A 55,227-nucleotide genomic window follows, 5' to 3' on the forward strand; every position below is an offset into this window, starting at 1 on the left:
TTGGTCGCGGCCTTCTTGGCCGGTGACTTCTTCGCGGCGGACTTCTTGGCCGGTGACTTCTTGGCGGCGGTCTTCTTGGCCGCCGTCCGCTTGGTCGCGGCCTTCTTGGCCGGTGACTTCTTGGCGGCGGTCTTCTTGGCCGCCGTCCGCTTGGTCGCGGCCTTCTTGGCAGGCGCCTTCTTCGCGGCCGACTTCTTGGCCGGCGCCTTCTTGGCAGCCTTGCGGGCACTTCCCGCGGTGACGCCTCTCTTCACTGCTGGTCCTTCCGCCGGGAGGCGCTGCGCCCCAGAGACAACGGCTTTGAACTGTGCGCCGGGTCGGAATGCCGGCACGGAGGTGGGCTTGACCCTTACGGTCTCGCCGGTGCGCGGGTTACGCGCGACGCGGGCTGCGCGGCGGCGCTGTTCGAAAACGCCGAAGCCGGTAATGGTGACGCTGTCACCCTTGTGAACCGCACGCACGATGGTGTCAACGACATTCTCCACCGCGGCGGTAGCCGACCGACGATCCGAGCCCATTTTCTCCGTGAGTACGTCGATGAGCTCTGCTTTGTTCATGCATAACCTCCGGAAACCAGTGGCCCTCTTTGGACCGACTAGAGGACACGGTAAACCCATTCCCTATTGATTTCCAAGAGCCACGCGCAGTTTCAGGCGAAGCCAGCGAACTTTCTTGCCCCCCTTGACCTCCAGAGGGGGCCCCCGAGAACCGGGGTCAGAGGCGGTGATTTCGGCTCACCGGCGGCCGTTATCCGGTCGGCAGAGTCCGGGGTTTCCAGTCCGGCCTACGTGCTTCATAAGCTTCGATCTCGTCGCGTTTGCGCAGCGTAAGGCCTATATCGTCGAGCCCCTCCAGCAATCTCCAAGCCGTATAGTCGTCAATTCTGAACGGCACCATGACCGTTCCGGCGACGATGGTCCGATCTTGAAGATTCACAGTGATTTCCAGGCCTGGTTGCTCCTCGATGAGCTTCCATAAAATTTCTACATCATCTTGCGGAATTTCGGCCGCCAGGAGCCCGGCCTTGCCCGCATTGCCCCGAAAGATGTCGGCGAAGCGGGACGAGATGACGACCCGGAAGCCGTAATCCATAAGTGCCCACACGGCATGTTCGCGTGAAGAACCGGTGCCGAAATCGGGCCCCGCGACCAATACCGAACCCTTGTCGAAGGGCGGCAGATTCAAAACGAACGACGGGTCGTTGCGCCAGGCGGCGAACAAACCGTCCTCGAAACCCGTTCGTGTAACTCGCTTCAGGTAGACGGCCGGGATGATTTGGTCGGTGTCGACATTGGACCGGCGCAAAGGAACGCCGATGCCGGTGTGGGTGCGGAAAGCCTGCATGGCTTCTTGCTCCTATCAGTCAGTCAGGTCGGCGGGTGAGGACAGCGTGCCGCGCACCGCGGTGGCTGCCGCGACGGCGGGCGACACCAGATGGGTACGGCCACCCTTTCCTTGCCTGCCCTCGAAATTCCGGTTCGAGGTCGACGCGCACCGTTGGCCCGGCGACAGCTGATCGGGGTTCATGCCGAGACACATCGAACAACCCGCCTGACGCCACTCCGCGCCGGCCGCGGTGAAGATCTCGCCGAGGCCTTCGGATTCGGCCTGCAGACGCACGCGCATGGACCCCGGCACCACCAGCATGCGCACCCCGTCGGCGACCCTGCGGCCGCGCAACACATCGGCGACCACCCGCAGATCCTCGATGCGGCCGTTGGTACACGAGCCGACGAAGACGGTGTCGACGGCGATGTCCCGCATGGCCGTACCGGGCCGAAGGTCCATGTAGGCCAATGCCTTTTCGGCCGCCTGGCGCTCACCCTCGTCGAACATCAGTTCCGGATCGGGAACCGAATCCGACAGCGGCACCCCCTGACCGGGGTTGGTCCCCCACGTGACGAAGGGGCTCAGCGTCGAGGCGTCGATGTAGACCTCGGTGTCGAACTCGGCGCCCTCATCGGTGCGAAGGCGGCGCCATGCGGCGACCGCCTCATCCCACTGCGCACCTTTCGGAGCGTGCGGACGCCCACGCAGGAACTCGAACGTGGTGTCGTCGGGGGCCACCATGCCGGCGCGCGCGCCGGCCTCAATGCTCATGTTGCAGATCGTCATCCGGCCCTCCATCGACAGCGATTCGATCGCGCTGCCGCGGTATTCGATGACGTGTCCCTGTCCGCCGCCGGTGCCGATCTTCGCGATCACCGCGAGGATGATGTCTTTCGCGCTGACCCCCTCGGGCAGTTCGCCGTCGACGTTGACCGCCATCGTCTTGAACGGTCGTAATGGAAGCGTCTGCGTGGCGAGGACGTGTTCGACCTCCGACGTCCCGATCCCCATCGCCAGCGCACCGAACGCACCATGCGTCGACGTATGGCTGTCGCCGCACACGACCGTCATACCGGGCTGGGTCAAACCGAGCTGCGGTCCGATGATGTGCACGATGCCCTGCTCGGCATCGCCCATCGGGTGTAGCCGGATACCGAACTCTTCGCAGTTGCGCCGAAGCGTCTCCACTTGTGTGCGCGACACGGGGTCCGCGATCGGCTTGTCGATGTCGATCGTCGGCACGTTGTGGTCCTCGGTGGCGATCGTCAGATCCGGCCGACGCACCGGACGCCCAGCCAACCGCAGACCGTCGAACGCCTGAGGACTGGTCACCTCATGAACGAGGTGCAGGTCGATGTAGATCAGATCGGGTTCACGCGCCGCGCCTTCGCCGCCGCCTTCGACGACGACGTGATCGGCCCACACCTTCTCGGCCATCGTGCGTGGCTTGTCGATGCGCTCGCGAGCTGCACCGGAAACATCGATCGACATCTTGACTATCTCACAATCTGGGACGCTAGTATCTCTCTATGAGACAGGATAGCGGCATCGGCGTATTGGACAAAGCCGTGGGCGTGCTGCACGCGGTCGCCGATTCGCCGTGCGGGCTGGCCGAGCTGTGCGAGCGCACGGGTCTACCGCGCGCCACGGCCCACCGCCTCGCCGCGGGCCTGGAAACCCACCGGCTGCTGGCGCGCAACGGCGACGGCCGCTGGCTTCTCGGACCCGGCCTGACCGAATTGGCCGGGCAGGTCAGCGATCCGCTCGTGGCCGCCGGGGCCGTGGTGCTGCCCCGATTGCGCGAGATCACCGGTGAGAGCGTGCAGCTCTACCGACGCGAGGGCACGTCCCGGGTCTGTGTGACGGCGCTGGAACCGCCTGCCGGGCTGCGCGATACGGTGCCGGTCGGCAGCAGGCTGCCGATGACCGCCGGGTCCGGCGCGAAGGTTCTGCTGGCTTACGCCGACGCGGCGACCCAACAGGCCGTGCTCCCCTCGGCGAAGTTCACCGAGCGCACGCTCGCCGAGGTCCGCAAGCGCGGTTGGGCGCAGAGTGCTGCCGAACGTGAGCCGGGTGTGGCGAGCGTCTCGGCGCCGGTGCGTGATGGGCGCGGCGATGTGATCGCGGCGATCTCGGTGTCCGGGCCGATCGACCGAATGGGCCGGCGGCCGGGCGCGCGGTGGGCCGCCGATCTGTTGGCCGCTGCCGAGGCGCTGACCCGCCGCCTCTGAAGGGGATGAGCGCATACCGCGCTCCGCGTAATTTGTACCCCCGATGGGATTCGAACCCACGCTACCGCCGTGAGAGGGCGGCGTCCTAGGCCGCTAGACGACGGGGGCTAGAACTGGTTTCCGGATCGCCAGCATATCTCAGCGAGATTTGTCGGCCTAATCACGGTCGTTGGCTGGGGTACCAGGACTCGAACCTAGAATGGCTGAACCAGAATCAGCTGTGTTGCCAATTACACCATACCCCAAAGGCTTCCCGTAACCGCTGGTCACGGACCCTTTCCGGTCCCCTCGCACGGCGGGCGGAACCCGTCGTGCGTAGTACCGGACCGACGTGCAGACTACCAAAGATTTTCGGCTGCTTTTTCACGCCTCGGCTTGCGCCGCCGCGTGCTCACGCCCGGCGCGCAGTCGGTCCAGGCTGCGTTCGCGGCCCAGCAGGTCAAGCGATTCGAAGAGTGGCGGGCTGACCGACGCGCCGGTGGCGGCGACCCGGATCGGGCCGAACGCCTTACGCGGCTTGAGCCCGATGCCGTCGAGCAGCGCCTCCTTCAGCGCCGCCTCGATCGCCTCTGTGGTCCAGTCACCACTGCCCTCGAGCGCGGCCAACGCGGCGTCGAGCACGGGCACGGCCTCCGCGCGCAGCTCCTTGGCTGCTGACTTCTCGTCGAGCGCGAAGTCCGCGTCGTTGAGGAACTTCAGCAGATCCCATGCGTCACCCAGCACCACGATGCGCGTTTGCACCAGCGCGGCGGCCTCGGCGAAGCGCTTGTCGTCGAGGCCCGTGTCGTGACCGTGTTCGGCGAAGTACGCGCGCAGCCGAGCGGTGAAATCCTCCTCGGTCAGCATCCGGATGTGTTCGGCGTTCAGCGCGTCGGCCTTCTTCTGGTCAAACCGGGCCGGATTCGAGTTGACGTCCGCGACGTCGAACGCCGCCACCATCTCGTCGAGGCTGAACACATCCCGATCTTCCGCAATTCCCCAGCCGAGCAGGGCCAGGTAGTTCAACAACCCCTCGGGGATGAAGCCCCGCTCACGGTGCAGGAACAGGTTCGACTGGGGATCGCGTTTGGACAGCTTCTTGTTTCCGTCGCCCAGAACGCTTGGCAGGTGGGCGAACTCGGGGATCCGCTCAGCCACGCCGATCCGCATCAGCGCTTGATACAACGCAATCTGGCGCGGCGTCGACGACAGCAGGTCCTCGCCGCGTAGCACGTGGGTGATCTTCATCAGCGCGTCGTCGACCGGATTCACCAAGGTGTACAACGGTTCCCCGTTACCGCGGGTGAGCGCGAAATCGGGTACCGACCCGGCGGGGAACGTCGTTTCCCCCCGGACGAGGTCGCGCCAGCCGATGTCGCCGTCCGGCATCTTCAGCCGCACCACCGCGCGCCTGCCTTCGGCTCGGAACGTCGCCCGCTGCTCCTCGGTCAGGTCGCGGTCGAAATTGTCGTAGCCGAGTTTGGGATTGCGCCCGGCGGCCAGGTGGCGCGCTTCGACTTCCTCTGGCGTGGAGAACGACTCGTACGCGTCACCGGACTCGACCAGCCGGGCGATCACGTCGCGGTACAGGTCGAGCCGCTGCGACTGGCGGTACGGCTCGAAAGGACCGCCGACTTCGGGACCCTCGTCCCAGTCCAGACCCAGCCACCGCAGCGCGTCGAGTATGGCGCGGTAGCTCTCCTCGGAATCGCGCGCCGAGTCGGTGTCTTCGATGCGGAACACGAAGGTGCCGCCGGTGTGGCGAGCGTAGGCCCAGTTGAACAATGCGGTGCGGATGAGGCCGACGTGCGGGGTGCCCGTGGGAGATGGGCAGAACCGCACCCGGACGGTGTTCTCACTGGTCATGACTTCCCCTTGCGCACAACAGGATTCGTCAACGTTCCGATGCCTTCGATGGTGATGCTTACGGTGTCGGAGTCCTCGATCGGTCCGACACCCTCCGGCGTTCCGGTGAGGATCAGGTCGCCGGGCAGCAGCGTCATCACCCGGGAGATCCACTCCACGATCGCACCGACGTCGTGAATCATCATCGACGTCCGGCTGTTCTGCTTGACCGCACCGTTGACCTCCGTACGGATCTCGAGGTCCGAGGGGTCGACGTCGGTGACGATCCACGGTCCGATCGGGCAGAACGTGTCATGTCCCTTCGCGCGGGTCCACTGGCCGTCCTTCTGCTGCTGATCGCGGGCCGAGACGTCGTTGGCGATCGTGTAGCCGAGGATGTTCTCCGCAGCGCGCGCGGCGGGCACGTCCTTGCACGGCCTGCCGATGACCGCGGCCAGCTCACCTTCGAAATGCACCGGGTTCGCATCGGCGGGCAGCTGGATCGGCACGTTCGGGCCGATGATCGCGGTATTCGGTTTCATGAAGATGATCGGTTCGTCGAACGTGCGGGGGTCGGGACTCGTGCCGCCATGGCTTTTCGCCGCCGCGGCCATCTCCTCGATGTGCGCGGCGTAGTTCTTGCCGACGCACACCACCTTGGTCGCCAGGATCGGGGCGAGGAGGCGGACGTCGGCCAGCGGCCACTGCCTGCCCGTGAACTGTGGATTGCCGAACGGGTGCTCGGCGATCTCCCTCGCGATCGCCTGCGCGGGGTCATCGGGGGGACCCTCGACGCTGACGAAGGCGACCCCGTCGGGACTGGCGATTCGGCCTAGACGCATGGCGTTCAGCCTAGTGTGCGTGGTCATCTGGGTCGCCGACCGCCTGTATCTCATATTATGAGATACAGATTCAGCATCGTGGGATCGTTGTGCCACCATGGACGGATGCCCGTCGAGTCGCTCACCACCGCCCGGCGGTGGTCGATGTTGGCCGTTGCGCTGGCGGCGACGACGAGCGCCAACGTCTTCATCAACGGTGCGGCGTTTCTCATTCCGACGCTGCACACCGAACGCGGGCTCGACCTCGCTGCGGCGGGCCTGCTTTCGGGCATGCCGAGCCTCGGGCTGGTCATCACGCTGATCGCGTGGGGCTATATCGTCGACCGCGTAGGCGAGCGCATCGTCTTGACGGTCGGTTCGGTGTTGATTTCCGCGGCCGCGTTCGCCGCCGCGCTCTCGGAATCGCTGGTCGCCGTGGGGGCCTTCCTTCTGCTCGGCGGCATGGCGGCCGCAAGCAGCAACTCGGCCAGCGGCCGGTTGGTGGTCGGCTGGTTTCCGGTCGAACAACGCGGCCTGGCCATGGGGATCCGGCAGACGGCCACACCCCTCGGAGTCGGGTTGGGAGCGCTGGTGATTCCGCGACTTGCGCAGAGCCATGGCGTGTCGGGGGCGCTGCTCTTTCCCGCTGTGGTGTGCGCGGTGTCGGCGCTGGTGTGCTTGGTGGCGGTGATTGACCCGCCACGGCCGCCACGATCGGAGGCGCCGGTCGAACACCTCGCGAATCCCTACCGAGGTTCCTCGGTGTTGTGGCGGATCCACGCTGTTTCGGTGCTGCTCGTCGTGCCGCAGGCCGTCGTATGGACGTTCACGCTGGTTTGGTTGATGACCGAACGTGGTTGGTCAGCCGGCTCGGCGGGCGTCATCGTCATGGTGGCCCAATTGCTCGGCGCGGGCGGACGGATCGCGGCCGGGCACTGGTCCGATCGGCTCGGGCAGCGGCTGCGCCCGATCCGCACGATCGCCGCCGCCGCGGCGTTCAGCATGGGCGCGCTGGCGCTGTTGGACTTTCTGGAGTCTCCTGTCGCCGTGGCCGCGATGGTGATCGCGTCGGTGATCACGGTGTCAGACAATGGTTTGGCGTTCACCGCCATCGCCGAGATCGCAGGCCCGTTCTGGAGCGGTCGGGCTTTGGGCACACAGAACACCAGCCAGCATCTCGCGTCGGCGGCGGCCGCCCCGTTGTTCGGCGGGTTGATTGGGGTGGCGGGATACCCGGCGGCGTTCGCGGTGAGCGCGTTGCTGCCGATCGTGGCGATAAGGATCGTTCCGCAGGACACCGAGGCCACGGCAAATACTGCACCCGGACCGTGATTTCCGTCGCGGAGAGCGCTAGGACGGCTGTCGCGGCAGAACCAGGAGTGCGGCGCACAGGAAGCACAGCGCACCGACGAACGTCCCGACGTTGGCGAGCTTCGCGTCCTCGGGCACTCCGCTTCCGCTCACGTAGGCGCCCGCTGCCGACACGCCGAACGCCAGGCAGCCCACGAGGTTGACCCACTCCGCCTGCCAGTCACGCGACTTCAGTTCGACAACGCCGACGGCGACGGTCACCGCGACGACGCCGAGCACGCCGCTGATCAGAAACGCCGTCGAGCCGATCGCGTCCGGCGCCCACACCAGGCGCCGCTCCGGCTCCACCGCATGCGCCCACAATGCGGCTCCGGTACTGATGTTGAACAGGACGGTGCCCGCGGACTGCGTGGCCGCAGAAAGCCATCCGACGCCCAACATCGGCTTGGCCAACACCAACTGCATCCAGCCGGCGGTCGTGAAAAACCACGATCCGATGAAGCACAGCAGGTTAGTAAGACCCGCGCCGGCGAGCGCCGACGCTCCCGGCGCGGTCGCGATTGCGAAGAACGCGGAGCCGATCGCGAATAGCCAGCACTGGCGTCGAAGTGTCGCCATGCCTTTTCGTCTACGCGATTGCGATCTACAGGTACGACGCGATCCGGTCGCCGACCTGTGTCGTCGAGAGCTTCTCGTCGCCGCGCGTGGCCAGATGCTGTTCGACTGCCTTGTCGACGCGGGCCGCCGCGTCGTACTCCCCCACGTGCGCCAACAGCAGCGCGACCGACATGATCGCGGCTGTCGGGTCCGCGATGTTTTGGCCCGCGATGTCGGGGGCGCTGCCGTGGACGGGCTCGAACATCGACGGGTTGGTCCGCGTGGCGTCGATGTTGCCGCTCGCGGCCAGGCCGATACCGCCACACACCGCCGCGGCTAGATCGGTGACGATGTCGCCGAACAGGTTGTCGGTGACGATCACATCGAAACGGCCCGGGTCCGTGACGAGGTGAATGGTCGCGGCGTCGACGTGTTGGTAGGCGACCTCGACGTCTCCGAAGTCTGCGGCAACCTCCTGAACCGTGCGCCACCACAACGCGCCGGCGTACGTCAGCACGTTGTTCTTGTGCACCAGCGTCAGATGCTTGCGGCGCTGCTGTGCGCGCACGAACGCGTCGGCCACCACGCGCCGCACGCCGAAGGCGGTGTTGACGCTGACCTCGGTGGCGATCTCGTGCGGTGTGCCGACGCGGATCGCGCCGCCGGTGCCGGTGTAGGGACCCTCGGTCCCTTCGCGCACGACGACGAAGTCGATCTCCGGATTGCCCGCAAGCGGACTGCTCACGCCGGGGTACAAACGGCCGGGCCGCAGGTTGATGTGGTGGTCGAGTTCGAATCGGATGCGCAGCAGCAGACCACGTTCGAGCACACCGCTGGGCACCGACGGATCGCCGATCGCCCCGAGCAGGATCGCGTCGTGTCCGCGCAGTTCGCCGAGCACCGAATCGGGCAGCACCTCGCCGGTGGCGTGGTAGCGGCGCGCGCCGAGGTCGTACGGCGTCTTGTCCACACCGGGGAGCACCGCGTCGAGAACCTTGACGGCCTCGCCGACGACCTCCGGGCCGATGCCGTCGCCGGCGATGATCGCCAGTTTCATGCCGGAACTCACGACAGATCAACCACTTTCAGCAGCTTCGCGCCGACCTCCTCGGCGATCGTGGACCGCACATCGTCGGGGACGTCACGGTCGATGCGCAGCAGGATCGTGGCGCCCGGTCCTTCGGCGTCCTCGCTCAACTGGGCCGCGTGGATGTTGATGTTCGCCGATCCGAGGATGGTGCCGATCTTGCCCAGCGTGCCCGGGCGGTCGACGTAACTGACGATCAGGTACACACCCTCGGCCCGCAGATCGAAGTTGCGCCCGTTGATCTGGACGATCTTCTCCACCAACTGCGGTTCCGTCAGCGTGCCCGCGACATTGGCGGTCGTCCCGTCGGCGTATACCGCGCGCACGTCCACCACGCTGCGGTGGCTGGGACTCTCGCTGGCGGTGCTGATCTCGGCCTCTACCCCTCGTTCGGCGGCCAGGGCAGGCGCGTTGACGAACGTCACGGGATCCTCGATCACGGCCGAGAACAGTCCCCGCAGCGCCGAAAGACGCAGTACCTCAACGTCTTCGGCGGCGAGCTCACCCTTTACCTGAACCGCCAGCGAGACTGGCAGCTCATCACACAACACTCCGACCAGTAGGCCGAGCTTGCGAACCAGATTCAGCCAGGGCGCGACCTCTTCGCCGACGACTCCCCCGCCGACGTTGACCGCGTCGGGCACGAACTCGCCCGCCAGGGCCAACTTGACGCTGACCGCGACGTCGGTTCCCGCCCTGTCCTGGGCCTCGGCGGTCGACGCCCCCAGGTGCGGGGTCACCACCACCTGCGGCAGGTCGAACAGCGGGCTCTCGGTCGTCGGCTCCTTGGCGAACACGTCGAGGCCCGCACCCCGCACATGCCCCGAGCGCACCGCATCGGCCAGCGCCTCCTCGTCGATGAGGCCGCCGCGCGCGGCGTTGACGATGATCACGCCGGGCTTCGTCTTCGCCAGCGCCTCCTTGCCGATCAGCCCCGCGGTCTCCGGTGTCTTCGGCAGGTGCACGGAGATGAAGTCCGCCTGCGCCAAGAGGTCGTCGAGGCTCAGCAACTCGATCCCGAGCTGCGCGGCACGCGCGGCCGATACATAGGGGTCGTAGGCCACGATGTGGGCGCCAAAGGCCGCCAGCCGCTGGGCCACCAACTGCCCGATGCGGCCCAGGCCCACCACCCCCACGGTCTTGCCGTAGATCTCGGTGCCCGAGAACGACGAGCGCTTCCAGGTGTGTGCGCGCAGCGAGGCATCGGCGGCCGGAATCTCGCGCGCCGCGGCCAGCAGCAGGGCCAGGGCGTGCTCGGCGGCGCTGTGGATGTTCGAGGTCGGAGCGTTGACCACCAGCACACCGCGGGCGGTGGCGGCGTCGACGTCGACGTTGTCGAGGCCCACCCCGGCGCGGGCGACGATCTTGAGTTTCGGCGCGGCCGCGAGCACCTCGGCGTCGACGGTCGTCGCGGACCGCACCAGCAGGGCGTCGGCCTCGGACACCGCGGCCAGCAGCTTCGGCCGGTCCGGGCCGTCGACCCAGCGGACTTCGACCTGGTCACCGAGGGCGGCAACCGTCGATTCGGCCAATTTGTCGGCGATCAATACAACGGGCAGACTCACGCGGTCAGCCTAATGGGCTTGAATGTTCGGGTGGTGGGCGGGAGAAACGCAGCGGCGCCGGGCGCGGGAACCTCCGGTGTGGATGTCACCGTCGTCGGCAGCGGACCCAACGGTTTGGCGGCGGCCGTCATCTGCGCAAGGGCCGGGTTGTCGGTCCAGGTGCTCGAGGCGCAACCGACCCTCGGAGGCGGCGCGCGCACTCTCGCCGACCCCGAGTTCCCCGGCGTCTCCCACGACATCTGCTCCGCCGTGCACCCGCTTGCGCTGGCATCGCCGTTCCTGGCCGAATTCGACCTGCCCGCCCGCGGCGTGACCCTGCGGGTGCCCGACGTCTCCTACGCCAATCCGCTGCCGGGTGCGCGCTCCGCTGTCGGATATCACGACCTCGACCGCACCGTCGCCGAGCTCGAGCACGGGCCTTCGTGGCGTCGGCTGTTCGGCCCCATGGTCGACCGCGACGACGCGGTCCTCGACTTGCTGCTGGGCGACAAGCGCTCGATCCCGACCAACCCGATCGTGGCCGTGCAGGTGGCGAGCCGGCTGCTCGAACAAGGCACACCCGCCTGGAGCGCACTGTCCGGCGAGGACGCGCGCGCACTGTTCAGCGGCGTTGCGGCACACGTGATCTCGCGCATGCCGTCGTTGGTGTCGGCGGGTGGCGGCCTCATGCTGGCCACGCTCGCGCACACCGTCGGCTGGCCCATCCCGGTCGGTGGCAGCCAAGCCATCGTCGATGCCCTGATCGAGGATCTGCGGGCCCACGGCGGCGTGGTCATCCCCGGCCAAGAGGTCACCGAACCGCCCGGCGGTGTGACGCTCTACGACACCGCACCCACCGCGCTGGCCGACATCTACGGCGACAAGCTGCCCCAGCGCTATGCGAAAGCCCTTCAGCGATACCGGTTCGGCCCCGGCGTAGCCAAGGTCGACTTCGTGCTCTCGGAGGACGTGCCGTTCACCGATGAACGCCTGCGCCGAGCGCCCACGCTGCACATGGGGGGCACCCGGGAGCAGATGGCGCACGCCGAAAGGGAGGCCGCCGCCGGCCGGCACCCCGAGTGGCCGATGGTGCTCGCCGCGTTGCCGTACCTGGAGGATCCGGGCCGCATCGACGCCAACGGCCGACGCCCGCTGTGGACCTACGCGCACGTGCCGAGCGGGTCGACGGTCGACCAGACCGAACGGGTCGCCGAGATCTTCGAACGCTTCGCGCCCGGCTTCCGCGACACGGTCGTCGCCGTCCGGTCCGTCCCCGCCGCACGGCTGTCCGAGCACAACGCCAACCTCGTCGGCGGCGACATCGGTGTCGGCGGCAACACCTTGATCCATGCGCTGGCGGGTCCGACGCCTCGGCTCAACCCGTGGAGCACCCCGATCCCGGGCGCTTATCTGTGCTCGTCGGCCACACCTCCGGGCGGCGGGGTGCACGGGATGTCCGGCTACTTCGCCGCACGCACGGTGCTGCGCCGCGAGTTCGGCATCAAGAAGATGCCCCCGCTATCGCCCTGATCTCGACGCGAACTCCGTCGGAAATCGATGCAAGTTCGATGCGTAGGGGTGGACAGAAGGGGTACCCCGATTGAGTTCGGCCGATTCGGGTACTTGCATCGCATCGAGTGAAGGGGACGCTGCTTGAGCGGTATCAACGGAAACACGCGGACCCCCCTCCTGTCGATGTCACACCTCACCGCTCCGCCCCGAGGGCTGATGATCACGGCCTTCCCGGTATGGCGCGACGCCATCCGGCGAGAAGTGCTGCGATCGCTGGGCGAATTCGTCGAAAGGCGTTGCGCCGACGATCTTCGGGCAGCGGGAGTCGACGTCGCCGCCGACGTCCTGCGGGATTTCGTCGAAGGCGGCAAGTGTGTGCGCTCGACGTTCGTCTACCTCGGCTGGTTGTGCAACGCCGACGACGACGCGGGCGCGTTGCGGGCCGCGGCGAGCTTCGAGTTGCTGCATGCGTTCGCCCTGTTGCAGGACGACGTGATGGACGACTCCACGTTGCGGCGTGGACGGCCGTCGGCCCACATCCGGTTCGCGCAGTGGCACCGCGACCGAGCGATGTCGGGGTCATCGCAACGCTTCGGCGAGGCCGCCGCCGTGCTCCTCGGCGACCTGTGCCTGGTGTGGGCACAGCAGATGCTGCGCGAGAGTGGGATCGACGAGGACGCGTTGGTGCGCGGATGGCACCGGTATGACGCGATGCGCATTGAGCTGGCCGTCGGCCAGTTCGCCGACCTGGTCAACGACGCCGCTGAATTCCCAGAGTGGGAACGGGTTCTCGACGTGCTGCGGCGCAAGTCCGGCAACTACACCGTGCGCAGACCGCTCGAGATCGGCGCCGCCATGGCCGGATGCTCGCAGGGCGTTCTGATGCTGCTCGGCGAATACGGCGAAGCCGTCGGCGAGGCCTTCCAATTGCGCGACGACGTCCTCGGAATCTTCGGCTCTCCCGAGATCACCGGTAAGCCGGCGGGCAGCGACCTTCTGGAACACAAGGCAACCAGCGTCGTGGTGGCCGCCTACCGGCTCGCCGACGCGTCCCTGCGCCGTGACCTCACCGAGCTGATGAGCACCTCTGGTCTGGATGACGCCGACATCCGGCAGTGGCGCAAGCTGATCGTCGCGACCGGCGCCCTGGAATGGATTGAGCAACTCATCGATTCGCGGCTCACGCACGCGCTCGAGCTGCTCGACACTGGTCAGCTGGATCCGATGGTCCGCACGGCGCTCGCCGACATGGCCGCCGCCTGCACCGAGCGAGCCGCGTGATGCGTACCGTCGCGGGCCGCACCGACCACGTCGTGGTCGTCGGCGCCGGACTGGCGGGACTGTCGGCGGCACTGCAACTCGCTGGGCGCGGTCGCAGGGTGACGGTGCTCGAACGCGGGCAGCATCCGGGCGGACGTGTCGGACGCGTCGACGTCGACGGTTACCGCCTCGACACCGGGCCGACCGTGCTGACGATGCCTGACATCATCGACGACGCGTTCGCCGCCGTCGGAGAGAACACGGCCGACCGACTCGACCTGCTCACCGTCGATCCCGCCTACCGCGCGTCGTTCGCCGACGGCAGCTCGCTGCACGTGCGCAGCGACGCCGACGCGATGGCCGCCGAGATCGAGCGCTTCGCCGGCCGTAAACAGGCGGAAGGATATGTGCGGCTTCGTGATTGGCTCACCAAGTTGTACCGGGTCGAGTTCGACGGTTTCATCGCGGCAAATTTCGACTCGCCCTTGTCGCTGCTGACCCCACAACTGGCCCGACTGACCGCGATCGGCGGATTCCGTCGCTGGGATCGCATGGTTCGCAAGTTCATCAGCGATGAACGACTGCAGCGGGTGTTCACCTTCCAGGCGTTGTACGCCGGGGTGCCGCCGCACCGGGCGCTGGCGGTGTATGCCGTGATCGCCTACATGGACACCATCTCCGGGGTGTACTTCCCCCGCGGCGGTGTGCGCGCCCTCCCTGACGCCCTCGCCGCGGCCGGGGCCGACGCCGGTGTCGAGTTCCATTACGGCTCTGCGGTTTCGGCTCTCGAGCGGACGGGCGACCGGGTGGTCGCGGTTCGCACCGAGGACGGCGACCGGATCGCCGCCGACGCGGTCGTGCTGACCACCGAACTGCCCGACACCTACCGGTTGCTCGGGCGCACGCCCCGCCGCCCGCTGCGGTTGCGGCCGGCGCCGTCGGCCGTGGTCGCCCACGTCGGGTGCCGCGCGGTCGGTCAGGACGGCGACCACCACACCATCGTCTTCGGCCACGAGTGGGAGAAGACGTTCACCGACATCATCGACGACGGACGTGTGATGTCCGATCCGTCGCTGCTCGTGACCCGCCCCACCGCAGGCGATCCGTCGCTGGCCCCCGATGGCCGAGACCTGTTGTACGTCCTTGCGCCCGCCCCCAACCTCGATGTGGGGCAGGTTGATTGGGCGTCGCTCCGCGGCGACTACGTGCGTCAGATGATGGATGTGGTGGGCACCCGGCTCCCGCAGGTGGGGGTCGACGCAGAGGTGCTGCATGTCGTCGATCCCGCCGACTGGGCGCGTCAGGGGATGGCCGCGGGCACCCCGTTCGCGCTGGCACACACGTTCGGTCAGACCGGCCCCTTCCGTCCCGCCAACACGGTGCGCGGTGTCGCCAACGTGGTACTGGCGGGGTCGTCGACCGTCCCTGGGGTCGGCGTGCCGACCGCGATGATTTCCGGGCGGTTGGCGGCTGACCGAATCACCGGCCTTCCCGTCGGGCGGGCCCATAGCCAGGTGGTGCAAGCATGATCGGTTCCGAACTCGACGCCGCGGGCGTACGCGACCCGGCACTGCGCGAGGCTTATCGCCGTTGCCGCACAATCAATGCCGAGCACGGCCGCACGTTCTTCCTGGCCACCCGGCTGCTCGCGCCCGAACAGCGACCCGCCGTGCACGCGCTGTACGGGTTCGCCCGCCGCGCCGACGACATCCTCGACGACTTCGACCCCGTCATACCCATGAGCGAACGGGCCGACCAGCTCCAGCTGCTGGCGACCCAGCTGTTCAACCGTCTCGCGCAGGGCAGCTGCGACGACGGCGATCCGGCGCTGGCCGCCGTGGTGCACTGCGCCCGCCGGTACGGGATTCCGTGGGAGCTGTTCGACGACTTCCTCGGGTCGATGCGCATGGATCTCACCGTCACCGACTATCCCGACCGGGCCGCACTGGATCGGTACATGTACGGCTCGGCCGAGGTCATCGGCCTGCAACTGCTGCCCGTCCTCGGCACCGTCGGTCCTCGCGAAGAGGCCGCCCCGTACGCGGCCGCGCTCGGAAAGGCGTTCCAGCTCACGAACTTCCTGCGCGACATCGACGAGGACCTCGAGCGGGGCCGGGTGTACCTGCCCGCCGACGAACTCGCCGCGTACGGCGTTGACCGCGACGTGCTGACGTGGTGCCACGAGAACCGCCGCACCGACGCGAAGGTTCGCCGGGCCCTGGTGGAGCAGCACGCCATCAACCGGCGCGTGTACGACTTCGCGCGGCGCGGTATCGCCCACCTCAGCCCGCGGTCGCGCCCCTGCGTCGCGGTCGCGCTGACCCTGTACTCCGAAATCCTGGACCGCATCGAGGAAATCGACTTCGCGGTCTTCAGCCAGCGCGCGACCGTCGGCACCGGACGCCGCATCCGCGTCGGGTGCGCCGGTCTCCTGAAGGCGTGGCGGGCGCGACACCGGGACCGCAAGGCGTGACGATGGACAAGTGGCAATACCTGTTGGTACTGGCCGCCTGTCTTCTGATCACGGCGCCTTTGGAGATCTTCGGCGAGGGCGTGTACCGACAGGGGCGCAGGGTCGCGGCCGCGGTGCTGCCCGTCGCCGCCGTGTTCGTCGTCTGGGATGTGATCGCGATCTTCGCCGACATCTGGACGTACAACTCCAAGTACGTGACCGGCGTCGACGTACCGGGCGTGATGCCCATCGAGGAACTGCTGTTCTTCATCGTGATCCCGCTGTGCGGGCTGCTGACCTACAACGCCGTCACCGCGATCCTGTCGCGGCTGCAGCGGACGCGCGACCACGCGGAGAACGTCAAGTGAACGGACTGGGATACACGATGCCCGCCGTACTGGCCGTACTCGCCGTCTGCGCACTCGAGTTGGGTGTCCTTCGCACCGGGTTGTTCCGCAAGGCCGCGTACTGGATCTCCATGGTGATCGTGCTCGGTTTCCAGATACCGGTCGACGGTTGGCTCACCAAGCTCAGCGCACCGATCGTCATCTACGACGATCAGCACACCAGCGGGATCCGGTTCCCGTTCGACATTCCAGTGGAAGACTTCCTCTTCGGCTGGGCGATGGTCACCGCTGTGCTTCTGCTGTGGGAACGGCAGCGGCTGCGCGCACAGAGAAGGGATGCTTCGTGAAGGTCAGCGAGGGTCGAGATGCCGATGACCCCTCGGATGTTCCGGCCGCGTTCGACGACGGTGCATCGTCCTACGACACGCTCGTCAACTCCAATCCCGGATACCATGAGCACCTTCGGATCTCCGCGCAGCGAATGCGGCTGCCCGACGAGGGTCGCGGGCTCCGCCTGCTCGACGCGGGATGCGGAACCGGCGCATCGACCGCCGCCCTGTTGGCGGTGGCACCTCATGCGGAGATCGTCGGCGTCGACGGTTCGGACGGCATGCTGGCCGAGGCGAGGGCCAAACAGTGGCCGTCGTCGGTGCGTTTCGTCCACAGCCGGATCGAGAACCTCGCCGATGTCGGCGTGACCGGACCCTTCGACGGCATCTTCGCCGCCTACCTCATCCGCAACCTCCCGGATCCCGATGCGCAACTGCGAGAGTTCCTCTCATTGCTGCGGCCGGGAGCGTCGCTGGCGGTCCACGAGTACTCGGTGCGCGATTCGCGCATCGCGACCGCCGTGTGGAACGCCGTCTGTGCCGCGATCATCATTCCGAGCGGTCGCCTGCGCAGTGGAGACGCATCGCTGTACCGGTATCTGCGGCGCAGCGTGAACCGCTTCGACGGCGCCGCTGATTTCCGTGACCGGTTGCGCCGCAACGGTTTCACCGCGGTGCACAGCGAGACGATGCCGGGCTGGCAACGCAACATCGTGCACACCTTCCTCGCCGAGGCGCCGCGATGACCGATCCGCGCCGCATCACGCACTCCGCACCTCAGCCCGATGCGAACCGCGTTCGGGACAAACCGCACGTGGTCGTCGTCGGCGGCGGCATCGCAGGGCTGACCGCGGCCACCGGGTTGGCCGAACGCGGCGTGAGCGTCGACATCCTCGAACGCGAAACCTATCTCGGCGGTCGCGTCGGCGGTTGGACCGAGTCGCTCGACGACGGCACCCCCGTGGCCATGAACCGCGGCTTTCACGCGTTCTTCCGGCAGTATTACAACCTGCGGAACCTGTTGCGGCGCATCGACCCCGCCCTGGGCATGCTCACCCCGGTCTCGGACTATCCCCTTGTCGACGCGTACGGCCGACGCGACACGTTCCGCGGCCTGCCCCAGACGCCGCCGTGGAATGCGGTGGCGTTCGCGCTGCGCAGCCCCACGTTCCGGCTGCGTGATCTGGTGCGGCTGAACGCGCGCGCCGCGGCGCCGTTGGCCGCGGTCTCGGTGCCCGGGATCTATGACCGGCTCGACCACATCGACGCCGATACGTTCCTGCGCGACATCAACTTTCCCGAACCCGCCCGCCATCTGGCCTTCGAGGTCTTCTCACGCAGCTTCTTCGCCGAGCCGACCAACCTCTCGGCCGCCGAGCTGGCGACGATGTTCCACATCTACTTCCTGGGGTCCAGCGAGGGCCTGGTGTTCGACGTCGCCAACGCGAACTTCCACACCGCGCTGTGGGATCCGCTGCGCGCCTACCTGCGGTCGCTGGACGTGCGGGTGCACACCGGCGTATCGGTCACCGAGATCCGCCGCGGCGATCGCTTCTCGGTTCATACGGACGGCGCTGACCGCATCGACGCCGACGGCGTCGTGCTGGCCACCGATGTCGCGGGTTTGCAGAAGATCGTCGGCGATTCGGCGTCCCTTGGCGACGAGCGGTGGCGGTCCGACATCGCCGCGATGCGTACGGCCGCACTGTTCGTCGTACAGCGGCTGTGGCTCGACCGGCCCGTGAAGCCGGACCGTCCGGCATTTCTCGGGACGGGCGGGCGTCCGCCGCTGGACAATGTGAGCGTGCTGGAGCGATATGAGCGGGAGGCGGCGGACTGGTCGCGCCGCACCGGCGGCTCGGTGGTCGAGTTGCACTCGTACGCGGCGACCGACGGCACCGAGGACGTGTTGGAACGGTTGCCGATCCGGATGCGGGAACTGTATCCCGAGACCGCCTCTGCGAACGTCGTCGGCGAACGGGTGCTGACCCGTCAGGACTGCCCTCGGTTTGCGCCCGGCGACTTCGCGCGCCGCCCGACCGTGGCGACGCCGCAGCCTGGCCTGGCCCTGGCGGGTGACGGCATCCGCATCGACCTGCCGGTCGCGTTGATGGAGCGCGCCGCAACCACGGGGTGGTCCGCGGCCAACCTGCTGCTCAAGGGTTTCGGCCTTACCGGGCACGACATCCAGACGGTCCCCACACAGGGGCGCTTCGCACCGTTGCGACGGCTGGCGGAAAGGCAGCTCGCATGAGCATGCTTGCCGAACTCAAGGCGCGGCTGGCGAAAACCACCCCGTTCCAAGTGCTTCCGCGCACCGCTTGGTCCGGTCAGCGGCCGACGTACGACGACGCCCAACCGTCGCTGATCAACTCCGCGCTGCGGCGTTCGCAGGGTAGGCCGAGCGGAAACTGGTATGCCATCGCGGCCAGCGACACCATAGGCAAACGGCCGATCGGCGCCACGGTCGGTGGCGTCGAACTGGTCGCTTGGCGCGCCGAGGGCGGGGCGCTCGCGGTCGGGCCGGCGGCCTGCCCCCATCTCGGAGCCGATCTGTCGACCGGGATGGTGGACTGCGGAACGCTGATCTGCCCGTGGCACGGCCTGCGCTTCGACGGCGGCCGCACCTGGAGCTGGCGACCCTTCCCCGCTCACGACGACGGTGTGCTCACGTGGGTGCGACTGGACGCGATCGGCGGCGAAACGCCCACCGAGACACCGATATTGCCGATGCGACCGGACGGGCCGCGGCTCTCGGCGGTGACCCGGCTCGTCGGCACGTGCGAACCAGCGGACGTGATCGCCAACCGACTCGACCCGTGGCACGGCGCGTGGTTCCACCCGTATTCGTTCACCCGCCTCGAGGTGCTTTCGGCGCCGACCGCCGACGACGACCTTCCCGAGGATGGCGACCGCTTCCTCGTCGCGGTCACCTTCCGGGTCGGGCGACTCGGTGTTCCGGTGATCGCGGAGTTCACCGCACCGGAGCCACGCACCATCGTGATGCGCATCGTCGACGGAGAAGGGGCGGGAAGCGTGGTCGAGACGCATGCCACCCCGCTCGGACCGGGCACCGACGGCGCGCCCCGCACCGCGGTCATCGAGGCGGTGATCGCCCACTCCGACCGCCCCGGCTTCGCCCATGCCCTCCGCGGCGCGCCGCTGATCACCCCGTTCATGCGGTATGCGGCCACCCGCCTGTGGCGTGACGATCTCGCCTACGCCGAGCGTCTCTATCGGCAGCGCTCGCGCGGCTGATCCCGTTTTGCGCCGAGGCGCCCGGGTATACCGCCGGGATGAGCAAGGACATCCACAAGGGCGACAAGGTGCAGTGGAAGAGCCACGGCACCACCGTGACCGGCACCGTCGAGGAGAAGATCACCTCTGACACGGAAGCGGCGGGCCGCACCGTGCGCGCTGACTCCGACAACCCGCAATACCGGGTGCGCAGCGCCAAGAGCGGCCGCGACGCGGTGCACAAGCCGGAATCGCTGAAGAAGAAGTAGCGCCGTGGCCGACGATCACGCCACGACCTATACCGAGTTCACCGACGCCGTCAACTTGACGGCCTCCGAACTCGAAAAGTGGCTCGAGACAGCCGAATCCAAAGGCGTCGGGCAGAAGTCCGACGGTGGCGAGTCGACCGGGCACGAAAGCGGCCGGCGCATCGTCGAACTGTTACGTAAGAAGAAGTCGGAGTTGGACGACGACGACTACGCCCACATGCGCAAGGTCGTCGGCTACGCACACCGCCATCTGGCCCAGCGGCCAAGCGGCGACATCGAGCACTCAGCGTGGCGTTACTCGCTGATGAACTGGGGCCACGACCCCTGCAAGTAGGGCTCGTCGAGTAGCGGTATCTGCTCCATGGCCCACGGGCTGATCGACCACGGCAGCCCGACTGCGGAGCGGAGCTGCTCCCACGACACCCACATCCACTCCATGACCTCGCTGGGATCGGGTCGCAACCGGGCGCGGCAGCGGGCGAAGAACACCGGGCAGATCTCGTTCTCGACGGTGCCGTCGGCCGCGACGGCGCGGTAACGGAAGTCCGGCAGCACGCAGACGACCGATTCGATCGGTACACCCAGCTCCTGCTCGGCTCGGCGGCGCACCGCGTCCTCGACCTGTTCCCCGGGCGCCGGGTGCCCGCAGAACGAGTTGGACCAGACCCCGGGCCATGTCGTCTTGTTCAATGCGCGGCGGGTCAACAGCACGCTGCCGTCCGCGTCGAACAGATAGCAGGAAAAGCCCAGGTGCAGCGGTGTCGCGGCGTGATGCACGGTGGTCTTGGCGGCACTGCCGATCTGTCGGCCCTGTTCGTCGAGAAGTACGACGGACTCGTCCGTAGTCTCCGTCGTCGCCGTGGTCATTGCGGACACCTCATGTATGTACCCAAATCCGCCGGACTAACCGATGCACGGACGATGCGCCTCGGTCACGGGCCGGCCGTACACCGCTCGACGGCCTCACCCAGGCTGTACACGCGCGTGGCCGAACCGTCGGCGCAGTCGTCCCAGCCGGACCCTCCGAGCAGGACCTCGGCGCCGACGGCGGCCGCGCGGACCATATCCATGTCGGCAGTATCGGCGGTCTGTGACCACAGCACCGCCCGGACGGGCGTGCTCACGCGTGCGATCGCGTCGGTCAAAGCCGTCGCCGGCACGGTGGCGCCCAGGATCAGCGCACCGCGCCCGCGTTCGGCGAGGGCGGCACGCAGCGCCTCGAGCGCCAACACGTGCGTCTCGCGCGAGGTGCACGCCAAGATGACCGACGTCGACGCGTCGAGGCTCACGAGCGGCGTGTGGTGCATCGACCGCGACACCGTCCACGACAGGGCGTGCTCGACGTCGATGCATCCGCCGTCCTCGTACTGCCTGGTCACGACGGCCGCGAACGCGGGCTGTACCAACAGGTCCCACGTGTCGATCACGCCGAAATGACGGACGTGGGTCTCCAGCAGCGCGCTGAGCGCGGCGAGGTCGAGGGCGAATGCGGCCGCCAACAGCGAAGCGACGTCACCGCGCGGCGGCACGACGGCCTCGGTCGCCAGTTGGGCCGCACTGCGCGGGCTGGTCCCCTGCCCGATGAGGTCATGCATGTGGCGTACGGCCGCGACGTCGTTGTCGCTGTAGAGCCGGTGCCGGCCGGGCCGGTGGTGCGACGGCCCGACGCCGTAGCGCCGGCTCCAGCTGCGCAGCGTCGCGGTGGGCACGCCAACGCGCTCGGCCACCACGCGCACCGTGTACCGCGGTATGTCAGCGTCGTCCATGGAGCCTGCTCGTCGGAGTGTGGGCCCAGCGAGGATTCACCGATAGCGCGGTGGGCAAACTCGTCGATGCGAAACCGATGCAACCGTTCGCTGTCTGGACATACCGGCGGCGAGATGCGGGTACCTGTTCGCCCATGACCGATCAGCAGACAGACGAACAACACAGCCGCCCCGAGGGGCTCGACGACGCGACCGTGGAGGCGGTCGGAAAAGTGTCTGAAGCGTTGGAGTGGGTGGAACGGGCACGCGGGCATCTGTATTCGTTCCACCAGCTGATGGGTCGGGCTGACCTGCTGCTCGGTGAGGCATGCGACAAGTTGCGCGACGCCGGACACGATGCCGTCGCAGAGCGATTGGAGGCCGAAGTCGTCGGCCGCAATGTGCTCTACGGCCGCTGGACCTTCCAGATCGTCGAGGATTTCGACGACAACTACTGGTCGGTGTTCCGCGATCACGAGAGCCGGGTGCGCGACGAGCTCCAGCAGGGCCGCAAGCACGTGTTCGAGTCGGAGATGAAGGAGCGGCGCCGCACCCAGGGTCGCCCCGGGCACGAACACCGCCCCTGATCCGCGTGATTTCGGTGCGCTACCGATCGGACAGCGATAGGTAGCGCACCGAAATCGCTTCTTACGCCGTTTCGGTAATGGGCCGGTCGACCCAGCTCATCAGGTCGCGCAGCTTCTTGCCGGTGACCTCGATCGGGTGCTCGGCGTTCTTCTTGCGCAGCGCCTCGAGCTCCTTGTTGCCGCCTTCGACGTTGGCGACGAGTTTCTTGACGAACGTTCCGTCCTGGATCTCGGAGAGGATGCCGCGCATCCGCTCCTTGGTGTCGGCGTCGATCACCCGCGGACCGGACAGGTAGCCGCCGAACTCCGCGGTGTCGGACACCGAGTAGTTCATGCGCGCGATGCCGCCCTCGTACATGAGGTCGACGATGAGCTTCAGCTCGTGCAGTACCTCGAAGTACGCCAACTCGGGCGCGTACCCGGCCTCGACCATCACGTCGAAGCCGGTCTTGACGAGTTCCTCTGTGCCGCCGCACAACACGGCCTGCTCACCGAACAGGTCGGTCTCGGTCTCGTCCTTGAAGGTGGTCTTGATGACGCCGGCGCGGGTGCCGCCGATGCCCTTGGCGTACGACAGGGCGAGCGCCTGGCCCTCACCCTTGGGATCCTGGTCGATCGCGATCAGGCAGGGCACACCCTTGCCGTCGACGAACTGCCGGCGCACCAGGTGGCCCGGCCCCTTCGGGGCGACCATGCCGATTGTCACGTTGGACGGCGGCTTGATCAGGTCGAAATGAATGTTGAGGCCGTGCCCGAAGAACAGCGCGTTGCCGTCCTCGAGGTTGGGCTCGATGTCGTTCTTGAAGATCTCCGCCTGCGCGGTGTCGGGGGCGAGCAACATGATGACGTCGGCCCACTTGGCGACCTCGGCGGGGGTGTCGACATCCAGCCCCTGCTCGGCGACCTTATCGCGGGACTTCGAGCCTTCCTTGAGGCCGACCTTCACCTGGACGCCGGAGTCGCGCAGGCTCAGCGAGTGCGCGTGCCCCTGGCTGCCGTAGCCGATGACGCCGACCTTGCGTCCCTGGATGATCGACAGGTCCGCGTCGTCGTCATAGAACATCTCTACTGCCACTGAATTTCCTTATCTCTCACCTGATTTAGGGTCTACTTGGTGGTGCCGATGCTGCGGGGACCGCGGGACAGCGACACCACACCGGATTGCACGATCTCGCGAATCCCGAAGGGCTCCAGCACCCGCAGCAGTGCCTCGAGCTTTTCGGGCGTGCCGGTCGCCTCGACCGTCAACGACTCGGTCGACACGTCGACGACCTTGGCGCGGAACAGGTTCACCGCCTCGATGACCTGGCCGCGAGTCGATGCGTCGGTGCGCACCTTGATCAGCGCGAGCTCGCGCGAGACCGAGTTCTCTTCCTCCTGCTCGACGATCTTGATCACGTTCACCAGCTTGTTGAGCTGTTTGGTGATCTGCTCGAGCGGCGCCTCGTCAACGCTCACGACGATCGTCATGCGCGACATGTTCTTCTGCTCGGTCGCACCGACCGCCAGGGACTGGATGTTGAAGCCGCGCCGCGAGAACAGCGAGGCGATGCGCGCCAGGACGCCCGGTTTGTCCTCGACGAGCACCGACAGCGTTTGGGTGGCGGAGGTACTCATCAGGCGTGCCCTTCTTCCGGATCGTCGAACAGCGGTCGGATGCCGCGGGCGGCCTGGATCTCGTCGTTGCTGGTGCCGGCGGCGACCATCGGCCACACCTGGGCGTCCGCGCCGACGATGAAGTCGATCACCACGGGGCGGTCGTTGATCTCACGCGCCTGGCGGATCACTTCCTCGACGTCTTCGGCTCGCTCACAACGCAATCCGACACAGCCAAGCGCTTCGGCCAGCTTGACGAAATCGGGTATGCGATGCGAGTGCGTGGCGAGATCCGTTTGGCTGTATCGCTCTTCGTAGAACAGGGTCTGCCACTGCCGCACCATGCCGAGGTTTCCGTTGTTGATCAGCGCCACCTTGATCGGCGCACCCTCGACCGCACAGGTGGCCAACTCCTGGTTGGTCATCTGAAAACAGCCGTCGCCGTCGATGGCCCAAACCTCGGCCTCCGGGCGGCCGAACTTGGCTCCCATCGCCGCGGGCACGGCATACCCCATGGTGCCCAGGCCGCCGGAGTTCAGCCACGTCTTCGGCTTCTCGTAGGAGATGAACTGCGCGGCCCACATCTGATGCTGTCCGACACCCGCGACGTACACCGCGTCGGGTCCGGCCATCTTGCCCAGCGTCTCGATCACGTACTCCGGCGAGAGGCTGCCGTCGCTCTGCGGGCCGTAGCTCAACGGATAGGTCGCCTGCACCCCGCGCAGGTATTCCATCCAGTTGTCGATCTTGATCGAGTCCGCGGCACCGTCGCGTTGCAGCGCCACGATCAAATCGGCGATGACGGCCTTGATGTCACCCACGATCGGCACGTCGGCGTGGCGGTTCTTGCCGATCTCGGCAGGGTCGATGTCGGCGTGGATGACCTTGGCCTCCGGGGCGAAGGAATCCAGCCGGCCGGTCACCCGGTCGTCGAAGCGGGTGCCCAGTGCGATCAGCAGGTCGCTGCGCTGCAGGGCGGCCACCGCGGACACGGTGCCGTGCATCCCCGGCATGCCCATGTTCTGCGGATGGCTGTCGGGGAACGCACCGCGCGCCATCAGCGTGGTGACGACGGGAATCCCGGTCAGCTCGGCCAACTCCAGCAGACCCTCGGTGGCCTCGCCGCGGATCACGCCTCCGCCGACGTAGAGCACCGGCTTGCGGGCGGCGGCGATCAGCTTCGCGGCCTCGCGGATCTGGCGATTGTGCGGTTTGGTGTTCGGCTTGTAGCCGGGAAGGTCCATCCGCGGCGGCCAGCTGAAGGTGCACTGACCCTGCAGCACGTCCTTGGGGATGTCGACGAGCACCGGACCGGGACGGCCTGAGGACGCGATGTGGAACGCCTCCGCGATCGCCTTCGGGATCTCGTCACCGCTGCGCACCAGGAAGTTGTGTTTGGTGATCGGCATCGTGATACCGGAGATGTCGGCTTCCTGGAAGGCGTCGGTGCCGATCAGGCCACGGCCGACCTGTCCGGTGATCGCGACCACCGGGATCGAGTCCATATGGGCGTCGGCGAGCGGCGTCACGAGGTTCGTCGCGCCGGGGCCCGAGGTGGCCATCATCACGCCGACCTTGCCGGTCGCGTGGGCGTAACCACTGGCCGCATGTCCGGCGCCCTGCTCGTGGCGAACCAGGACGTGGCGCAGCTTCTTGGAGTCGAACAGCGGGTCGTACACCGGCAGCACCGCGCCGCCGGGGATGCCGAAGATCGTGTCGACGTCGAGTTCCTCCAGCGACCTGATCACCGCCTGCGCGCCGGTCATCTGTTGCGGCGTAACACGTTTGGTCGACGCCGGCGCAGATTTCACCGCCGGTTTCGTGGCATGTCCGTCGTCGGGCACGGTTGCCGCCACCTGCTCCAGCGGTCGGGTTGTCGGTGCGCTCACGGTGTTCGTTCTCCTAAATCCTTCTGCGGATCTGTCTCTAGGGTCTCAAATTCGATGGTCGGGCAAGAAAAAACCCCCGTCAGCTGGGCAGCTGTACGAGGGTCGCGCGTCGGTGCCGGAGTTATGCCCGAGTAAGGGCAGGCGCGGCATCGACGCGCTTCCCGATTACTACGAGCAACCCCAGGCCCTGCATAACCGTCGACGGTAGCCTCCGCACTGGTCACAGGTCAAATTGCGGCACGGTGCGAAGATGGCCTGGTGAGTCCCGAGGCCGCACCCGCCCCCGTCGTCATCCGCATCTCGCCCATGGCGCATTTCGCCGTTGCATTCCTGGCGTTCAGCATGCTTTCGCTGGTTCTCGCGGGGCTGACCTGGGTGGCGGCCCTGCTCATCATTCCGATCGTGTTGTCGGTGTTCGTCGCCCGCTATCGCACGGTCGCCGACCGCGACCACGTGACCGCACGCACGTTGTTCGGCAGCGAGACGGTCCGGTGGGACGACATCGACGGTCTGCGGTTCGGCAAGGGGCCGGCGGGCTACGCCCACCTGAAGGACGGCAGGGACCTGCGGCTACCGGCGGTGACGTTCGCGACGTTGCCGCGCCTCACCGAGGCCAGCGGCGGTCGCGTGCCGAATCCGTATTCGACGGATTAGGCCAGCGGGTTGCCGCCGTTGAGCAGCACCCAGATCGCGACACCGGCGCCCGCGCCGAGCACCAGCGCACCGAGCGAGCCGAGGAACGGCCGCCGCGCCCACCCGCGTCCGGCGTCGAACCCGTAGCGGCCGGGGCCGGTCAGCACAAGGGCGGCCACCGCGCACAAGAGGAACACCTTGTACTCGTGCCCGTCGGTCAGGAAGTCCGACAGCCGCGCTTCCTCGTGGGCGACCATCGCCTCGGCCAGAACCCCGGTCACCAGGTATGCCAGCGCACCGGCGGCGGCCACGGGCGTGAAGAGACCGAGGAGGAGCAGCACCCCGGCGGCGATCTGACCGGCGGCGCCGACGTAGGTCAGGATGTCGGCGTAGCGGAAGCCCATGTCGGACAGTTCGGCTTCCCAGCCGTTGAGTCCCGGCCCGCCCCACAGCCCGAAGGCCTTCTGCAGGCCGTGACCGATGAACAGGGCACCCACCGCGACACGCAGCAGGAGGAGGCCGAGGTCGAGCGTGCCGCGACGATCGGGGCCCGCCCGGAACGGATCGGGGCCGATCTCGGACGGCTCGACCGAGTAGTCGGTCAGCGCGTGTCGGCCGCCGGGCTGCACATACGGCAGTGGCTCGGGGTCGTTGAGCAGTCCGAACCCGGTCGAGACGGGTGCACCGCTGTTCGAGTCGTAGTGCGGGATCGCGGTGGTTTCGAAATCGCCTGCGTAGTTGGAGGTGGGCAGATCGTCTTCGGGGTCGACCAGGCTCGCCGACACGGGCTGCCCGGCCGCGTCGTCGGGCCGCTGCCAGGCGCGTGGGTCATTGGTATGACTGGTCACTCTGCCAGCGTAAGTGCTCGTCACCCGGTAGTCGGGTATTGGCGCGGTGCTTTCGGCACCCTAATTCGCGGACGTCTCGCGGCGCGGTCGCGCGGGTGTGCGTGGCGCGCGCATCCGAATGATCCGTAACCTGGCTCGCATGAAACTGCGTCGGCCGATGCGGGGTGTGCTCGCCGTGTTGTGTGCGGCGTTGCTCGCGGGGTCGGGGTGCGCGCGATTCGACGACCTGCAGTCGCAACCGTTCACCACCGAACCCGAGCTCGCACCGGGTCCCACGTCGACGCCGCCGCCACCGCCGCCGCTGCCCCCGACGCCGTTTCCGAAAGAGTGCCCGGCACCGGGCGTCATGCAGGGCTGTCTAGAGAGCACCAGCGGGCTGATCATGTTGCCCGACAGCCAGTCGGCCCTGGTCGCCGAGCGCACCACCGGTGTGGTCAAGGAGGTCTCTGTCCGCGCCGAACCGAAGGTGAAGACGACGCTGCCGGTCGACGGTTCGGGCGACGGCGGGTTGATGGACATCGTGCTGTCGCCGACGTACCAGCAGGACCGGCTGATGTACGCCTACGTCAGCACCCCGACGGACAACCGTGTCATCCGCATCGCCGACGGCGACATTCCCAAGCCGATCCTGACCGGCATCCCGAAGGGCGACACCGGCAACGCGGGCTCGTTGATCTTCACCAGCCCCACGACCCTGCTCGTGCAGACGGGCGACGCGGGAAATCCCGCCGATGCGGCGAACCCGGGGTCATTGGCAGGCAAGGTGCTGCGGATCGAACAGCCCACCACGGTCGACCAGGCCCCGACCACGACCGCGCTGTCGGGCCTGGGCGCTGCGGGCGGCATGTGTATCGACTACTCGGACGGGTCGCTGTACATCACCGACCGCGCCGCCTCCGGTGATCGGTTGCAACGCATCACCAAGGACTCCAAGACCTCGACGGTGTGGACCTGGCCTGACCGGCCCGGCGTCGCGGGTTGCGCCGCGCTGGACGGGTCGGTTCTGGTCAATCTCGTCAACACCAAGCAGACCGTCGCCGTGCGGCTCGCTCCCGAAACCGGTGTGGTGACCGGCGATCCCGAGGTGGTGCGCCAGGACCAGCACGGCCACGCGTGGGCGCTGGCGATGTCGCCCGACGGCAACATCTGGGGCGGCACGATCAACAAGACGGCGGGCGATGCCGAGAAGCTCGACGACGTCGTCTTCCCGCTGTTCCCGCAGGGCGGCGGATTCCCGCGCAGCCCAGCTGACAATACGTAACCACCTGCCCGCGCTCGAAACCGCGGCCAGGGCTGTGGATGAGCGTCGCCAACGACCCTGTGTGCAGTTTCGGCGCTAGTTGCAGGCCTCCAGCACGAGTTCGCGCACCCGCGCCGCGTCGGCCTGGCCCTTGGTGGCCTTCATGACGGCGCCGACGATCGCACCCGCGGCCTGCACCTTGCCGCCCCGGATCTTCTCGACGATGCCGGGATTGGCGGCCAGCGCCTCGTCGACGGCGGTCTGCAGCGCCGAGTCGTCGCGCACGACTTCCAACCCGCGGTCCTTCATCACCTGCTCGGGCTCACCCTCGCCGGCCAGCACGCCCTCCACGACTTGGCGGGCGAGCTTGTTCGACAGCTTGCCGTCGTCGACGAGCTTGACCACCGCCGCCACCTGCGCGGGCGTGATCGGCAAGTCGGACACCGCCACCCCATCTTCGTTGGCCTTCTGCACCAGGAAGTTTCCCCACCACGCGCGGGCCGCGTCGCTGGAGGCGCCCTCCTGCACAGTGGCGGCGATCAGATCGAGCGCCCCGATGTTGACGAGGTCGCGCATCACCTCGTCGGAGATACCCCAGTCCTGCTGGATTCGCTTGCGCAGCACCCACGGAAGCTCGGGGATGGTCGCCCGCAGCCGCTCGATCCACTCGGCGTCGGGGGCGACGGGTTCCAGGTCGGGCTCGGGGAAATACCGGTAATCCTCGGCGGTTTCCTTACTGCGACCCGGCGACGTGTAACCGTCCTCGTGAAAGTGCCTGGTTTCCTGGGTCACTCGGCCACCGGCATCGAGAACTGCTGCCTGGCGGCGCATCTCGTAGCGGACGGCGACCTCGACGCTCTTCAACGAGTTGACGTTCTTGGTCTCGGTGCGGGTGCCGAACTCCTTCTGCCCGATCGGTTTGAGCGAGACGTTGGAGTCGCAGCGCATCGATCCCTGGTCCATGCGGACATCGGAGACCCCGAGGCCGCGCAGCAGATCCCGAAGCGCGGTCACGTAGGCGCGGGCGATCTCGGGCGCGCGCTTACCGGTGCCCTCGATGGGTTTGGTGACGATCTCGATCAGCGGCACACCCGAACGGTTGTAGTCGATCAGCGAGGTCGTCGCGCCCTCGATGCGGCCCGTCTCGCTGCCGAGGTGGGTCAGCTTGCCGGTGTCCTCTTCCATGTGCGCACGCTCGATCTCGACGCGCCAGGTCGTGCCGTCGTCGAGCGGCACCTCGAGATACCCGTTGATCGCGATCGGCTCGTCGTACTGCGAGATCTGGTAGTTCTTCGGCATGTCCGGATAGAAGTAGTTCTTCCGCGCGAACCGGCACCACGGCACGATCTCGCAGTTCAGCGCGAGCCCGATGCGGATCGCCGACTCGACGGCCTTCTCGTTGAGCACGGGCAGCGACCCGGGCAGGCCGAGGCAGACGGGGCACACCTGGGTGTTGGGCTCGGCGCCGAACCTGTTGGCGCAGCCGCAGAACATCTTGGTGGCGGTGGACAGCTCGACGTGGACCTCCAGGCCGAGCACGGGCTCATAGCGCGCGACGACGTCGTCGTAGTCCACCAGGTCGGCGGTCGCAGCAGTCATGACCCCGATCCTAGTAAGCGACCTCAGCCGAAGAACTCCGCGGCGTCGTCGTAGCGGCTCTGCGGAACCAGCTTCAACTGACGGACCGCGTCGGCCAGTGGAACCCGGCCGATCTCCTGGCCGCGCAGCGACACCATCATCCCGTACTCCCCCGCGTGCGCGGCGTCAGCGGCGTTGACGCCGAAGCGGGTGGCCAGCACGCGGTCGAAGGGCGTCGGCGTGCCGCCGCGCTGGACGTGCCCGAGCACGGTGACGCGCACCTCTTTGTTGATGCGCTTCTCCACCTCGAGGGCGAGTTGCTGTGCGACGCCGGTGAATCGCTCGTGGCCGAACTCGTCGATGCCGCCCTGCCGCAGCTGCATCGTCCCCTCAGCCGGTTTCGCTCCCTCTGCCACCACACAGATGAAATGCGAATCGCCGCGCACGAAGCGCTGTTTGATCAGTCGGCAGACCTCTTCGACGTCGAACGGCTGCTCGGGGATGAGCGTCATGTGCGCACCGGACGCCAGCCCGGCGTTCAACGCGATCCAACCGGCGTGGCGGCCCATCACCTCGACGAGCATCACGCGTTGATGCGACTCAGCCGTGCTGTGCAGCCGGTCAATGGCCTCGCTGGCCACCCCGAGCGCGGTGTCGTGGCCGAATGTGAGGTCGGTGCAGTCGATGTCGTTGTCGATGGTCTTCGGCACGCCGACAACGGGCACGTTCTCCTCGGAGAGCCAGTGCGCGGCGGTGAGCGTGCCCTCCCCGCCGATCGGGATCAGCACGTCGATACCGTTGTCGTCGAGCGTCTGCTTGATCTGGTCGAGCCCGGCACGCAACTTCTCCGGATGCACGCGGGCGGTACCCAGCATCGTGCCGCCCTTGGCGAGCAGCCGATCGTTGCGGTCGTCGTTGGCCAGTTGGATGCGGCGGTTCTCCAGCAGGCCGCGCCAGCCGTCCTGGAAGCCGACGACCGACGAACCGTAGCGAACGTCACACGTGCGGACTACCGCCCGGATGACCGCGTTGAGACCTGGACAGTCGCCCCCGCCGGTGAGAACTCCGATGCGCATGACCCCCATCCTCCCCGAGCGCGCGGTTGTTTGCGCCCTCTGTCGGCGTTTGCGTCGGTCAATCGGGCGTCAGACCGCGGTCGACAGCGGTCCGCGCGCCGCCTCGTAGGCCGCGCCGACGCGGTACAGCCGGTCGTCGGCCAGCGCCGGCGCCATGATCTGCAGGCCGACGGGCAGATTGTCGTCGGGCGACAGACCGGACGGCACCGACATTCCGCAGTGTCCGGCCAGATTCAGCGGCAGCGTGCACAGGTCGAACAGGTACATCGCCAGCGGGTCGTTGACCTTCTCCCCCAATGGGAACGCCGTGGTCGGCGTCGCCGGCGAGATCAGCACGTCGACCCGCTGATATGCCTCGTCGAGGTCGCGCGCGATCAGCGTGCGCACCTTCTGCGCCTGGTTGTAGTAGGCGTCGTAGTAGCCCGCCGACAACGCGTAGGTGCCGATCATGATGCGGCGCTTGACTTCCGGGCCGAACCCCGCGGCGCGGGTCAACGCCATGACCTCCTCGGCGCTGTGGGTGCCGTCGTCGCCGACGCGCAGCCCGTACCGCATCGCGTCGAACCGAGCGAGGTTGCTCGACACCTCCGACGGCAGGATCAGGTAGTAGGCGGGCAGCGAGTAGTCGAAGTGCGGGCAGTCCACCTCGCTGACCTCGGCGCCCAGCGCGGTGAGTTGTTCGACGGCGGCGTTGAACGACTCAAGCACACCGGGCTGGTAGCCGTCGCCGCGCAGCTGCTTGACCACGCCGATCCGCAGGCCGGCGAGGTCACCGGATGCGCCCGCGCGTGCGGCGCCGACGACGTCGGGCACCGCGGCGTCGACCGACGTCGAATCCTTCGCGTCGTGCCCGGCGATCACCTGGTGCAGCAGGGCGGTGTCGAGAACGGTTCGGGCACACGGGCCGCCCTGGTCGAGGGACGAAGCGCAGGCGATGAGCCCGTACCGCGACACGGTTCCGTACGTCGGCTTCACGCCGACGGTCGCGGTCAGCGCGGCCGGCTGGCGGATCGAGCCGCCGGTGTCGGTGCCGATGGCCAGCGGCGCCTGGAACGCGGCCAACGCCGCGGCACTGCCGCCGCCGGACCCGCCGGGAACGCGCTCGACGTCCCACGGGTTGCGCGTCGGCCCGTATGCGGAGTTCTCGGTCGAGGACCCCATCGCGAACTCGTCCATGTTGGTCTTGCCGAGGATCGGCAGGCCCGCCGCGCGCAAACGCATGGTGACGGTCGCGTCGTACGGCGAGGTCCAGCCCTCGAGGATCTTCGACCCGCAGGTGGTCGGCATGTCGGTGGTGGTGAACACGTCCTTGAGTGCGACCGGAACCCCGGCCAGCGGCGAGGGCAGATCCTCTCCGGCAGCGACGGCGGAGTCGACGCGCGCCGCCGCTTCCAACGCACGCTCCTCGGCGACATGCAGGAACGCGTGATAGCGCTCGTCGGTGGCCGCGATCTGGTCCAGGTGCGCCTGGGTGATTTCGGTCGACGACACCTCCTTGGCGGCGATCTTCTCCCCGAGCGTCGCCGCGTCCATCCGAGTGAGGTCGCTCACTGCGCCTCCCCCAGGATCCGCGGGACCGCGAACCGGCCCTCGGCGGTCTTCGGCGCCTGATCCAGCGCCTCCTCCTGCGTCAGGCACGGCTCGACCGTGTCCGGCCGGAACACGTTGACGTCGGTGAGCGGGTTGCCGGTGGGTTTGACCCCCTCGACGTCGACGGACTGGATCTGGCTGACGTGACCGAGGATGGCGTCCAACTGCCCGGCGTAGCTGTCCAGCTCGTCTTCGCTCAGCGCGAGGCGGGCCAGGCGCGCCAGGTGGGCTACCTCATCTCGGGAGATCTGCGACACGACACGCAAGCCTAGTCACCGCCGTTGCGGGCGCTGAGGCCGGAATGCCCACCCCGGCGCTCTGTGCAACAGTGTTGCGCGTGCCTACGTACCTGCTGCGGGTCCAGCTCGAGGACCGACCCGGCAGCCTCGGCTCCCTGGCCGTGGCGCTCGGGTCGGTGGGCGCCGACATTCTGTCGCTCGACGTCGTGGAACGGTCGGCCGGTTACGCCGTCGACGATCTGGTCGTCGAACTGCCGGGGGGCGCGATGCCCGACATGCTCATCACCGCCGCCGAGCAGATCAAGGGCGTCTACGTCGACTCCATCCGTCCGCACACCGGGCTGCTCGAGGCGCATCGCGAACTCGAACTCATCGACCACATCGCCGCCGCGGACCGCAAGAACAAGCTGCAGGTGCTCGCCGACGAGGCCCCCAGGGTGCTGCGCGTGGGCTGGACCTCTGTCGTGCGGTTGACCGACAACGGGCCGCAACGTCTCGTCGGCAGCCCCGGTGCGCCCGAGACCCAGGTGGAAGAGACGCCGTGGCTGCCGCTGAATCACGCCGAGGCGCTCGACGGTGACGCGGCGTGGGTGCCGCAGGTATGGCGCGACATGGCGACCACGCTGGCGGCCGCGCCGCTCGGCGACCCCCGCACCGCTGTCGTGCTGGGCAGGCCGGGCGGGCCGTTGTTCCGGCCGTCGGAAGTCGCCCGGCTCGGCTATCTCGCGGGGATCGTCGCGACGATCCTGCGCTGACGTCTCAGCACGGGAACCGTTGCGACAGAACGTAACCCGTCAGCCGCCCGCCGGAACCGGCCAGCGGTCGTTGACGTCGGCGTTGGTGTCCTTGCGGGCGCAGTGCGCGCAGCAGAAGATCGCTTCCTCGGTTTCGATGCCGTGTCCGAGGATTCGACACCCGCAGTGCGCACACTCCGGGGCCAGCTGTACGGCCGCGCACTCGACGCTGTCGAACGTCCCGCTGCGCCCGTCGGGCCACGTCACGGTGAACGCCTTGTCGTAGTCGTTGCCACACGTATCGCAGATCGCCATCACCACTCCTTGTCGATTCGCCCAGTCGGGTGCCCCGTGGGCGGGCCGGACAAACGCGGAGCGCTCGGGCGAGCGGCGACCTCAGACCCCGTCGGGGCCGTTCTCCAGCAGGCGGGCGAAACCGTCCTCGTCGAGGATCGGTACCCCCAATTCGACGGCCTTGTCGTACTTCGACCCCGGCGAATCACCCGCGACCACGTACGCCGTCTTCTTCGACACGGAACCGGCCGCCTTGCCGCCGCGCGCGACGATCGCCTCCTTGGCCTCGTCGCGGGAGAACCCGGTCAGCGAGCCGGTGACGACGATCGACAGCCCCTCCAACGTCCGTTCGATGCTGGCGTCGCGTTCGTCGGCCATCCGCACCCCGGCTTCGCGCCACTTCTCGACGATCGCGCGGTGCCAGTCGACGGTGAACCACTCGGTGACCGCCGCCGCGATCGTCGGCCCGACGCCCTCGACGACGGCCAGTTCGTCCTCCGAGGCCGCCATGACGGCGTCGAGGCTGCCGTACTCGGTGGCCAGCGCGCGCGCTGCCGTCGGTCCGACGTGACGGATCGACAGTGCGACCAGCACCCGCCACAGCGGTTGCGATTTGGCCCTGTCCAGATTGGCCAGTAGCCGTTTGCCGTTGGCCGAGAGCTGACCGTTCTTCGTCGTGAACAGATCCGTGCGCAGCAGGTCATCTTCGGTCAACGTGAACAGGTCACCCTCGTCAGCGATGACACCGGCTTGCAGCAGCGCGGTGCCCGCCTCATAGCCCAGACCCTCGATGTCGAACGCACCGCGACCTGCGACGTGAAACACGCGTTCGCGCAACTGCGCCGGACAGGATCGCGTGTTCGGGCAGCGGATGTCGGCGTCGCCCTCCTTCGCGGGCGCGAGCTTGGTTCCACACTCCGGACAGTGGGTCGGCATCACGAACTCGCGTTCGGAGCCGTCACGCAGATCGACGACCGGCCCGAGCACTTCGGGGATCACGTCACCCGCCTTGCGGATGACCACCGTGTCCCCGATGAGCACGCCCTTGCGCTTGACCTCCGAGGCGTTGTGCAACGTGGCCTGGCTGACCGTCGAGCCGGCCACCTTCACCGGCTCCATCCAGGCGAACGGCGTGACCCGACCGGTGCGCCCGACATTGACCTTGATGTCGAGCAGCTTGGTCTGCGCCTCCTCGGGCGGGAACTTGTAGGCGATGGCCCAGCGCGGCGCCCGCGACGTCGCCCCGAGCCGGCGCTGCAGCGACACATCGTCGACTTTGACCACCACACCGTCGATTTCGTGTTCGACGTCGTGGCGGTGTTCGCCCCAGTAAGCGATGCGCTCGGTGACCGCGTCGATCCCCTTGACCTGCGCGGTGTGTTCGGAGACCGGCAGCCCCCATGCCGCCAGCGCCAGATAGGCGTCGTGCAGCGTCTTGGGCCGGAACCCCTCGGCGTGGCCGACGCCGTGGCAGATCATCCGCAGCTTGCGGCGCGCGGTGACCGCCGGGTTCTTCTGCCGCAGCGAGCCCGCCGCGCTGTTGCGGGGATTGGCGAACGGCGGCTTGCCATCGGCGACCAGGCCGGCGTTGAGTTCCTCGAAGTCGGCCACGCGGAAGAACACCTCACCGCGTACCTCGAGAACCTTGGGCTGCGGGAATTCGTCGCTGTGCCTGAGCTTTTCGGGGATGCCGGCGATGGTGCGGGCGTTCAGCGTGACGTCCTCACCGGTGCGGCCGTCGCCTCGGGTGGCCGCCCGCTCCAGCCGGCCCTCGCGGTACACCAGAGACAGGGCGACGCCGTCGATCTTGAGCTCACACAGGAAGTGCGCGTCCTGCAGCACGTTTGGGCCGATCTCGCCCTTGAGCCGGCCCGCCCACCCGGCCAGCTCCTCGGGTGTGAACGCGTTGTCCAGGCTCAGCATCCGTTCGAGGTGCTCGGCCGGGGTGAAGTCGGTGGCGAACCCGGCCCCGCCCACCAACTGGGTCGGCGAGTCCGGGGTGCGCAGTTCGGGGTGGTCCTCCTCGAGGCCCTCCAGTTCCCGGAGCAGCGCGTCGAACTCTGCGTCGGTGATGATCGGCGAGTCGCGCACGTAATAGCGGAACTGATGCTCGCGCACCTCGTCGGCGAGCTTCTGCCAGCGGCGACGCACGTCGGCGTCGGGGCCGTCGTCGGACTGCGCGGCCAGCGCGTCTTCGGCACGCTTGGAGGTCACCTTCGCAGGCTAACCGAGCGGCCCGACAGCACCGCACCGTTACCCTGACCCCATGCCGCACCCGATCATGTTCCGCGACGACGACCCGGTGCTGGCACGAGTACGGAGGCTGGCGCTGTCCTTTCCCGAGGCCTACGAGAAGATCTCGCACGGACGGCCCGCCTTCTTCGCCGCCAAGATGTTCGCGATGTACAGCGGCAGCGTCAAACCGCCGCACAGGGGCGACTACATTCAGTACCCGCAGTCCATCCTGGTCAAGGTCGACAAAAGCGAACGGCACGCGCTGCAGGACGATGCCCGGTTCTTCTCCCCCGCGTACCTCGGGCCGTCGGGGTGGCTCGGGCTCGACCTGTCGGCCGGGACCATCGACTGGGACGAGGTGCGGGAGCTGATCGACGCGTCGTTTCGGTTGACCGCGCCCAGGAAACTCATCAAACAGCTCGACTCAGACAATTCGACGAGTTCGGAACAAACAGCCGAGAGGCCATGAATCGATCGGAGACGCGATGAGTTTCGCGAGTCCCTTTCCTGAGGTCGACATCCCGTCCACCAGCGTCTACGACTACCTGTTCGGCGAAATCGCGGAGGCAGACCTCGACCGCATCGCGCTTGTCGATGCGAAGTCCGGCCGCGAGACGACATATCGCGAAGTGATCGCACGCATCGACGCGTTCGCGGGCGCACTCGCCGGGCGCGGGATCGGCGTCGGCGACGTCGTTGGTCTGCTCTCGCCGAACAGTTCGGGGTTCGCGGTCGCATTCCACGGCATTCTGCGCGCGGGCGCGACCGCGACGACCATCAACGCGTTGTTCACCGCCAAGGACATCGCCAAGCAGTTGACCGACTCCAAGGCCAGGATGCTCGTGACGGTTTCGCCGCTGCTGGCGCAGGCCGAGGAGGGGGCCGCGGCGGCGGGCATCGCCGGTGACGCACTCGTCGTGCTCGACGGTGCCGGCCAGGACGCCGGCGGACACCCGAACGCCGAGGACCTGATGGGCCCCGGCCATCCGGCGCCGGACGTGAGCTTCGCACCGTCGTCACATCTGGCCGCGCTGCCGTACAGCTCGGGTACGACCGGAAACCCCAAGGGCGTCATGCTCACTCACCGCAACCTGGTGGCCAACGTCGCGCAGATCCGGCCCCTGCACGGCATGGTCGCCGACGACACCGTGCTCGCCGTTCTGCCGTTCTTCCACATCTACGGGATGACCGTGCTGCTCAACGCGGCACTGCATGCGCGGGCACGGTTGGTGATCATGCCGAACTTCGATCTCGGCGAATTCCTCGGCAACATCCAGAATCACGCGTGCACCATCGCGTTCATCGCGCCTCCGGTCGCCGTGGCGCTGGCCAAGCACCCGTTGATCGACGAATACGACCTGTCCTCGTTGAACGTCGTGATGTCGGGTGCCGCTCCGTTGGACGCCGATCTCGGCCACGCAGTCGCAGAACGGTTGGGGTGTCGCGTGGTTCAGGGTTACGGCATGAGCGAGCTCAGCCCGGTCAGCCACATCACCCCGTTCGACGGCGGCCAGCACGAGATGAACATGGTGGCACCACTGAGCTCGGTCGGCTGGACGGTGTCGAACGCCGCGTCGAAGATCGTCGACCCCGAGACCGGCGACGAGATCGACCCGCCCGCAGAGGGTTTGAGCGACACCGGCGAACTGTGGTTCAAGGGACCTAACGTGATGGCCGGTTACCTCGGCAACGAGGAGGCCACCAGGGAGACGATCGACGACCAGGGCTGGTTGCACACCGGCGACCTAGCGCAGGTCGACGCCGACGGCTGCGTATACATCGTCGACCGGCTCAAGGAGTTGATCAAGTACAAGGGCTACCAGGTCCCACCGGCCGAACTGGAGGCCGTGCTGCTGAGCCATCCCGACATCGCCGACGCCGCCGTCGTCGGGGTACCCGACGCCGAGGGCGAGGAGGTGCCGAAGGCGTTCGTGGTCAAGCGATCCGGCGCGGAGCTCACCGAGCAGCAGGTGAGCGACTTCGTCGCGGGCGAGGTGGCGCCGTACAAGAAGGTCCGCCAGGTCGCGTTCATCGACGCGGTGCCGAAGTCGGCGTCCGGCAAGATTCTCCGCAAGGATCTGCGGAGCTGATCAGGGTCGGCCGATCCGCTCGGCCGCCTGGGCCGCCTTCGCCTGTCGGTACCCGAGGGCGGCGCCCGCCACGGGGATGAGCAGCAACCCGGCGATGCCCCACAGGGGATCGGTGGTGCCGGCGCCGGGCGCGACGACGAACTGGCGCACCACCGCGGGTGGAGTGGTGTCCCCGCTCAACGGAGTCGGTGCGAGCGGCGGCAGCGACTCCGGGGGCATCGAAGCCGACTGGCCGGGCGACGAGACCGGGGGCGCCTGTGCGGGCGATTCCCCTCCGGCTTCAGGCGCGGGACCGCGGCTCTGCGAGGTGCGACCGTTTCCGAACGTCACCTGAGGGGGTTCGAACGCGGGCGCGAGCGCACCGGCGGCGGATCCGCCCGCCGCGACCGGTCCGGCCGACGCGGTGCCCACGGGCGCCTCGACGACGGGTTCCTCACCGGCTACGGCCGACCGGTTGGCCGACTCCGGGCCGGCCGCCACCCGAGCCTCCGGCTCGGAGGTGGACGCCACGCGGGCGGCCGTCTGCGGGCTCGGTGCGACGCGCCCGGCGGTCTCGGGGCTCGGTGCGGCGGCCGACCGGTTGCCCGATGTCGTCTTGAGGTCCTCGCGGCCCGAGCCGACCCGTGATTCCGGGGCCGCGGCGGGGCGGCTGAGGGCACCGCCCTGTTTGCTGCCATTGGGGCGGCTGCCGTTGCCGCGGTCGTTGTCGTGCTTGCCGTTGGTGGATCCGCGGCCGTGACTGCCACCCCGATCGGAGCTGTGTCCACGGTCGGAGCCGCGCGAGTCGCCGGGGTGGGCGTACGCGACCACCGCACCCGATCCGCTCAGCAGGAGGAATACGGACACCACGCCGGCACCTGCGGCGAGGCGCGGGTTCATCCGAACACCATTCCCTTCTCGGCAAAGGCGAACGACATCGCCTGAAAAGCATTCTTGCATGAGAGCACCCCGAAGCGCAGCACCCGATTCGGACGCCGCAAATCGCCGGCGATGCGGGACCTCAGCCCTCCTCGACGTGGGCTCGCAGCCGGTCGATGGCGCGGTCCCACCGCCGCGACAGCCTCTCCAAGTACTCGCCGGCGTCGGCGAGGGGTTCGGGCCGCACCCGCCAAATGCGCTCGCGCCCGCTGCGCTCGCTGCTCACCAGGCCGACCGACTCCAGCAGCAAGAGGTGTTTCGTCGTAGCCTGCCGGCTGACCGCCACCACCTCGGTGACTTCGCTGGTCGAGCACGGTCCGCCGTCGCACAGCCGGGTGACGATACGCAGACGGTTCGGATCCCCCAGCGCGTTGAAGAACGACGACAACGGCGCGTCGGCCGTCATTGTGCTCACACGGCCTCGCTGACCGCGAGGTACTTGCGCACCAGTTCGGTCTGCGCGGCCCAGCCCTGGCTGTTGCCCTCGAACGCCGAGGCCCGCCGGTGCGCGGGCAGCGCGTCGAAGCCGGACTCGACGATGCGCAGGAGCACGCCCTCGGCGACCTCCTCGAGCGTGAACTCCACCAAGGTCGTCGGTTCTTCGGAGACGTCGGCACCTTCCTCGACCCCGTAGGGGTGCCAGCGAAACGCCAGCCGTCGTGGCGGTTCGACCGCTTCGATGTGCCACGCGTCAGCCGTGCCGGCATACGGCTCCTGCTGCCGGGCGACGTCGGCGTCGACCGCCGTCGGCGTCATGACACCGGTGATCGAGGTACCGGCAACGAACGGCCCGTCGAAGCGCACACCGAACCATTGGCCGAACTCGTCGGCGTCGCTGATCGCCCGCCAGACGCGCTCGAGCGGCGCCTTCAACACCACTTCCTTCTCGATTCGATCCGTACTCATATGCAACCTCCTGGTTGCGCTTCACGCTAGGCTTCCGAGCGGTAATACGCAACCCCTTGGTTGCACTTTGCGCGCTCGCTGTGCCGATTTCTGCCGCAGGGTCGCGATTTCGCGCAGAACACGGCCCTGGTGCAGACTCGGCGAGACGCCGCTAGATCGCGTCCGGGTCTTCGGCGAAGGCGTCGGCCGCCTTCTGCGCCAATCCGATCGCGGTGCGCGCCCACTCGGCGGTGGCGCCCGCCAGACCGCGGGCCGGCGAGATGCCTATGCGCTCCTTGAGTACGGCACGCGCGAACCCGAGTCGGTCGGTTGGCGACACGGCGGCCTTGGCGATCTCTTCTGACGAGGGGCGGGCCTCCGGCGCGGTCGAGGGCACCACGCCGAACACCACCGTGCGACCGGAGTCGACGAACTCGCCGACGCGGTCGAGATCGGTGGGCACCAGGACGGAAGCGTCGACCGCGAGGGCGTCAACCGTACTGCGCTGCAACACATTCCACGGCAGACCCGAGGCGCATCCGTGAACGGCCACCGGCGCGCTCACCGCAGCGACACATTCGTCGAGCAAGCCGATGGCCACCGATTCGTCGACGGGGTGCACCGGCGTCAGGCTGGTTACCCCAGTCAGCCGGCCGTCGAGCGCCGCGGACAGCAGCGGTTCGTCGAACTGCACCACCACCGCGGCGTTCAGCCGTCGAGCGACGTGCGCCCGATGCTGAGCGACCCCTTCGGCCAGCGATGTGGTGAGGTCGCGCACCGCACCCGGATCGGTGAGCGCACGGTGGCCGTTGCTCAGCTCCAACTGTCCCGCCAGTGTGATCGGCCCGGGCGCCTGAACCTTGACGGTGCGGCCCGTACCGCGCAAACCCGCCTTCTCCCAAGCCTCTTCGAGCGCGTCGAGGTCCTCCTCCAGCAGGCTCCTGGCCCGCCGGAGAACCGCGGTGCGGCCTGCCGCGATCCGATAGCCGCGGGGCACGGTGTCCATGCTGATGTCGACAAGCAGCGCCCCCGCCCGGCCGATCATGTCGGCGCCGACGCCACGGCCGGGCAGTTCCACGAGATGCGGCAGAGTGTGTAGTTCGCCGACAATGATCTCCGCCGCATCGCGTGCCGACGTGCCGGGCCAGGACCCGATGCCGGTGGCGGCGGCGAAAGCACTCACTCGTTTGACAGTATTCGATCGGGTTAGTCTCGGTCGGGAAGGGTTGGGAAGGACGCACCATGCCCGCAGCGCTACGGTCGGCAGCGGTGTGGTGCGCGGCGGTCGCGATCACGTCGGGGTGCACCCACCTCGTCGATGGTCACGCGATGCCGGCGATACCCGGAATCGACGACGAGTCGCTGTCCCCGGTCGACGTCGAGACGATCATGCTCGATCAGTCGCAGATGCGCGCGATCACCGGAGCCGGTGAGGATCTCACGATCATCCCGACGATGGACGGCAAGATTCCGGTCGACATCGATCCGCTCACCGAGACCACTCCCCTGCAGTGCCAGTGGATCTTCGCCGAGACCCAGACCTTCGGACCCGACGTCGAGGAGTTCCACAAGACAACGTTCCAGCATCCACCCGAAGGCGGGTTGATCTCCGAGGGTGCAGCGGCGTATCGCGATGCCGCGACGGCGCGGCGCGCGTTCGAGTCCCTCGTCGCGCTTGTCGACGGTTGCAGCGCAACGCCTTTGGGCCCCATGTTCGTGGGCGAATGGGCCGTCGGTGCGGACACCCTGCAGACGCGGCCCGCCAGTGCCTGCGGTCGCGACTACCGCGTCAAGTCGGTCGTGCTGGTAGAGGTGACCGCATGCCGGTTTCCCGACTCGGTGCCCGAGATCGTCATCACGAACATCCTGGCCAACGTCCCCGGGTAGCTATCGGGTGATCGTCGCGCTTCCCAGCACCTCGTCGCCCGCGGGGTCCGGGCGGTACAGCACCATCGTCTGACCCGGAGCCACACCGCGCAGCGGTGTTCGCAGGTCGACCACGAGCCGGCCGCCGCGGAGTTGGGCCACGCCCTCCTCGATCCCGCCGTGTGCTCGCACCTGCACCTGGCATTCGATCGGACCGTCCGGCGCGACACCGGATGTGAAGATCGGCCGCTCACCGGTCAACGTCCACACTTCGAGGTCGTCGGCGGCGCCGACCCGCACCGTCGCCGTGTCCGGATCGATCTCGGTCACGTACCGCGGCCGGCCGTCCGGACCCGGACCGGCGATGCCCAGGCCCTTGCGCTGGCCGACGGTGAACCCGTGCACCCCGTCGTGTTCGGCGAGCACCGTGCCGGCGGCGTCGACGACCGAACCCCGCCGCACCCCGATCCGCGCGCCGAGGAACGCCTGGGTGTCACCGGAGGGAATGAAGCAGATGTCGTGGCTGTCGGGCTTGTCGGCGACCGCGAGCCCGCGACGTGCGGCCTCCTCCCGGATCTGCGGCTTCGGCGTGTCACCCACCGGGAACACCGCGTGCCGCAGCTGTTCTGCGGTCAGCACCGCGAGCACGTACGACTGATCCTTGGCGGCGTCCACCGCGCGGCGCAGCCGCCCGTCGGACAGCCGCGCATAGTGTCCGGTGGCCACCGCGTCGAAGCCCAGCGCCAGCGCGCGGGCGGCCAACGCGGAGAACTTGATCCGCTCGTTGCACCGCACGCACGGGTTCGGAGTCTCGCCACGGGCGTACGACGACACGAAGTCGTCTATCACGTCTTCTTTGAACCGGTCCGCGAAATCCCATACGTAGAACGGGATGTCGAGTATGTCGGCGACCCGGCGCGCGTCGCCGGCGTCCTCCTTCGAACAACAACCACGCGACCCCGTGCGCAGGGTGCCGGGAGAGGGCGACAGCGCCAGATGCACACCGATCACGTCGTGGCCGGCGTCGACCATCCTGGCGGCGGCGACCGAGGAGTCCACGCCGCCGCTCATGGCCACCAGTACGCGCACTACTCAACCACTCCCGAACTTGCCAGCGCAGCCTGCCGCGCCCGTTCGACCGCGGCGGGCAGCACCGCGAGTGCGGCGTCGACGTCAGCCTCACTGCTGGTATGCCCCAACGAAAGTCGTAGCGACCCCCGCGCACTGGCCGGGTCCGCACCCATCGCGATCAGCACATGTGAGGGTTGGGCAACGCCAGCGGTACAGGCCGAGCCCGTCGAACACTCGATGCCCTTGGCGTCCAACAGCATCAGCAGCGAGTCACCCTCGCAGCCGCGAAAAGTGAAGTGGCAGTTACCGGGCAGCCGCGCGGCGCCCGTCGCCCCGTTGACCTCGACGTCGTCGATGACGGCCAACACGCCTTCGATCAGGCGGTCGCGGAGCGCCGACACCCGCGCGCCGTTGGCCTCCAGACCGTCGACCGCGACCCTGGCCGCGGCGGCCATCGCGACGGCACCCGCCACATATGGTGTGCCGGAACGGACGTCGCGCTCCTGGCCGCCGCCGTGCAGCAGCGGGACGCAGGCCGCGTCCCGGCGCAGCAGCAGTGCGCCGATCCCGGTGGGCCCGCCGAACTTGTGCGCCGCGACGCTCATCGCCGCCAGTCCGCTCGCGGCGAAATCGACCGGGATGTGGCCGACGGCCTGCACGGCATCGCTGTGCATGGGCACGTCGAACTCCGCGGCGACGGCCGCGAGTTCGGCGATCGGCATGATCGTTCCGACCTCGTTGTTGGCCCACATCACCGACACCACGGTCACGTCGTCGTGGTCCCGCAGCGCGGCCCGCAGCGCCGTCGGCGTCACCGAACCGTCCCGCTCGACGGGCAGCCAGGTCACCTCCGCGCCCTCGTGCTCGACCAGCCATTCGACCGAGTCGAGCACGGCGTGGTGTTCGACCGGTGTGGTGACGATGCGCCTGCGGCGCGGGTCGGCGTCGCGGCGGGCCCAGTAGATGCCCTTGACCGCAAGGTTGTCGCTCTCGGTGCCCCCCGCGGTGAAGATCACCTCCGAGGGGCGGGCGCCCAGCAGGTTGGCCAGCGTCTCGCGGGACTCCTCCATGCGCCGTCGGGCTGTGCGGCCGGTGCCATGCAACGAGGACGCGTTGCCGACCGTCGCCAGCGCGGCCGTCATCGCCTCGATGGCAGCGGGGTGCATCGGGGTGGTGGCGGCGTGATCGAGGTAGACCGGCTGATCCGAGGTCATAACCAGTCCAGAATAGCCGTCGGGCCGGGGCTGCCCCGATCCGCTCAGGCCACGAGCGCGTGACCGTGCGAGCGTCGCGTCGGACCGCCGCGGACCGCCGCCTCGCAGCGCATCGCCAAATCCCTGCGGTCGGTTCCCGGGAGCTGCAACGACCCCACCTGCACCCGCACGACCGTGCGTTTCGCGGTGATCAGCCGCCGGATCGACGCGAGCAGCGTGTCGTCGCCCACATAGGCGGCGACCGTGGAGGCGGCGCCGTCGGCGTCGTGGTAGCTCAGCCGCAGCGGCTGCACCGGCCTTCCCGCGTCGACGGCCGCCTGGAACATGGCCGGCCGGAAGCGTCCGTACGCAAGCCCGCAGTAGGTGGTGCCCTCGGGGAATGCGACGACGGTGTGCCCGGCCCGCAGTCCACGGCTGACGGCCCCGACCACGTCGGGCAGCCGCCGCAGGTTCGCCCGCTCGATCGGGATCACCTTCAGCAGCCGGGCCAGCAGTCCGAGTCCAGGCCAGCCGACGAGTTCGGACTTGGCGACGAACCGCCCCGGCAGCACCGAGCCGATCGCGAAGACGTCCACCCAGGAGACATGCCCGCTGACCACCAGAACGCCGCGCAGGTTGCGGATCGGACCGCCGGACACCCTGGTCCGCACCCCCAGGCAGGCCAGCAGCACCCGGCAGTAGCCGCGTTGCAGTCGAGATCGGCCCGGCGCCGGGACGGCCAGCAGCGGCGCCAGCAACAGGAGCGAGACGGCCGAGGTGATCCGCAGCGCGGCCCGGCACGCGACGATCGCCCGCCGTCCGCCCTGCCGCGCGGTGTCGCTGACGCAGCCTGCGCCGCACTCCCCCCGCGGCACCCAGCTCTCCAGGACCGTCACGACGCGATCCCGGCGGCCGCGTCGACCGCCCTCAGCCTGCTCAGGTAGCGCGTGTCCGCTCGGCGCTTGTCGAGCAGCGCCGGGAAGTCGCCCACCCCGAAGTCGGGGTCGTGTGCGGGTTCGCCGCACACCTGCGCGCCGAGCCGCAGGTAGCCGCGCATGAGCGCGGGCACGACGATCCGATCTGGCGGAGCGATCTCGTCGAGCCGTCTGCCGTCGACGGTCACCGGCCGGTGCGGGTGCACCGTATAGCGGGCCGGGGCGGCATGCCGGCGACGGACGAAGTCGCGCACGCCGCGGATCTGCGCGCCCGGGGGCTGACCGTCGGGGCCGCGGACGGGCACCGACACACAACCGGTCACGTAGTCGTAGCCGCAGCGGTCGAGGTAGGCCAGGATCCCGGCCCACATCAGCAGGACGACCGCCCCGTTGCGGTGGTCGGGCCGCACCACCGCGCGGCCCATCTCGACCAGGGCCGGCCGCAGCGGAGCGAACGCACGGACGTCGAATTCGGTTGCGCTGTACAGACTTCCGGCAGACAGGGCGCCCGCCGGCGGCAGCATGCGATAGCAGCCGACGAGTTCGCCGGTGACGTCCTCGCGGACCAGCAGGTGATCGCAGTGCTCGTCGAAGCGGTCGGCGTCCAAACCGTCCCCCGAACCCTGCAGTGCGAAGCCGGGTTCGGCGGTGAACACCTCGTGGCGCAGCCGTTGCACGCTTTCGACGAGCGTGGCATCGGTCGTCAGCAGCAGGGTGTAGCGCGGCGTGGGGGTTGACCCGCCGCCGATTTCGTCGGGGGCGATGAGGACAGAAGCGGTGCTCATGGCTGCACGGTCGCCCAGCCGCATCTCCGGGCGGCATCGGGCGCGTGACGTGTCGGTGAGCGTCAGGTGACGATTTGACCCGCCCGACCCGTCCTCAGCCGTCGAGGATCACGACGTTTTCGTCGACGGTGTTTCGCGGCGTGCGCACGCGGTTGGCCGGAAAGTCGGGGTCCGCGTATCCGATCGCGATGCCGCACAGCACCTGCAGCTCGTCGGGGATGTCGAGTTGTTCGCGCAGCACGTCCGGAAAGTAGGCGACCGAAACCTGTACGCAGGTGTCAAGGCCGCGTTCGGTCAGCGCGAGCACCAGGGTCTGCAGGAACATGCCGACCGCGAGACTGTCGGCGTGGCCGAGGTCGCGGTGCATACACACCGCGCCGGCGACCGGGGCGCCGAAGAACTCGAAGTTGCGCAGCTGGGCGAGGCGGCGTCCCTCGGCATCGTGGCGGTCCACGCCCATCGCGCCGTACACCATCGCGCCGAGTTGCTGCCGAAGCGGGGCGAAGCTATCCGGGATTCCCATCGTCGGCGGAAAGCCGCCGGAGGCGCGTTCCGTCAACGCCTCGGCGAGGCGGTCGCGGCGCGCGCCGGTGGCCAGGAACAGCCGCCACGGCTGAATGTTGGAGTTCGACGGTGCCCGCATCGCCAACTCCAGTGCCTCGTCGAGGAGTTCGCGCGGTACGGGCTTGTCGGGTAGGAACTTTCGCGTGCAGTGTCGCTCGCGGACGACCCGGTCGAGGTCGCTATCCGGCGCGGCGGCGGTCATCGCCGGGCCAGCCAGTCGGTGAAGCGGGTGGCGGCGATGACGGCGTCGTCGCCGGTCACCAGGCTGCTCTCGGCGAGCGGGGTTCCGAAATAGGTCGCCTCGCCGTTGACCACGACGCGGCGGTCGTCTCCGCGCTTGGCCAGCACCGCGCTGGCGAGGTCGGCGAACGGGATCTTGTCGGGCCCGCCGACGTCGATGTGACCGTTGTGCGGCTTCCCGACGGCCACCTTTACCAGCTCGGCGGCGACCTCCCGGGCCGCGATCGGCTGGATCAGCGCATCGGGGGCACGCACCTCGCCGTCGACGTTCAGCGAGTCGGTGATCGCCTCGGCGAACTCGTGGAACTGGGTCGCGCGCACGATGCTGTACGGCAGCCCGGAGTCGCGAATGATCGTCTCCTGCGCGACTTTCGCACGTAGATAACCGCTTTCGGAAAGATCGTCGGCACCGACAATGGACAGCGCCACGTAGTGCCCCACCCCCGCGGCTTTTGCCGCGGTCACTAGGTTCGTCGTCGACGTGGTGAAGAAGTTCATCACCGGCCCGTCCTCGAACGACGGCGAGTTGGTCACGTCGATCACCACATCAGCGCCGGCGACCGCGTCGGCCACCCCGTCGCCGCTCAGCACGTTCACGCCCGTGGAGCGGGCCGCCCCGACCACCGAATGGCCTTCCCCGCCGAGCAGTGACACGAGATTCGAGCCGATGAGGCCGGTCGAGCCGATAACAGTGATCTTCATCTCGGGCATCCTTTCCGAACGCCGAGCGCACGCTTTGTCGCGCTTCTACTCGACGTTTACGTACACAAGCGTGCGCCCGGCGGTACCTCGTGTGCACCCTTGAGAATGCGTGGTCTTACCCGCGGTCGAAAAGCACGAAGCCCCGGTGCGCCAGGCACCGGGGCTCCGCGGAAAACCCGACGATCAGCCCTTGCGAGCCTTGACCGCCTCGGTCAGCTGCGGCGCGACCTTGAACAGGTCGCCGACGATGCCGAGGTCGGCGATCTCGAAGATCGGCGCCTCCTCGTCCTTGTTCACCGCGATGATCGTCTTCGACGTCTGCATGCCGGCACGGTGCTGGATCGCGCCGGAGATGCCCAGTGCGATGTACAGCTGTGGCGACACCGTCTTTCCGGTCTGGCCCACCTGGAACTGGCCCGGGTAGTAGCCGGAGTCGACGGCGGCACGGGACGCGCCGACGGCGCCACCGAGCGAGTCCGCCAGCTCCTCGACCACCGTGAAGTTCTCGGCGCTGCCGACACCGCGGCCACCCGAGACGACCACGGTCGCCTCGGTGAGCTCCGGACGATCACCGGCGACGGCGGGCTCGCGCTTGGTGATCTTCGTCGCGTTCTCGGCCTGGGCAGGCACCTCGACGTTGATGACCTCGCCCGCACCGTCGGCCGGTTCGGCGTCGACCGAACCCGCACGCACGGTGATGACCGGAACGTCACCGGTGGACTCGGCCTCGACGGTGAACGCGCCACCGAAGATCGAGTGCACGCCCACCCCACCGTCTTTGACGTCGACGACGTCGGAGAGCACACCGGACCCGATGCGCGCCGCCAGGCGACCGGCGATCTCCTTGCCGTCGGCGTTCGACGACAGCAGGACCCCCGCGGGCGATGCGGACTCCACCAGCGAGGCCAGCACGTCGACCTGCGGGGTGATCAGGTAGTTCTCCGCGTCGTCGGACTCGGCGACGTAGATCTTGGCGGCGCCGGCGGCCTTGAGGCCGTCGACGAGCGGTTGTGCGGTTCCCGGCGCGCCGATGACGACGGCCGACGGCTCGCCAAGCTTGCGAGCCGCGGTGATCAACTCCGAGGTGACCTTCTTCAGCGCACCTTCGGCGTGCTCAACGAGCACGAGTACTTCAGCCATGAGTTCTTCTCTCGTCTCTTGTTTCGCAGTCTCGGTGTTCGGCCCTAGATGATCTTTTGAGCGACCAGGTACTCGGCGATCTTGGTTCCGCCGTCACCCTCGTCGGTGACCTTCTCGCCGGCGGTCTTCGGCGGCTTCGGCGTCGAGGACAGCACCTTGGAGCCGGCGTTGGCGAGACCGACCTCGTCGGCCTCCACACCGATCTCGGCGAGCGTGAGCTTGGTGACTTCCTTCTTCTTGGCGGCCATGATGCCCTTGAAGGACGGGAAGCGCGGCTCGTTGATCTTCTCGTTGACACTGACCACCGCGGGCAGCGACGCCTCGACGGAGAACACGCCGTCGTCGGTCTCGCGCTCGCCGGTGACCTTGCCATTCTCGACCGTCACCTTGCGCAGGTGCGTCAGCTGCGGCAGACCCAGGTACTCGGCGATGATCGCCGGGACCGCTCCGCCGGTGCCGTCGGTGGCCTCGTTGCCGGCGATGACGAGCTCGGTGCCCTCGATGGTGCCCAGCGCACGCGCCAGGGCCCAACCGGTCTGGACCATGTCCGAGCCGTGCATGCCCTCGTCGATGAGGTGTACGGCCTTGTCGGCGCCCATCGACAGCGCCTTGCGGATCGCCTCCGTGGCGCGCTCGGGGCCGGCCGTGAGCACCGTCACAGTGCTCTCGCCGCCTTCCTTCTCCTTGATGAGCAGCGCTTCTTCGACAGCACGCTCGTTGATCTCGTCGAGCACTGCGTCGGCGGCCTCGCGGTCGAGGGTGAAGTCGCCGTCGGTGAGCTTGCGCTCCGACCAGGTGTCAGGGACCTGTTTGATCAGGACCACGATGTTCGTCATGAGTGTGGTTCGTCCTCCTCGAAGGGGCCGTTGATCGGCCCGCAATATCACGCTCTGAGCAACAACCACCATGTTACTCGCGGGTAACTTGTGGTGGTTCGCAGGAACACCATAGCGGGTCGAAGTTCGTGTTCTAGCAGCACGTAGGCGGTGAACCATTCGTCTGTCGGCCGATTCACGTTAGCCTGCCTTCCAATGAGCGCATTTGTTACTGACGGACCGGACCTCCCTCTCACCGGGGAACGCACGGTTCCGGGACTCGCGGAGGAGAACTACTGGTTCCGCCGCCACGAGGTCGTCTACGAGCGGATGGCCGACCGCTGCGCGGATCGTGACGTGCTCGAGGCAGGCTGCGGCGAGGGGTATGGAGCAAACCTGATCGCCGACGTGGCCCGCCGTGTGATCGGCCTCGACTACGACGAGACGACGGTTGCCCACGTCCGTGCGCGGTATCCGCGGGTGGACATGCGCCACGGGAACCTGGCCGACCTTCCGCTCGCCGACGGCGCGGTCGACGTCGTTGTGAACTTCCAGGTCATCGAACACCTGTGGGATCAAGGACAATTCGTTCGCGAATGCCTGCGGGTGCTGCGGCCGGGTGGCTGCCTGCTGATGTCCACGCCGAACCGCATCACGTTCTCCCCCGGCCGGGATACGCCGATCAACCCGTTCCACACCCGCGAGCTGAACGCGGCCGAGCTGACCGACCTGCTGACGGTGGCCGGCTTCGCGGTCGACAGCGTGCTCGGCGTCTTCCACGGGCCGCGGCTGGCCGAACTCGACGCCCGTCACGGTGGGTCGATCATCGACGCCCAGATCGCCCGGGCCCTGGCCGATGCGCCATGGCCCGGGGACCTGCTCGCCGATGTCGCGTCGGTTCGCAGCGACGACTTCGATCTCGTCGACGCGCGCGAACGCGAGATTGACGACAGCCTGGATCTGGTCGCGATCGCGGTGCGGCCGTGACCACCCCGGAGCCCGCCGACCCCGTACCGGGGCTCGATGTCGCCGGCCCTCCGGCTCCGGGCCTCTTCACGCTCGTCCTGCACACCCACCTGCCCTGGCTCGCGCACCACGGCCGCTGGCCCGTCGGCGAGGAATGGCTGTATCAGTCGTGGTCGGCGTCGTATCTGCCGCTGATGCGGGTGCTGCGCAAGCTGGCGTCCGAGGGGCGCCGACACCAGTTGACGCTGGGCATGACCCCGGTCGTCACCGCGCAACTCGACGACCCGTACTGCCTGTCGGGTATGCACCACTGGCTGGCGAACTGGCAGCTGCGCGCACTCGAGGCAACGACGCTATCGGATCCGTTGCGGCAGTTTGGTGTTCGCGAGCACGCGGAGACCGAGCAGGCGCTCGAGGATTTCGCGACGCTGTGGGCGCACGGCGGCAGCCCTGTGTTGCGCGAGCTGATCGACGCCGAGACCATCGAACTGCTCGGCGGTCCGCTGGCGCACCCGTTCCAGCCGCTGCTCAATCCGAGGCTGCGGGAGTTCGCCTTGCGCGAGGGTCTTGCCGATGCCCGCTTGCGGTTCGCGCACACGCCGACCGGCATCTGGGCCCCGGAGTGTGCCTACGCCCCCGGAATGGAAACCGACTACGCCGCAGCGGGTGTCGGCCATTTCATGGTCGACGGGCCGTCGCTGCACGGCGACACTGCGCTGGGCCGCCCCGTGGCATCGTCCGATGTGATGGCGTTCGGCCGCGACCTCCAGGTCAGCTATCGCGTGTGGTCACCGAAATCCGGCTATCCCGGGCACGCCGCCTACCGCGACTTTCACACCTACGACCACACGACCGGGCTGAAGCCGGCCAGGGTCACCGGCCGCAACGTGCCCTCGGACGCCAAGGCACCGTACGATCCCGAGCGGGCCGACCGGGCGATCGACGCCCACGTCGCCGATTTCGTCGATGTCGTCCGTCAGCGCCTACACGACGAGAGCGAGCGCATCGGACGCCCCGCACACGTGATCGCCGCCTTCGACACCGAATTGTTCGGGCACTGGTGGTACGAGGGCCCGGTGTGGCTCGAACGGGTGCTGCGCGCGCTGCCCGAGGCAGGCGTGCGCGTCGGCACGCTGGCCGACGCCAAGGCCGACGGGTTCATCGGCTCACCCGTCGAACTGCCGCCCAGCTCTTGGGGTTCCGGAAAGGACTGGCAGGTGTGGGCGGGCGAGCAGGTCGCCGATTTGGTGCAGCTCAACACCGAGGTCGTCGACACCGCGCTGACGACCGTCGACAAGGCGCTCGGCCAGACCGAGACGCCCCCGGCCCGCAACTACGTCGCCGACCAGATCCTGCGTGAGACGCTGCTGACCGTGTCGAGCGACTGGCCGTTCATGGTCAGCAAGGATTCCGCGGCGGACTATGCGCGCTACCGTGCGCACCTGCACGCCCACGCCACCCGCGAGATCGCCGATGCCGCGGCCTCCGGTCGCCACGAGCATGCACAGCGCCTGGCCGCGGGATGGAACCGCGCCGACGGTCTGTTCGGCGCACTGGACGCGCGACGGTTACCGCGATGACGCCCACCCTTTCCCCCGCGTGGGCCGCCATATCAGCTGCGAGCGACCGCGTTTGCACACCGACACGCTGCTTTGCGTGTGCAATTAGCGATCACTCGCGCAGGAGTGAGCGACCGTGAAAATCCTCATGGTGTCGTGGGAGTACCCGCCCGTCGTGGTCGGCGGGCTCGGCAGGCACGTGCATCACCTGGCCACCGCGCTCGCCGAGGCGGGCCACGAGATCGTCGTCCTCAGCCGCCGACCATCCAATACCGACCCGAGCACGCACCCGACCACCGACGAGATCGCCGACGGCGTACGCATCGTCGCCGCGGCGCACGATCCGCACGAGTTCGACTTCGGTAGCGACATGATGGCGTGGACGCTGGCGATGGGCCATTCGATGGTCCGCACCGGTCTGACGCTGAAGTCGCAGCGCGGGCATCCCTGGCGCCCCGATGTCGTGCATGCGCACGACTGGCTGGTCGCCCACCCTGCCATTGCCCTGGCCGAGTTCTTCGACGTGCCACTGGTTTCCACGATCCACGCCACGGAGGCCGGACGGCACTCCGGATGGGTGTCGGGTCGCATCAGTCGGCAGGTGCACGCGGTGGAGTCCTGGCTCGTGCACGAATCCGATTCGCTGATAACGTGTTCCGCTTCGATGCGCGACGAGGTCGGTGAGCTCTTCGGGCCCGGACTCGCCGAGTCGTACGTAATTCGAAACGGAATCGACTGCAGCCGTTGGCCCTTCGCGCAGCGACGGCCCCAGACCGGCCCCGCCCAGCTGCTGTACTTGGGTCGCCTCGAGTACGAGAAGGGCATTCACGACGCGATCGCCGCCCTCCCCCGCGTCCGACGCACGCATCCGGGCACCACGCTGACGGTCGCCGGCGAGGGCACGCAACTGGACTGGCTCGTCGAGCAGGCGCGAAAGCACAAGGTGCTCAAGGCGACCTCGTTCGTCGGGCACCTCGACCACGACGCGCTGGTCGACCTGCTGCACACCGCCGACGCGGCCGTGCTGCCCAGCCACTACGAACCGTTCGGCATCGTCGCGCTGGAGGCCGCCGCGACCGGTATCCCGCTGGTGACGTCGAACGTCGGAGGCTTGGGCGAAGCCGTCCTCAACGGTCAGACCGGAGTGTCCTACCCACCGCGCGACGTCGCCGCGCTGGCCGCGGCGGTGCGCTCGGTGCTCGACGACCCGCACGCCGCCCAACAACGCGCCATCGCCGCCCGCGAGCGGCTCACCTCCGAATTCGAATGGCACGCGATCGCCGACGAAACCGCGCAGGTGTATCTGGCCGCGAAACGGCTGGAGCGTGAACCAGACCGGCGCAGCCCCATCGTCGAACACGCCCTGCCCGGCCGCTAGGGCGGCCGAAGGTTCGACCGGGATCGAATTATTTTCGAAATAGCGTGCGGATATGGGCTCGCACGGCATCACCTTCCGCTCGGCACTCACCTTGGTCGCCGCGTATCTGGGGCTCTTCGTCGGCCTCATCGACGCCAACGCGGTCAACCTCGCACTGCCTGCGATCCGCGATGACCTCGGCGGCGGGGTGTCGGGAGCGCAGTGGACGATCGACGCTTACAACATCGCGTTCGCCGCGCTGCTGCTGACCGCAGGGTCGTTAGGTGATCGGTTCGGCCGGCGTCGTCTTCTGCGGATAGGGCTGCTCGTGTTCGTCTCGGCGTCAGTCGCATGCGCCGTCGCGCCGTCGCTGCCGCTGCTGCTGGTCGCCCGCACGCTGCAGGGCGTCGGCGCGGCGGTCATGCTCCCGCAGGGCCTCGCGATCACCGCCGCCGCATTCCCCGACCCCGTCGAACGCGCCCGCGCGACCGCTGCGTGGGCCATGGCGGCCGCGATCAGCACCGCAGTCGGCCCCATCCTCGGCGGGGTCCTCACCGATACCGCGGGCTGGCGGCAGATCTTCTGGCTCAACGCACCCGTCGGCGTCCTGGCACTGGTGATGACGTACGCGCATCTACCGGAGTCACGCGATCATCACCCTGCCGGAATCGACTGGCGCGGACAGGTTCTTGCGATCCTGGCGCTCACCTCCGTGACCGTCACGCTGGTCGAGGGCCACAGCATGTCGCCGCGGTGGCTGGTGACACTCGCGGTGGCGGCGGCCGCCCTCGTGGCAGCCTTCGTCGGTAGCCAGCACCGGGCGCGGCACCCGATGCTGCCCCTCGCGATGTTCCGCAGCCGGCCCCTCGTCACCGCGCTGATCGCGACATTCACCATGACCTTCGGCATCTACGGCCTGCTGCTCGTCAACAGCTTCGCCTTCCAACAAGAGCGCGCGGCGAGCGCCCTGGCAACGGCATGGTGGTTCGTTCCGATGCCGCTGACGTACCTGGTGCTCATTCCGGTGGTGAACACGATGACGCGGCGGACGAACCCTCGAACGCCTATGACCGCGGGCCTGCTGTTGATGGCGACGGGCCTGGGTGTCTACGCCTGTGTCGGCCCGCAGGCGAACATTTGGTTGCTCGAGGCGGCGTTCGTCCTCGCGGGTGCCGGGCTCGCCCTCAACACCGCCCCCGCGGTGGGGTTGGCGATGTCGGCCATGCCGATACGGCGCAGCGGGCTGGCCTCGGGCGTGGTGAACCTCGCTCGGCTCGTGGGTATCACCGTCGGCGTAGCGTCGTTGGGGAGCATCATGGCCGCGGTCGACGACATCGGCGGCGTACGTGCCGCGCTGGCGCTCGGCGTGGCGGCCCTGCTGGCCGGTGCGCTGATCACCTATCGGTCGCGCCCCGCCGCCTTCGAAAGAGGAAGGGAGGACGCAGAATGCGTGACGGCACCGAGTCCGTGACGGGCGACGTCGACATCGCCTCTCTCGCGTCGTTGCTCTCGGATTCGGCGCGCTGCAAAGTCCTGCTCGCACTCGACGACGGCCGCGCGCTACCGGCCAGTGTGCTCGCCGACGAGGCCGGTGTCAGTCGATCGACCGCCAGTAGCCACCTCGCCAAGCTCACCGAGGCGGGCCTGCTCTCGGTAGAAACCCACGGCCGAAACCGCTACTACCGGTTGGCCGGACCCGAGGTCGGC

Annotated in this window: 57 protein-coding genes and 2 tRNA genes (2 of these 59 cut by a window edge); 25 read left to right on the forward strand and 34 right to left on the reverse strand. The window is 68.2% G+C overall.

Features of this window, described 5'->3' with window-relative positions; all coding sequences use genetic code 11:
• From A5650_RS16695 to leuC, 3 genes are all read right to left on the reverse strand, one after another.
• Positions 1-557, reverse strand: the 5' portion of a protein-coding gene (locus A5650_RS16695) for an HU family DNA-binding protein (RefSeq protein ID WP_067293717.1). The gene continues 73 nt to the left of window position 1, outside the view; 557 of the gene's 630 nt are visible here — the first part of the coding sequence; the start codon lies at positions 555-557; the stop codon falls past the left edge of the window.
• A 190-nt stretch (positions 558-747) separates the two neighbouring features.
• Entirely contained in the window at positions 748-1,344 is a 597-nt protein-coding gene (gene leuD / locus A5650_RS16700) for a 3-isopropylmalate dehydratase small subunit (protein WP_067293721.1), read from the reverse strand.
• Positions 1,345-1,359: 15 nt separating this feature from the next.
• On the reverse strand, positions 1,360-2,820 hold the full coding sequence (gene leuC / locus A5650_RS16705; protein ID WP_067293723.1) for a 3-isopropylmalate dehydratase large subunit: 1,461 nt from the start codon (positions 2,818-2,820) through the stop codon (positions 1,360-1,362).
• Between the two features lie 38 nt (positions 2,821-2,858).
• Between leuC and A5650_RS16710 the strand changes: the two genes are divergently transcribed.
• Positions 2,859-3,560, forward strand: a complete 702-nt coding sequence (locus A5650_RS16710) for an IclR family transcriptional regulator (protein WP_067293726.1) — start codon at positions 2,859-2,861, stop codon at positions 3,558-3,560.
• 35 nt (positions 3,561-3,595) lie between these two features.
• On the opposite strand, the gene A5650_RS16715 is transcribed toward A5650_RS16710, so the two are convergent.
• From A5650_RS16715 to A5650_RS16730, 4 genes are all read right to left on the reverse strand, one after another.
• Positions 3,596-3,668 (reverse strand) — tRNA-Glu (locus A5650_RS16715).
• A 62-nt stretch (positions 3,669-3,730) separates the two neighbouring features.
• Positions 3,731-3,805: transfer RNA gene (locus tag A5650_RS16720), tRNA-Gln, on the reverse strand.
• A gap of 118 nt (positions 3,806-3,923) precedes the next feature.
• Complete coding sequence (gene gltX / locus A5650_RS16725) at positions 3,924-5,405, reverse strand: glutamate--tRNA ligase (protein ID WP_067293729.1); 1,482 nt, start codon at positions 5,403-5,405, stop codon at positions 3,924-3,926.
• Complete coding sequence (locus A5650_RS16730; RefSeq protein WP_067293732.1) at positions 5,402-6,226, reverse strand: fumarylacetoacetate hydrolase family protein; 825 nt, start codon at positions 6,224-6,226, stop codon at positions 5,402-5,404. The genes gltX and A5650_RS16730 overlap by 4 nt, the downstream gene beginning before the upstream one ends.
• 105 nt (positions 6,227-6,331) lie before the next feature.
• Here A5650_RS16730 and A5650_RS16735 point away from each other — a divergent pair, with 105 nt between their 5' ends.
• On the forward strand, positions 6,332-7,537 hold the full coding sequence (locus A5650_RS16735) for an MFS transporter (protein WP_067293735.1): 1,206 nt from the start codon (positions 6,332-6,334) through the stop codon (positions 7,535-7,537).
• Positions 7,538-7,555: 18 nt separating this feature from the next.
• Here the strand turns inward: A5650_RS16735 and A5650_RS16740 are convergent, their stop codons facing one another.
• Genes A5650_RS16740 through serA form a run of 3 tightly spaced genes read right to left on the reverse strand, consistent with a single transcriptional unit; the run spans position 7,556 to position 10,765 of the window.
• The gene (locus tag A5650_RS16740; RefSeq protein WP_067293737.1) at positions 7,556-8,134 is read right to left on the reverse strand and encodes a hypothetical protein; all 579 of its coding nucleotides are present in this window, start codon (positions 8,132-8,134) and stop codon (positions 7,556-7,558) included.
• Between the two features lie 25 nt (positions 8,135-8,159).
• Positions 8,160-9,170, reverse strand: coding sequence for a 3-isopropylmalate dehydrogenase (locus A5650_RS16745; protein ID WP_067293740.1), 1,011 nt, complete (start codon positions 9,168-9,170; stop codon positions 8,160-8,162).
• Between the two features lie 8 nt (positions 9,171-9,178).
• Positions 9,179-10,765, reverse strand: a complete 1,587-nt coding sequence (gene serA, locus A5650_RS16750) for a phosphoglycerate dehydrogenase (RefSeq protein ID WP_067293743.1) — start codon at positions 10,763-10,765, stop codon at positions 9,179-9,181.
• 78 nt (positions 10,766-10,843) lie between these two features.
• On the opposite strand from serA, the gene A5650_RS16755 reads away from it, so the two are divergent.
• From A5650_RS16755 to A5650_RS16805, 11 genes are all read left to right on the forward strand, one after another.
• Positions 10,844-12,274: a phytoene desaturase family protein gene (locus A5650_RS16755; RefSeq protein WP_197501901.1), complete on the forward strand. Its 1,431-nt coding sequence runs from the start codon at positions 10,844-10,846 to the stop codon at positions 12,272-12,274.
• Between the two features lie 165 nt (positions 12,275-12,439).
• A complete protein-coding gene (locus tag A5650_RS16760) occupies positions 12,440-13,537 on the forward strand; it encodes a polyprenyl synthetase family protein (protein WP_156744166.1) in 1,098 nt (365 codons plus the stop codon).
• Complete coding sequence (crtI, locus tag A5650_RS16765) at positions 13,537-15,045, forward strand: phytoene desaturase family protein (protein WP_067293751.1); 1,509 nt, start codon at positions 13,537-13,539, stop codon at positions 15,043-15,045. The genes A5650_RS16760 and crtI overlap by 1 nt, the downstream gene beginning before the upstream one ends.
• The gene (locus A5650_RS16770; protein ID WP_067293754.1) at positions 15,042-15,989 is read left to right on the forward strand and encodes a phytoene/squalene synthase family protein; all 948 of its coding nucleotides are present in this window, start codon (positions 15,042-15,044) and stop codon (positions 15,987-15,989) included. The genes crtI and A5650_RS16770 overlap by 4 nt, the downstream gene beginning before the upstream one ends.
• Positions 15,990-15,991: 2 nt before the next feature.
• Complete coding sequence (locus A5650_RS16775; protein ID WP_067293757.1) at positions 15,992-16,336, forward strand: lycopene cyclase domain-containing protein; 345 nt, start codon at positions 15,992-15,994, stop codon at positions 16,334-16,336.
• Entirely contained in the window at positions 16,333-16,662 is a 330-nt protein-coding gene (locus A5650_RS16780; RefSeq protein ID WP_067293760.1) for a lycopene cyclase domain-containing protein, read from the forward strand. Before A5650_RS16775 ends, A5650_RS16780 begins: the two co-directional genes overlap by 4 nt.
• Positions 16,659-17,390, forward strand: coding sequence for a class I SAM-dependent methyltransferase (locus tag A5650_RS16785; protein WP_067293763.1), 732 nt, complete (start codon positions 16,659-16,661; stop codon positions 17,388-17,390). The genes A5650_RS16780 and A5650_RS16785 overlap by 4 nt, the downstream gene beginning before the upstream one ends.
• Positions 17,387-18,898 (forward strand): FAD-dependent oxidoreductase, encoded by a 1,512-nt coding sequence (locus A5650_RS16790; protein WP_067293765.1) that lies wholly within the window; start codon positions 17,387-17,389, stop codon positions 18,896-18,898. Before A5650_RS16785 ends, A5650_RS16790 begins: the two co-directional genes overlap by 4 nt.
• Positions 18,895-19,902, forward strand: a complete 1,008-nt coding sequence (locus tag A5650_RS16795; RefSeq protein ID WP_067293768.1) for a Rieske (2Fe-2S) protein — start codon at positions 18,895-18,897, stop codon at positions 19,900-19,902. The genes A5650_RS16790 and A5650_RS16795 overlap by 4 nt, the downstream gene beginning before the upstream one ends.
• A 38-nt stretch (positions 19,903-19,940) precedes the next feature.
• Complete coding sequence (locus A5650_RS16800) at positions 19,941-20,150, forward strand: hypervirulence associated TUDOR domain-containing protein (RefSeq protein WP_067293771.1); 210 nt, start codon at positions 19,941-19,943, stop codon at positions 20,148-20,150.
• Between the two features lie 4 nt (positions 20,151-20,154).
• On the forward strand, positions 20,155-20,484 hold the full coding sequence (locus A5650_RS16805) for a DUF3140 domain-containing protein (protein ID WP_067293774.1): 330 nt from the start codon (positions 20,155-20,157) through the stop codon (positions 20,482-20,484).
• On the opposite strand, the gene idi is transcribed toward A5650_RS16805, so the two are convergent.
• A complete protein-coding gene (gene idi / locus A5650_RS16810; protein ID WP_067293777.1) occupies positions 20,445-21,017 on the reverse strand; it encodes an isopentenyl-diphosphate Delta-isomerase in 573 nt (190 codons plus the stop codon). The two genes, A5650_RS16805 and idi, sit on opposite strands and share 40 nt — an antisense overlap.
• Positions 21,018-21,082: 65 nt before the next feature.
• Entirely contained in the window at positions 21,083-21,916 is an 834-nt protein-coding gene (locus A5650_RS16815; protein ID WP_067293779.1) for a MerR family transcriptional regulator, read from the reverse strand.
• Between the two features lie 134 nt (positions 21,917-22,050).
• Between A5650_RS16815 and A5650_RS16820 the strand changes: the two genes are divergently transcribed.
• Positions 22,051-22,482, forward strand: coding sequence for a hypothetical protein (locus A5650_RS16820; RefSeq protein WP_067293953.1), 432 nt, complete (start codon positions 22,051-22,053; stop codon positions 22,480-22,482).
• A gap of 61 nt (positions 22,483-22,543) precedes the next feature.
• Here A5650_RS16820 and ilvC read toward each other — a convergent pair whose 3' ends face one another.
• The 3 genes from ilvC to A5650_RS16835 are packed head-to-tail and all read right to left on the reverse strand — an operon-like array spanning position 22,544 to position 25,889.
• Positions 22,544-23,545: a ketol-acid reductoisomerase gene (gene ilvC, locus A5650_RS16825; RefSeq protein ID WP_197501902.1), complete on the reverse strand. Its 1,002-nt coding sequence runs from the start codon at positions 23,543-23,545 to the stop codon at positions 22,544-22,546.
• A gap of 44 nt (positions 23,546-23,589) precedes the next feature.
• Entirely contained in the window at positions 23,590-24,099 is a 510-nt protein-coding gene (ilvN, locus tag A5650_RS16830) for an acetolactate synthase small subunit (RefSeq protein ID WP_067293785.1), read from the reverse strand.
• Positions 24,099-25,889, reverse strand: a complete 1,791-nt coding sequence (locus A5650_RS16835; protein WP_231992645.1) for an acetolactate synthase large subunit — start codon at positions 25,887-25,889, stop codon at positions 24,099-24,101. The genes ilvN and A5650_RS16835 overlap by 1 nt, the downstream gene beginning before the upstream one ends.
• A gap of 384 nt (positions 25,890-26,273) precedes the next feature.
• On the opposite strand from A5650_RS16835, the gene A5650_RS16840 reads away from it, so the two are divergent.
• The gene (locus A5650_RS16840) at positions 26,274-26,621 is read left to right on the forward strand and encodes a PH domain-containing protein (RefSeq protein ID WP_067293956.1); all 348 of its coding nucleotides are present in this window, start codon (positions 26,274-26,276) and stop codon (positions 26,619-26,621) included.
• Here the strand turns inward: A5650_RS16840 and A5650_RS16845 are convergent.
• A complete protein-coding gene (locus tag A5650_RS16845) occupies positions 26,618-27,448 on the reverse strand; it encodes a DoxX family protein (protein WP_067293789.1) in 831 nt (276 codons plus the stop codon). The genes A5650_RS16840 and A5650_RS16845 overlap by 4 nt on opposite strands.
• A gap of 139 nt (positions 27,449-27,587) precedes the next feature.
• Here A5650_RS16845 and A5650_RS16850 point away from each other — a divergent pair, with 139 nt between their 5' ends.
• On the forward strand, positions 27,588-28,709 hold the full coding sequence (locus A5650_RS16850; RefSeq protein ID WP_067293792.1) for a PQQ-dependent sugar dehydrogenase: 1,122 nt from the start codon (positions 27,588-27,590) through the stop codon (positions 28,707-28,709).
• A 75-nt stretch (positions 28,710-28,784) separates the two neighbouring features.
• Here A5650_RS16850 and gatB read toward each other — a convergent pair whose 3' ends face one another.
• From gatB to gatC, 4 genes are all read right to left on the reverse strand, one after another.
• A complete protein-coding gene (gene gatB / locus A5650_RS16855) occupies positions 28,785-30,287 on the reverse strand; it encodes an Asp-tRNA(Asn)/Glu-tRNA(Gln) amidotransferase subunit GatB (protein ID WP_067293795.1) in 1,503 nt (500 codons plus the stop codon).
• A gap of 23 nt (positions 30,288-30,310) precedes the next feature.
• Positions 30,311-31,342, reverse strand: coding sequence for an ATP-dependent 6-phosphofructokinase (locus A5650_RS16860; protein ID WP_067293959.1), 1,032 nt, complete (start codon positions 31,340-31,342; stop codon positions 30,311-30,313).
• 69 nt (positions 31,343-31,411) lie between these two features.
• Positions 31,412-32,875 (reverse strand): Asp-tRNA(Asn)/Glu-tRNA(Gln) amidotransferase subunit GatA, encoded by a 1,464-nt coding sequence (gene gatA, locus A5650_RS16865; RefSeq protein ID WP_067293798.1) that lies wholly within the window; start codon positions 32,873-32,875, stop codon positions 31,412-31,414.
• 14 nt (positions 32,876-32,889) lie between these two features.
• On the reverse strand, positions 32,890-33,189 hold the full coding sequence (gene gatC / locus A5650_RS16870; protein ID WP_067293801.1) for an Asp-tRNA(Asn)/Glu-tRNA(Gln) amidotransferase subunit GatC: 300 nt from the start codon (positions 33,187-33,189) through the stop codon (positions 32,890-32,892).
• Between the two features lie 71 nt (positions 33,190-33,260).
• Here gatC and A5650_RS16875 point away from each other — a divergent pair, with 71 nt between their 5' ends.
• Positions 33,261-33,926 (forward strand): ACT domain-containing protein, encoded by a 666-nt coding sequence (locus A5650_RS16875; protein WP_197501903.1) that lies wholly within the window; start codon positions 33,261-33,263, stop codon positions 33,924-33,926.
• A gap of 39 nt (positions 33,927-33,965) precedes the next feature.
• Here A5650_RS16875 and A5650_RS16880 read toward each other — a convergent pair whose 3' ends face one another.
• Together A5650_RS16880 and ligA are read right to left on the reverse strand one after the other, a co-directional pair.
• Positions 33,966-34,220, reverse strand: a complete 255-nt coding sequence (locus tag A5650_RS16880) for a metallothionein (protein WP_067293969.1) — start codon at positions 34,218-34,220, stop codon at positions 33,966-33,968.
• An 81-nt stretch (positions 34,221-34,301) separates the two neighbouring features.
• A complete protein-coding gene (ligA, locus tag A5650_RS16885) occupies positions 34,302-36,386 on the reverse strand; it encodes an NAD-dependent DNA ligase LigA (RefSeq protein ID WP_197501904.1) in 2,085 nt (694 codons plus the stop codon).
• A gap of 79 nt (positions 36,387-36,465) precedes the next feature.
• Between ligA and A5650_RS16890 the strand changes: the two genes are divergently transcribed.
• Together A5650_RS16890 and A5650_RS16895 are read left to right on the forward strand one after the other, a co-directional pair.
• On the forward strand, positions 36,466-36,903 hold the full coding sequence (locus A5650_RS16890) for an MmcQ/YjbR family DNA-binding protein (protein WP_067293807.1): 438 nt from the start codon (positions 36,466-36,468) through the stop codon (positions 36,901-36,903).
• 16 nt (positions 36,904-36,919) lie between these two features.
• Positions 36,920-38,524 (forward strand): 4-coumarate--CoA ligase family protein, encoded by a 1,605-nt coding sequence (locus tag A5650_RS16895; protein ID WP_067293811.1) that lies wholly within the window; start codon positions 36,920-36,922, stop codon positions 38,522-38,524.
• Here the strand turns inward: A5650_RS16895 and A5650_RS26865 are convergent, their stop codons facing one another.
• The 4 genes from A5650_RS26865 to A5650_RS16915 form a co-directional block, all read right to left on the reverse strand.
• Positions 38,525-39,403 (reverse strand): hypothetical protein, encoded by an 879-nt coding sequence (locus A5650_RS26865; RefSeq protein WP_067293814.1) that lies wholly within the window; start codon positions 39,401-39,403, stop codon positions 38,525-38,527.
• Between the two features lie 121 nt (positions 39,404-39,524).
• Complete coding sequence (locus tag A5650_RS16905; RefSeq protein WP_067293816.1) at positions 39,525-39,848, reverse strand: ArsR/SmtB family transcription factor; 324 nt, start codon at positions 39,846-39,848, stop codon at positions 39,525-39,527.
• 5 nt (positions 39,849-39,853) lie between these two features.
• Complete coding sequence (locus tag A5650_RS16910; protein ID WP_067293819.1) at positions 39,854-40,348, reverse strand: SRPBCC family protein; 495 nt, start codon at positions 40,346-40,348, stop codon at positions 39,854-39,856.
• A gap of 151 nt (positions 40,349-40,499) precedes the next feature.
• On the reverse strand, positions 40,500-41,510 hold the full coding sequence (locus A5650_RS16915) for a uroporphyrinogen decarboxylase/cobalamine-independent methonine synthase family protein (protein WP_067293822.1): 1,011 nt from the start codon (positions 41,508-41,510) through the stop codon (positions 40,500-40,502).
• Positions 41,511-41,569: 59 nt separating this feature from the next.
• Between A5650_RS16915 and A5650_RS16920 the strand changes: the two genes are divergently transcribed.
• A complete protein-coding gene (locus tag A5650_RS16920; RefSeq protein ID WP_067293825.1) occupies positions 41,570-42,214 on the forward strand; it encodes a sensor domain-containing protein in 645 nt (214 codons plus the stop codon).
• On the opposite strand, the gene mnmA is transcribed toward A5650_RS16920, so the two are convergent.
• From mnmA to A5650_RS16960, 8 genes are all read right to left on the reverse strand, one after another.
• Entirely contained in the window at positions 42,215-43,282 is a 1,068-nt protein-coding gene (gene mnmA, locus A5650_RS16925) for a tRNA 2-thiouridine(34) synthase MnmA (RefSeq protein WP_067293828.1), read from the reverse strand.
• Positions 43,282-44,478, reverse strand: a complete 1,197-nt coding sequence (locus tag A5650_RS16930) for a cysteine desulfurase family protein (RefSeq protein ID WP_067293831.1) — start codon at positions 44,476-44,478, stop codon at positions 43,282-43,284. Before A5650_RS16930 ends, mnmA begins: the two co-directional genes overlap by 1 nt.
• A 44-nt stretch (positions 44,479-44,522) precedes the next feature.
• Positions 44,523-45,353, reverse strand: coding sequence for a lysophospholipid acyltransferase family protein (locus A5650_RS16935; protein ID WP_067293834.1), 831 nt, complete (start codon positions 45,351-45,353; stop codon positions 44,523-44,525).
• Positions 45,350-46,177 carry a GNAT family N-acetyltransferase gene (locus tag A5650_RS16940; protein WP_067293971.1) on the reverse strand — a complete coding sequence of 276 codons (828 nt, stop codon included), beginning with the start codon at positions 46,175-46,177 and terminating at the stop codon, positions 45,350-45,352. Before A5650_RS16940 ends, A5650_RS16935 begins: the two co-directional genes overlap by 4 nt.
• A gap of 94 nt (positions 46,178-46,271) precedes the next feature.
• Entirely contained in the window at positions 46,272-46,943 is a 672-nt protein-coding gene (locus tag A5650_RS16945; RefSeq protein ID WP_067293836.1) for a nitroreductase, read from the reverse strand.
• A complete protein-coding gene (locus A5650_RS16950) occupies positions 46,940-47,683 on the reverse strand; it encodes an SDR family oxidoreductase (protein ID WP_067293975.1) in 744 nt (247 codons plus the stop codon). Before A5650_RS16950 ends, A5650_RS16945 begins: the two co-directional genes overlap by 4 nt.
• Before the next feature lie 183 nt (positions 47,684-47,866).
• Positions 47,867-48,823, reverse strand: coding sequence for an electron transfer flavoprotein subunit alpha/FixB family protein (locus A5650_RS16955; RefSeq protein ID WP_067293841.1), 957 nt, complete (start codon positions 48,821-48,823; stop codon positions 47,867-47,869).
• A 44-nt stretch (positions 48,824-48,867) separates the two neighbouring features.
• Complete coding sequence (locus tag A5650_RS16960; protein ID WP_067293844.1) at positions 48,868-49,659, reverse strand: electron transfer flavoprotein subunit beta/FixA family protein; 792 nt, start codon at positions 49,657-49,659, stop codon at positions 48,868-48,870.
• A 195-nt stretch (positions 49,660-49,854) separates the two neighbouring features.
• On the opposite strand from A5650_RS16960, the gene A5650_RS16965 reads away from it, so the two are divergent.
• From A5650_RS16965 to A5650_RS16985, 5 genes are all read left to right on the forward strand, one after another.
• A complete protein-coding gene (locus A5650_RS16965) occupies positions 49,855-50,625 on the forward strand; it encodes a class I SAM-dependent methyltransferase (RefSeq protein WP_067293846.1) in 771 nt (256 codons plus the stop codon).
• Positions 50,622-52,184 carry a 1,4-alpha-glucan branching protein domain-containing protein gene (locus A5650_RS16970; protein ID WP_067293849.1) on the forward strand — a complete coding sequence of 521 codons (1,563 nt, stop codon included), beginning with the start codon at positions 50,622-50,624 and terminating at the stop codon, positions 52,182-52,184. The genes A5650_RS16965 and A5650_RS16970 overlap by 4 nt, the downstream gene beginning before the upstream one ends.
• 115 nt (positions 52,185-52,299) lie before the next feature.
• A complete protein-coding gene (locus A5650_RS16975) occupies positions 52,300-53,541 on the forward strand; it encodes a glycosyltransferase family 4 protein (RefSeq protein WP_067293852.1) in 1,242 nt (413 codons plus the stop codon).
• A 52-nt stretch (positions 53,542-53,593) separates the two neighbouring features.
• Entirely contained in the window at positions 53,594-54,991 is a 1,398-nt protein-coding gene (locus tag A5650_RS16980) for an MFS transporter (protein ID WP_067293855.1), read from the forward strand.
• On the forward strand, positions 54,967-55,227 hold the beginning of the coding sequence (locus A5650_RS16985) for an ArsR/SmtB family transcription factor (protein WP_067293858.1). It continues 501 nt past the right edge of the window; 261 of the gene's 762 nt are visible here — the first part of the coding sequence; it begins with the start codon at positions 54,967-54,969; its stop codon lies off the right edge, out of view. The genes A5650_RS16980 and A5650_RS16985 overlap by 25 nt, the downstream gene beginning before the upstream one ends.

The sequence above is a fragment of the Mycobacterium sp. 1164985.4 genome, from assembly GCF_001668575.1.
In the GTDB taxonomy this organism is placed as follows: domain Bacteria; phylum Actinomycetota; class Actinomycetes; order Mycobacteriales; family Mycobacteriaceae; genus Mycobacterium.

What these genes read in the sequence shown, in the direction of transcription:
- A5650_RS16710 (WP_067293726.1), top strand. Translation starts at nt 2,859, where the DNA reads ATGAGACAGGATAGCGGCATCGGCGTATTGGACAAAGCCGTGGGCGTG.
- leuC (WP_067293723.1), bottom strand. Translation starts at nt 2,820, where the DNA reads ATGTCGATCGATGTTTCCGGTGCAGCTCGCGAGCGCATCGACAAGCCA.
- A5650_RS16770 (WP_067293754.1), top strand. Translation starts at nt 15,042, where the DNA reads ATGATCGGTTCCGAACTCGACGCCGCGGGCGTACGCGACCCGGCACTG.
- A5650_RS16730 (WP_067293732.1), bottom strand. Translation starts at nt 6,226, where the DNA reads ATGCGTCTAGGCCGAATCGCCAGTCCCGACGGGGTCGCCTTCGTCAGC.
- A5650_RS16955 (WP_067293841.1), bottom strand. Translation starts at nt 48,823, where the DNA reads ATGGCTGAAGTACTCGTGCTCGTTGAGCACGCCGAAGGTGCGCTGAAG.
- gatA (WP_067293798.1), bottom strand. Translation starts at nt 32,875, where the DNA reads ATGGACGCGGCGACGCTCGGGGAGAAGATCGCCGCCAAGGAGGTGTCG.
- A5650_RS16860 (WP_067293959.1), bottom strand. Translation starts at nt 31,342, where the DNA reads ATGCGCATCGGAGTTCTCACCGGCGGGGGCGACTGTCCAGGTCTCAAC.
- A5650_RS16790 (WP_067293765.1), top strand. Translation starts at nt 17,387, where the DNA reads ATGACCGATCCGCGCCGCATCACGCACTCCGCACCTCAGCCCGATGCG.
- A5650_RS16950 (WP_067293975.1), bottom strand. Translation starts at nt 47,683, where the DNA reads ATGAAGATCACTGTTATCGGCTCGACCGGCCTCATCGGCTCGAATCTC.
- A5650_RS26865 (WP_067293814.1), bottom strand. Translation starts at nt 39,403, where the DNA reads ATGAACCCGCGCCTCGCCGCAGGTGCCGGCGTGGTGTCCGTATTCCTC.
- A5650_RS16795 (WP_067293768.1), top strand. Translation starts at nt 18,895, where the DNA reads ATGAGCATGCTTGCCGAACTCAAGGCGCGGCTGGCGAAAACCACCCCG.
- idi (WP_067293777.1), bottom strand. Translation starts at nt 21,017, where the DNA reads ATGACCACGGCGACGACGGAGACTACGGACGAGTCCGTCGTACTTCTC.
- A5650_RS16940 (WP_067293971.1), bottom strand. Translation starts at nt 46,177, where the DNA reads ATGAGCACCGCTTCTGTCCTCATCGCCCCCGACGAAATCGGCGGCGGG.
- ilvN (WP_067293785.1), bottom strand. Translation starts at nt 24,099, where the DNA reads ATGAGTACCTCCGCCACCCAAACGCTGTCGGTGCTCGTCGAGGACAAA.
- ilvC (WP_197501902.1), bottom strand. Translation starts at nt 23,545, where the DNA reads ATGTTCTATGACGACGACGCGGACCTGTCGATCATCCAGGGACGCAAG.
- A5650_RS16905 (WP_067293816.1), bottom strand. Translation starts at nt 39,848, where the DNA reads ATGACGGCCGACGCGCCGTTGTCGTCGTTCTTCAACGCGCTGGGGGAT.
- A5650_RS16920 (WP_067293825.1), top strand. Translation starts at nt 41,570, where the DNA reads ATGCCCGCAGCGCTACGGTCGGCAGCGGTGTGGTGCGCGGCGGTCGCG.
- A5650_RS16890 (WP_067293807.1), top strand. Translation starts at nt 36,466, where the DNA reads ATGCCGCACCCGATCATGTTCCGCGACGACGACCCGGTGCTGGCACGA.
- A5650_RS16735 (WP_067293735.1), top strand. Translation starts at nt 6,332, where the DNA reads ATGCCCGTCGAGTCGCTCACCACCGCCCGGCGGTGGTCGATGTTGGCC.
- A5650_RS16930 (WP_067293831.1), bottom strand. Translation starts at nt 44,478, where the DNA reads ATGACCTCGGATCAGCCGGTCTACCTCGATCACGCCGCCACCACCCCG.
- A5650_RS16850 (WP_067293792.1), top strand. Translation starts at nt 27,588, where the DNA reads ATGAAACTGCGTCGGCCGATGCGGGGTGTGCTCGCCGTGTTGTGTGCG.
- A5650_RS16960 (WP_067293844.1), bottom strand. Translation starts at nt 49,659, where the DNA reads ATGACGAACATCGTGGTCCTGATCAAACAGGTCCCTGACACCTGGTCG.
- A5650_RS16820 (WP_067293953.1), top strand. Translation starts at nt 22,051, where the DNA reads ATGACCGATCAGCAGACAGACGAACAACACAGCCGCCCCGAGGGGCTC.
- A5650_RS16775 (WP_067293757.1), top strand. Translation starts at nt 15,992, where the DNA reads ATGGACAAGTGGCAATACCTGTTGGTACTGGCCGCCTGTCTTCTGATC.
- A5650_RS16800 (WP_067293771.1), top strand. Translation starts at nt 19,941, where the DNA reads ATGAGCAAGGACATCCACAAGGGCGACAAGGTGCAGTGGAAGAGCCAC.
- A5650_RS16760 (WP_156744166.1), top strand. Translation starts at nt 12,440, where the DNA reads ATGTCACACCTCACCGCTCCGCCCCGAGGGCTGATGATCACGGCCTTC.
- A5650_RS16895 (WP_067293811.1), top strand. Translation starts at nt 36,920, where the DNA reads ATGAGTTTCGCGAGTCCCTTTCCTGAGGTCGACATCCCGTCCACCAGC.
- A5650_RS16980 (WP_067293855.1), top strand. Translation starts at nt 53,594, where the DNA reads ATGGGCTCGCACGGCATCACCTTCCGCTCGGCACTCACCTTGGTCGCC.
- A5650_RS16815 (WP_067293779.1), bottom strand. Translation starts at nt 21,916, where the DNA reads ATGGACGACGCTGACATACCGCGGTACACGGTGCGCGTGGTGGCCGAG.
- A5650_RS16910 (WP_067293819.1), bottom strand. Translation starts at nt 40,348, where the DNA reads ATGAGTACGGATCGAATCGAGAAGGAAGTGGTGTTGAAGGCGCCGCTC.
- A5650_RS16880 (WP_067293969.1), bottom strand. Translation starts at nt 34,220, where the DNA reads ATGGCGATCTGCGATACGTGTGGCAACGACTACGACAAGGCGTTCACC.
- A5650_RS16945 (WP_067293836.1), bottom strand. Translation starts at nt 46,943, where the DNA reads ATGACCGCCGCCGCGCCGGATAGCGACCTCGACCGGGTCGTCCGCGAG.
- A5650_RS16745 (WP_067293740.1), bottom strand. Translation starts at nt 9,170, where the DNA reads ATGAAACTGGCGATCATCGCCGGCGACGGCATCGGCCCGGAGGTCGTC.
- A5650_RS16740 (WP_067293737.1), bottom strand. Translation starts at nt 8,134, where the DNA reads ATGGCGACACTTCGACGCCAGTGCTGGCTATTCGCGATCGGCTCCGCG.
- leuD (WP_067293721.1), bottom strand. Translation starts at nt 1,344, where the DNA reads ATGCAGGCTTTCCGCACCCACACCGGCATCGGCGTTCCTTTGCGCCGG.
- gatB (WP_067293795.1), bottom strand. Translation starts at nt 30,287, where the DNA reads ATGACTGCTGCGACCGCCGACCTGGTGGACTACGACGACGTCGTCGCG.
- A5650_RS16840 (WP_067293956.1), top strand. Translation starts at nt 26,274, where the DNA reads ATGGCGCATTTCGCCGTTGCATTCCTGGCGTTCAGCATGCTTTCGCTG.
- crtI (WP_067293751.1), top strand. Translation starts at nt 13,537, where the DNA reads ATGCGTACCGTCGCGGGCCGCACCGACCACGTCGTGGTCGTCGGCGCC.
- A5650_RS16965 (WP_067293846.1), top strand. Translation starts at nt 49,855, where the DNA reads ATGAGCGCATTTGTTACTGACGGACCGGACCTCCCTCTCACCGGGGAA.
- gltX (WP_067293729.1), bottom strand. Translation starts at nt 5,405, where the DNA reads ATGACCAGTGAGAACACCGTCCGGGTGCGGTTCTGCCCATCTCCCACG.